Annotated in this window: 59 protein-coding genes (1 of these 59 running past the window's edge); 26 read left to right on the top strand and 33 right to left on the bottom strand. The window is 68.8% G+C overall.

Annotated elements, in window-relative coordinates; translation table 11 throughout:
• Nucleotides 1-462, top strand: the 3' end of a protein-coding gene (locus BN1959_RS14175) for a tRNA(Ile)(2)-agmatinylcytidine synthase (RefSeq protein WP_053949269.1). It extends 819 nt beyond the left edge of the window; only the last 462 of its 1,281 coding nucleotides appear in the window; its start codon lies off the left edge, out of view; the stop codon is at nt 460-462.
• A gap of 276 nt (nt 463-738) precedes the next feature.
• Nucleotides 739-2,061, top strand: a complete 1,323-nt coding sequence (locus BN1959_RS14170) for a hypothetical protein (protein ID WP_154018296.1) — start codon at nt 739-741, stop codon at nt 2,059-2,061.
• 68 nt (nt 2,062-2,129) lie between these two features.
• Here the strand turns inward: BN1959_RS14170 and BN1959_RS14165 are convergent, their stop codons facing one another.
• The 5 genes from BN1959_RS14165 to BN1959_RS14145 form a co-directional block, all read right to left on the bottom strand.
• Nucleotides 2,130-2,642 (bottom strand): NUDIX domain-containing protein, encoded by a 513-nt coding sequence (locus BN1959_RS14165; RefSeq protein ID WP_053949267.1) that lies wholly within the window; start codon nt 2,640-2,642, stop codon nt 2,130-2,132.
• 97 nt (nt 2,643-2,739) lie between these two features.
• The gene (locus tag BN1959_RS14160) at nt 2,740-3,279 is read right to left on the bottom strand and encodes an NUDIX domain-containing protein (RefSeq protein WP_053949266.1); all 540 of its coding nucleotides are present in this window, start codon (nt 3,277-3,279) and stop codon (nt 2,740-2,742) included.
• A gap of 47 nt (nt 3,280-3,326) precedes the next feature.
• Entirely contained in the window at nt 3,327-4,415 is a 1,089-nt protein-coding gene (locus BN1959_RS14155; RefSeq protein WP_053949265.1) for a threonine synthase, read from the bottom strand.
• A 2-nt stretch (nt 4,416-4,417) separates the two neighbouring features.
• The gene (locus tag BN1959_RS14150) at nt 4,418-5,377 is read right to left on the bottom strand and encodes a succinylglutamate desuccinylase/aspartoacylase family protein (protein WP_053949264.1); all 960 of its coding nucleotides are present in this window, start codon (nt 5,375-5,377) and stop codon (nt 4,418-4,420) included.
• Nucleotides 5,378-5,992: 615 nt separating this feature from the next.
• Complete coding sequence (locus tag BN1959_RS14145; protein WP_053949263.1) at nt 5,993-7,180, bottom strand: M24 family metallopeptidase; 1,188 nt, start codon at nt 7,178-7,180, stop codon at nt 5,993-5,995.
• A gap of 321 nt (nt 7,181-7,501) precedes the next feature.
• Here BN1959_RS14145 and BN1959_RS14140 point away from each other — a divergent pair, with 321 nt between their 5' ends.
• Nucleotides 7,502-7,759: a hypothetical protein gene (locus BN1959_RS14140; RefSeq protein WP_053949262.1), complete on the top strand. Its 258-nt coding sequence runs from the start codon at nt 7,502-7,504 to the stop codon at nt 7,757-7,759.
• Between the two features lie 32 nt (nt 7,760-7,791).
• Here the strand turns inward: BN1959_RS14140 and BN1959_RS14135 are convergent, their stop codons facing one another.
• Genes BN1959_RS14135 through BN1959_RS14120 form a run of 4 tightly spaced genes read right to left on the bottom strand, consistent with a single transcriptional unit; the run spans nt 7,792 to nt 11,460 of the window.
• Nucleotides 7,792-8,982 (bottom strand): AI-2E family transporter, encoded by a 1,191-nt coding sequence (locus BN1959_RS14135; protein WP_053949261.1) that lies wholly within the window; start codon nt 8,980-8,982, stop codon nt 7,792-7,794.
• A 52-nt stretch (nt 8,983-9,034) separates the two neighbouring features.
• Complete coding sequence (locus BN1959_RS14130) at nt 9,035-9,625, bottom strand: hypothetical protein (RefSeq protein ID WP_053949260.1); 591 nt, start codon at nt 9,623-9,625, stop codon at nt 9,035-9,037.
• On the bottom strand, nt 9,622-10,395 hold the full coding sequence (locus tag BN1959_RS14125) for a nucleotide-binding protein (protein ID WP_053949259.1): 774 nt from the start codon (nt 10,393-10,395) through the stop codon (nt 9,622-9,624). Before BN1959_RS14125 ends, BN1959_RS14130 begins: the two co-directional genes overlap by 4 nt.
• Before the next feature lie 51 nt (nt 10,396-10,446).
• Nucleotides 10,447-11,460: a dipeptidase gene (locus tag BN1959_RS14120; protein ID WP_053949258.1), complete on the bottom strand. Its 1,014-nt coding sequence runs from the start codon at nt 11,458-11,460 to the stop codon at nt 10,447-10,449.
• Nucleotides 11,461-11,560: 100 nt separating this feature from the next.
• Here BN1959_RS14120 and BN1959_RS14115 point away from each other — a divergent pair, with 100 nt between their 5' ends.
• Complete coding sequence (locus BN1959_RS14115; RefSeq protein ID WP_053949257.1) at nt 11,561-12,151, top strand: uracil-DNA glycosylase; 591 nt, start codon at nt 11,561-11,563, stop codon at nt 12,149-12,151.
• A 243-nt stretch (nt 12,152-12,394) separates the two neighbouring features.
• Here the strand turns inward: BN1959_RS14115 and BN1959_RS14110 are convergent, their stop codons facing one another.
• Nucleotides 12,395-13,114 carry a class I SAM-dependent methyltransferase gene (locus tag BN1959_RS14110; RefSeq protein WP_053949256.1) on the bottom strand — a complete coding sequence of 240 codons (720 nt, stop codon included), beginning with the start codon at nt 13,112-13,114 and terminating at the stop codon, nt 12,395-12,397.
• A 60-nt stretch (nt 13,115-13,174) separates the two neighbouring features.
• A complete protein-coding gene (locus BN1959_RS14105; RefSeq protein ID WP_053949255.1) occupies nt 13,175-13,588 on the bottom strand; it encodes a hypothetical protein in 414 nt (137 codons plus the stop codon).
• An 88-nt stretch (nt 13,589-13,676) separates the two neighbouring features.
• Here BN1959_RS14105 and hisH point away from each other — a divergent pair, with 88 nt between their 5' ends.
• Together hisH and BN1959_RS14095 are read left to right on the top strand one after the other, a co-directional pair.
• Nucleotides 13,677-14,330 (top strand): imidazole glycerol phosphate synthase subunit HisH, encoded by a 654-nt coding sequence (gene hisH, locus BN1959_RS14100; RefSeq protein ID WP_053949254.1) that lies wholly within the window; start codon nt 13,677-13,679, stop codon nt 14,328-14,330.
• Between the two features lie 60 nt (nt 14,331-14,390).
• A complete protein-coding gene (locus tag BN1959_RS14095; RefSeq protein WP_053949253.1) occupies nt 14,391-14,804 on the top strand; it encodes a DUF5518 domain-containing protein in 414 nt (137 codons plus the stop codon).
• Nucleotides 14,805-14,828: 24 nt separating this feature from the next.
• Here BN1959_RS14095 and BN1959_RS14090 read toward each other — a convergent pair whose 3' ends face one another.
• The 4 genes from BN1959_RS14090 to BN1959_RS14075 all read right to left on the bottom strand — a co-directional run bounded on the left by BN1959_RS14090 (nt 14,829) and on the right by BN1959_RS14075 (nt 17,875).
• On the bottom strand, nt 14,829-15,665 hold the full coding sequence (locus tag BN1959_RS14090) for an ABC transporter permease subunit (RefSeq protein ID WP_053949252.1): 837 nt from the start codon (nt 15,663-15,665) through the stop codon (nt 14,829-14,831).
• Entirely contained in the window at nt 15,662-16,585 is a 924-nt protein-coding gene (locus tag BN1959_RS14085) for an ABC transporter ATP-binding protein (RefSeq protein WP_053949251.1), read from the bottom strand. Before BN1959_RS14085 ends, BN1959_RS14090 begins: the two co-directional genes overlap by 4 nt.
• A 138-nt stretch (nt 16,586-16,723) precedes the next feature.
• The gene (locus tag BN1959_RS14080; protein WP_053949250.1) at nt 16,724-17,554 is read right to left on the bottom strand and encodes a winged helix-turn-helix domain-containing protein; all 831 of its coding nucleotides are present in this window, start codon (nt 17,552-17,554) and stop codon (nt 16,724-16,726) included.
• A gap of 126 nt (nt 17,555-17,680) precedes the next feature.
• Nucleotides 17,681-17,875 (bottom strand): cold-shock protein, encoded by a 195-nt coding sequence (locus tag BN1959_RS14075; RefSeq protein WP_053949249.1) that lies wholly within the window; start codon nt 17,873-17,875, stop codon nt 17,681-17,683.
• Nucleotides 17,876-18,167: 292 nt separating this feature from the next.
• Between BN1959_RS14075 and BN1959_RS14070 the strand changes: the two genes are divergently transcribed.
• The 4 genes from BN1959_RS14070 to BN1959_RS14060 all read left to right on the top strand — a co-directional run bounded on the left by BN1959_RS14070 (nt 18,168) and on the right by BN1959_RS14060 (nt 20,566).
• Nucleotides 18,168-18,848 carry a TOBE domain-containing protein gene (locus BN1959_RS14070; RefSeq protein ID WP_202594698.1) on the top strand — a complete coding sequence of 227 codons (681 nt, stop codon included), beginning with the start codon at nt 18,168-18,170 and terminating at the stop codon, nt 18,846-18,848.
• 176 nt (nt 18,849-19,024) lie between these two features.
• Complete coding sequence (locus tag BN1959_RS15170) at nt 19,025-19,168, top strand: hypothetical protein (protein ID WP_202594697.1); 144 nt, start codon at nt 19,025-19,027, stop codon at nt 19,166-19,168.
• Between the two features lie 48 nt (nt 19,169-19,216).
• Nucleotides 19,217-20,062 (top strand): prephenate dehydratase, encoded by an 846-nt coding sequence (pheA, locus tag BN1959_RS14065; protein WP_053949247.1) that lies wholly within the window; start codon nt 19,217-19,219, stop codon nt 20,060-20,062.
• A 78-nt stretch (nt 20,063-20,140) separates the two neighbouring features.
• Nucleotides 20,141-20,566: an Hsp20/alpha crystallin family protein gene (locus BN1959_RS14060; protein ID WP_053949246.1), complete on the top strand. Its 426-nt coding sequence runs from the start codon at nt 20,141-20,143 to the stop codon at nt 20,564-20,566.
• 524 nt (nt 20,567-21,090) lie between these two features.
• On the opposite strand, the gene BN1959_RS14055 is transcribed toward BN1959_RS14060, so the two are convergent.
• From BN1959_RS14055 to BN1959_RS14040, 4 genes are read right to left on the bottom strand one after another with little or no spacing between them, the layout of a single operon-like run.
• On the bottom strand, nt 21,091-21,285 hold the full coding sequence (locus tag BN1959_RS14055) for a hypothetical protein (RefSeq protein WP_053949245.1): 195 nt from the start codon (nt 21,283-21,285) through the stop codon (nt 21,091-21,093).
• Between the two features lie 39 nt (nt 21,286-21,324).
• Entirely contained in the window at nt 21,325-22,461 is a 1,137-nt protein-coding gene (locus BN1959_RS14050; RefSeq protein WP_202594696.1) for an ABC transporter permease, read from the bottom strand.
• Entirely contained in the window at nt 22,458-23,123 is a 666-nt protein-coding gene (locus BN1959_RS14045; RefSeq protein ID WP_053949244.1) for an ABC transporter ATP-binding protein, read from the bottom strand. The genes BN1959_RS14050 and BN1959_RS14045 overlap by 4 nt, the downstream gene beginning before the upstream one ends.
• Nucleotides 23,123-24,586 carry a hypothetical protein gene (locus BN1959_RS14040; RefSeq protein WP_053949243.1) on the bottom strand — a complete coding sequence of 488 codons (1,464 nt, stop codon included), beginning with the start codon at nt 24,584-24,586 and terminating at the stop codon, nt 23,123-23,125. Before BN1959_RS14040 ends, BN1959_RS14045 begins: the two co-directional genes overlap by 1 nt.
• Before the next feature lie 192 nt (nt 24,587-24,778).
• Here BN1959_RS14040 and BN1959_RS14035 point away from each other — a divergent pair, with 192 nt between their 5' ends.
• Both BN1959_RS14035 and BN1959_RS14030 read left to right on the top strand, forming a co-directional pair.
• On the top strand, nt 24,779-25,543 hold the full coding sequence (locus tag BN1959_RS14035; RefSeq protein ID WP_053949242.1) for a TrmB family transcriptional regulator: 765 nt from the start codon (nt 24,779-24,781) through the stop codon (nt 25,541-25,543).
• A gap of 55 nt (nt 25,544-25,598) precedes the next feature.
• Nucleotides 25,599-26,006: a hypothetical protein gene (locus BN1959_RS14030; RefSeq protein WP_053949241.1), complete on the top strand. Its 408-nt coding sequence runs from the start codon at nt 25,599-25,601 to the stop codon at nt 26,004-26,006.
• Here BN1959_RS14030 and BN1959_RS14025 read toward each other — a convergent pair.
• Complete coding sequence (locus BN1959_RS14025) at nt 25,989-26,186, bottom strand: hypothetical protein (RefSeq protein ID WP_053949240.1); 198 nt, start codon at nt 26,184-26,186, stop codon at nt 25,989-25,991. The two genes, BN1959_RS14030 and BN1959_RS14025, sit on opposite strands and share 18 nt — an antisense overlap.
• 167 nt (nt 26,187-26,353) lie before the next feature.
• Between BN1959_RS14025 and leuS the strand changes: the two genes are divergently transcribed.
• The 3 genes from leuS to BN1959_RS14010 all read left to right on the top strand — a co-directional run bounded on the left by leuS (nt 26,354) and on the right by BN1959_RS14010 (nt 30,062).
• Nucleotides 26,354-29,266, top strand: a complete 2,913-nt coding sequence (leuS, locus tag BN1959_RS14020; protein WP_053949239.1) for a leucine--tRNA ligase — start codon at nt 26,354-26,356, stop codon at nt 29,264-29,266.
• Nucleotides 29,267-29,587: 321 nt separating this feature from the next.
• A complete protein-coding gene (locus tag BN1959_RS14015) occupies nt 29,588-29,782 on the top strand; it encodes a DUF7557 family protein (protein WP_053949238.1) in 195 nt (64 codons plus the stop codon).
• Nucleotides 29,772-30,062 (top strand): type II toxin-antitoxin system RelE family toxin, encoded by a 291-nt coding sequence (locus BN1959_RS14010; protein ID WP_053949237.1) that lies wholly within the window; start codon nt 29,772-29,774, stop codon nt 30,060-30,062. Before BN1959_RS14015 ends, BN1959_RS14010 begins: the two co-directional genes overlap by 11 nt.
• Nucleotides 30,063-30,155: 93 nt before the next feature.
• Here BN1959_RS14010 and BN1959_RS14005 read toward each other — a convergent pair whose 3' ends face one another.
• The 5 genes from BN1959_RS14005 to trpC all read right to left on the bottom strand — a co-directional run bounded on the left by BN1959_RS14005 (nt 30,156) and on the right by trpC (nt 35,014).
• On the bottom strand, nt 30,156-31,145 hold the full coding sequence (locus BN1959_RS14005) for an ornithine cyclodeaminase family protein (protein ID WP_053949236.1): 990 nt from the start codon (nt 31,143-31,145) through the stop codon (nt 30,156-30,158).
• Nucleotides 31,146-31,232: 87 nt separating this feature from the next.
• Nucleotides 31,233-32,039, bottom strand: a complete 807-nt coding sequence (locus BN1959_RS14000) for a 2-amino-3,7-dideoxy-D-threo-hept-6-ulosonate synthase (protein WP_053949235.1) — start codon at nt 32,037-32,039, stop codon at nt 31,233-31,235.
• 70 nt (nt 32,040-32,109) lie between these two features.
• Entirely contained in the window at nt 32,110-32,982 is an 873-nt protein-coding gene (gene trpA, locus BN1959_RS13995; RefSeq protein ID WP_053949234.1) for a tryptophan synthase subunit alpha, read from the bottom strand.
• Complete coding sequence (gene trpB / locus BN1959_RS13990) at nt 32,979-34,262, bottom strand: tryptophan synthase subunit beta (RefSeq protein ID WP_053949233.1); 1,284 nt, start codon at nt 34,260-34,262, stop codon at nt 32,979-32,981. The genes trpA and trpB overlap by 4 nt, the downstream gene beginning before the upstream one ends.
• Nucleotides 34,259-35,014, bottom strand: coding sequence for an indole-3-glycerol phosphate synthase (trpC, locus tag BN1959_RS13985; RefSeq protein WP_053949232.1), 756 nt, complete (start codon nt 35,012-35,014; stop codon nt 34,259-34,261). Before trpC ends, trpB begins: the two co-directional genes overlap by 4 nt.
• 105 nt (nt 35,015-35,119) lie before the next feature.
• Between trpC and BN1959_RS13980 the strand changes: the two genes are divergently transcribed.
• Nucleotides 35,120-35,572 (top strand): MGMT family protein, encoded by a 453-nt coding sequence (locus BN1959_RS13980; protein WP_053949231.1) that lies wholly within the window; start codon nt 35,120-35,122, stop codon nt 35,570-35,572.
• A gap of 36 nt (nt 35,573-35,608) precedes the next feature.
• Here BN1959_RS13980 and BN1959_RS13975 read toward each other — a convergent pair whose 3' ends face one another.
• Nucleotides 35,609-35,941: a hypothetical protein gene (locus tag BN1959_RS13975; RefSeq protein WP_053949230.1), complete on the bottom strand. Its 333-nt coding sequence runs from the start codon at nt 35,939-35,941 to the stop codon at nt 35,609-35,611.
• Between the two features lie 100 nt (nt 35,942-36,041).
• Here BN1959_RS13975 and BN1959_RS13970 point away from each other — a divergent pair, with 100 nt between their 5' ends.
• The gene (locus BN1959_RS13970) at nt 36,042-38,012 is read left to right on the top strand and encodes a MutS-related protein (protein ID WP_053949229.1); all 1,971 of its coding nucleotides are present in this window, start codon (nt 36,042-36,044) and stop codon (nt 38,010-38,012) included.
• Nucleotides 38,013-38,123: 111 nt separating this feature from the next.
• On the opposite strand, the gene BN1959_RS13965 is transcribed toward BN1959_RS13970, so the two are convergent.
• On the bottom strand, nt 38,124-38,681 hold the full coding sequence (locus BN1959_RS13965; RefSeq protein ID WP_053949228.1) for a YfcE family phosphodiesterase: 558 nt from the start codon (nt 38,679-38,681) through the stop codon (nt 38,124-38,126).
• Nucleotides 38,682-38,771: 90 nt separating this feature from the next.
• Here BN1959_RS13965 and BN1959_RS13960 point away from each other — a divergent pair, with 90 nt between their 5' ends.
• From BN1959_RS13960 to BN1959_RS13950, 3 genes are all read left to right on the top strand, one after another.
• Nucleotides 38,772-39,719, top strand: coding sequence for a cation diffusion facilitator family transporter (locus BN1959_RS13960; RefSeq protein ID WP_053949227.1), 948 nt, complete (start codon nt 38,772-38,774; stop codon nt 39,717-39,719).
• Nucleotides 39,720-39,764: 45 nt separating this feature from the next.
• Nucleotides 39,765-40,352, top strand: coding sequence for a DUF7474 family protein (locus BN1959_RS13955; protein WP_053949226.1), 588 nt, complete (start codon nt 39,765-39,767; stop codon nt 40,350-40,352).
• Nucleotides 40,353-40,513: 161 nt separating this feature from the next.
• On the top strand, nt 40,514-42,223 hold the full coding sequence (locus BN1959_RS13950) for a histidine kinase N-terminal 7TM domain-containing protein (RefSeq protein ID WP_053949225.1): 1,710 nt from the start codon (nt 40,514-40,516) through the stop codon (nt 42,221-42,223).
• Here BN1959_RS13950 and BN1959_RS13945 read toward each other — a convergent pair whose 3' ends face one another.
• Both BN1959_RS13945 and BN1959_RS13940 read right to left on the bottom strand, forming a co-directional pair.
• Nucleotides 42,224-42,853 carry an HAD family hydrolase gene (locus BN1959_RS13945; RefSeq protein ID WP_053949224.1) on the bottom strand — a complete coding sequence of 210 codons (630 nt, stop codon included), beginning with the start codon at nt 42,851-42,853 and terminating at the stop codon, nt 42,224-42,226. It lies immediately after the preceding gene.
• A gap of 498 nt (nt 42,854-43,351) precedes the next feature.
• Complete coding sequence (locus BN1959_RS13940) at nt 43,352-44,095, bottom strand: DNA polymerase sliding clamp (RefSeq protein WP_053949223.1); 744 nt, start codon at nt 44,093-44,095, stop codon at nt 43,352-43,354.
• Between the two features lie 111 nt (nt 44,096-44,206).
• Between BN1959_RS13940 and BN1959_RS13935 the strand changes: the two genes are divergently transcribed.
• Together BN1959_RS13935 and BN1959_RS13930 are read left to right on the top strand one after the other, a co-directional pair.
• Complete coding sequence (locus BN1959_RS13935; protein ID WP_053949222.1) at nt 44,207-45,277, top strand: aminopeptidase; 1,071 nt, start codon at nt 44,207-44,209, stop codon at nt 45,275-45,277.
• Nucleotides 45,278-45,448: 171 nt separating this feature from the next.
• Nucleotides 45,449-46,393, top strand: a complete 945-nt coding sequence (locus tag BN1959_RS13930; protein ID WP_053949221.1) for a type IV pilin N-terminal domain-containing protein — start codon at nt 45,449-45,451, stop codon at nt 46,391-46,393.
• A 41-nt stretch (nt 46,394-46,434) separates the two neighbouring features.
• Here the strand turns inward: BN1959_RS13930 and lrp are convergent, their stop codons facing one another.
• Nucleotides 46,435-46,899, bottom strand: coding sequence for an HTH-type transcriptional regulator Lrp (lrp, locus tag BN1959_RS13925; RefSeq protein ID WP_053949220.1), 465 nt, complete (start codon nt 46,897-46,899; stop codon nt 46,435-46,437).
• A 125-nt stretch (nt 46,900-47,024) separates the two neighbouring features.
• Here lrp and glnA point away from each other — a divergent pair, with 125 nt between their 5' ends.
• Complete coding sequence (gene glnA / locus BN1959_RS13920) at nt 47,025-48,380, top strand: type I glutamate--ammonia ligase (RefSeq protein WP_053949219.1); 1,356 nt, start codon at nt 47,025-47,027, stop codon at nt 48,378-48,380.
• Nucleotides 48,381-48,429: 49 nt separating this feature from the next.
• Entirely contained in the window at nt 48,430-48,909 is a 480-nt protein-coding gene (locus BN1959_RS13915) for a universal stress protein (protein ID WP_053949218.1), read from the top strand.
• A 115-nt stretch (nt 48,910-49,024) separates the two neighbouring features.
• Here BN1959_RS13915 and BN1959_RS13910 read toward each other — a convergent pair whose 3' ends face one another.
• Nucleotides 49,025-49,912 carry a phosphatase PAP2 family protein gene (locus BN1959_RS13910; protein ID WP_053949217.1) on the bottom strand — a complete coding sequence of 296 codons (888 nt, stop codon included), beginning with the start codon at nt 49,910-49,912 and terminating at the stop codon, nt 49,025-49,027.
• A complete protein-coding gene (locus tag BN1959_RS13905; RefSeq protein WP_053949216.1) occupies nt 49,913-51,181 on the bottom strand; it encodes a YihY/virulence factor BrkB family protein in 1,269 nt (422 codons plus the stop codon).
• Nucleotides 51,182-51,280: 99 nt separating this feature from the next.
• On the opposite strand from BN1959_RS13905, the gene BN1959_RS13900 reads away from it, so the two are divergent.
• Entirely contained in the window at nt 51,281-52,444 is a 1,164-nt protein-coding gene (locus BN1959_RS13900; protein WP_053949215.1) for a lycopene cyclase domain-containing protein, read from the top strand.
• Nucleotides 52,445-52,447: 3 nt separating this feature from the next.
• Here BN1959_RS13900 and BN1959_RS13895 read toward each other — a convergent pair whose 3' ends face one another.
• Nucleotides 52,448-53,689, bottom strand: coding sequence for a tRNA (guanine(10)-N(2))-dimethyltransferase (locus tag BN1959_RS13895; protein ID WP_053949214.1), 1,242 nt, complete (start codon nt 53,687-53,689; stop codon nt 52,448-52,450).
• A 292-nt stretch (nt 53,690-53,981) separates the two neighbouring features.
• Here BN1959_RS13895 and BN1959_RS13890 point away from each other — a divergent pair, with 292 nt between their 5' ends.
• Nucleotides 53,982-54,419, top strand: a complete 438-nt coding sequence (locus BN1959_RS13890; RefSeq protein ID WP_053949213.1) for a gamma-glutamylcyclotransferase family protein — start codon at nt 53,982-53,984, stop codon at nt 54,417-54,419.
• The last annotated feature ends 108 nt before the right edge of the window (nt 54,420-54,527 follow it).

Here is a 54,527-nt window from a genome sequence, read left to right as displayed (position 1 = left end):
GTCGACTGCGTCGTCGCCGGCCAGCCCGAAACGCGGGAGGGTGGCCACGTGTTCGTCCCGATTCGAGGTGAATCAGGGGACCCCATCGCGGCTGCGGCGTTCGAGCCGACCAAGCGCTTCCGCGACCGCGTGCGAGCACTGCGTACGGGCGACGAACTCACCGTCTGCGGCGAGGTGAGCGACGGGACGCTCAAACTGGAGAAGTTCGCCGTCCGCGCGCTTGATCGGACCGAGCTGGCCACCCCGACGTGCCCGGACTGCGGGAACCGGATGAGTTCGGCAGGCCGGGATCAGGGGTACCGCTGCCGGGACTGCGGAACGAGTGCGCCGCGAAAAGTCGCAGTCGACGTGGAGCGTGACCTCGAACTTGGCTGGTACGAGGTGCCGCCGTGTGCCCGCCGGCACGTCGCCAAGCCGCTGGTCCGCGGCGGCTTCGACGCGCCGACCCATCCGGAACGGTAGGAACTGGACCGGTGTCGGTCGTCCAGTGTGGTCCCCGAACGTGCACCGCCGAAGTCCCCACGCGTGATCGGTTTCGACAGGCGTGGTGAAACCACGGTGCGTATCGGGGCTCGACTTAGCAGACACGTTATATAACTACGTGTAAAATTACTCTATGGATATATGTAGCAAAAGATTATTACATTATGAATATTATATTTACTGACGACATGTCGGCGATGGTTCGATACGGCGGAACGGGAGAAACACTGGTCAGTCGACATGTCGGAGCCGAAAATGGCCATAGATCTCACGAACACGGCTGACGGAGCGCGCTGGGTGACGGGACAGCTCGTAGACGACCACAACACTCGCGACAGCAACGAGATCCCGTGGAACGGGAGCACGGGCGACGACCGAGGGTTCGCCCGTTTCGACACCGTGACCATGGAGAACGGGTCCTCGAAATCGGCGCTCAGGACCCACCCCAAGTGGGTCCCGAACGGAACGATCAAGGGATTCTTCCCGTGGGTCACGGCGCCCGACAACGCCGTCTTCACCGCCCAGATCGGGTTCCTCGACGGCGCGAGCGCGAGCGACGGCGCCGAGTTTTGGGTGTTCGAACACCACCGAGAGAACGGCACTCACGTATGGAACCCGGTTCTCCGCCGCCAGAAGGGGTACACCGGAGAACTGTTGGATGTGAAAGCCGACCTGACCCACCTCTCGGGCGAGGAGGTGTTCCTCGAACTGCGCGTCGACGCCGCGGGACGGTCGACGCAGGACTGGGCGGCGTGGGTCGACCCCAAGATCGAGTCCCAGCTGCAGACGGGCACACCCATGGAGACGGGGACGATGCCGGTGACGCTGGAACTGTCGCGGGTAGACTGTCGGGACTCCGACGAGGAAGACAGGTTCCTCGCCCCGGACGGGGACGAGCCGTACGTTCTCGCACTCGCCCTGTTCGTCGACGGTCAGTCCATCGACGTCGTGGAGGCGTACCTCAACAACAACTACGACGCCGCCGGGGCGAGGCTTCGAGGAGGCGGTCGACACGGGACCCACGGGAACCTGGGGCAAGGAAACGTCCACGGCGGGGACAGCTTCCCCGTGCCGGACGAAACAGGGACGTTCCGAGACCGGATGTCCCCAGTGATACCGGCGATCGCATCGGGGGCGCAGACGGACGCCGACCCGAAGTCGGTGGCACGTGCCGCCCTGATCGTGGTCCTGCTTGAACAAGACAACACCAGCACACAAGCCGTAGAAGCGGGGTATCGAAAACTACGAACCGAACTCAAATCCGAGATAGAGAAGAAGGTGAGGGAGGTCGCGGAACAGGTCGCCGAGAACAGTTCGAACGACGAGATCGAGTTCACCGAACAGGACGGCAACGACATCGCCGACAACATCAAGGGGAAGGTCACTGATACTGTGAAGAAACGGACCCTCGACAGGTTCGACCTGTTCGGTATCGTCAACCCCGACGACTTCATCGGGACCGAGTTCGAGGTGTGGACGTTCGACGATATCCAGCAGAACGAGCCACAGTCGTTCCGCATGGAGTTCCGGAGTGACACGGCGCACTACGTCCTGAACGGGAACGCACGCACCGAGTGACCACTCCAGCCCTCCAGTACTCGCTTCGCCGCCCTGATTCGGACTAGGCGGTGAGCCTCCCGGCGTAGTCAGAAGCGCTCCAGCGCCCGCGCCATCGTCTCCCGGTCGTGGGCCAGCGACTCGCGGTCGTCGTACGCTTCGGGGGTGAGAAACGCCGCCGCCGCGGCGTCGTCGCCGGCGACGGGTTCGCCTGTCGTCGCCTCCCGGCTCACCGCGAAGTGGACCGACGCGTGGTTGCGCTCCGGCCCGGTCGAGAGCCGCGTCCGGACCGGCGCCAGATCGTCGGGATCGACTGCGAGCCCGGTCTCCTCCGCCAGTTCCCGTGCAGCCCCCTCGGCCAGCGGTTCGTCGTGTTCGGGGTGGCCGCCGGGCAGCGCCCACGCGCCCTCGGCGGGTGGCTGTCCGCGACGGATGCAGCAGACGTGGTCCCCGTCGACCACTGCGACGGCGACGCCCGGGACGGCCGTCCGCCAGAGCACGCGCTCGCAGTCCGGGCAGTAGGCGCGCTCGCGGCCGTCGATCTCGCGGTGCTCGACCGGGGCGCCACAGAGCGGGCAGTAGTTCGCGTCGACGGCGATCACGAACGGTGGTTCGCGGGCGCGGGGAAAACGGTTCGGTCCTCACGCTTTTGCCCCTACGGTCGTCGATCAGTACGGGCAGAAGCTGGCGGAAAGTCGGTCACCGTCCCGGCTCCTTTCGCGCCAGTGCCCGCTCGACGAACCGGCGGTTGTGCTCGCGCATCGGGTCGGGGAGTGCGCCCCGCGCAACGAAGCGTGCCTCGTCGGCGTCGCTGCCCGCCGACGGCTCCCCTTCGACGTGGTCGCGGTCGACCACGTAGCGAACGAGGAGGACGTGCTGGTCTCGGTACGCCGCGCCGCCGGCCTGTTCCCGGAGATGCGTGCCGAGCAGTCGGAGCGCCTCGGGGTCGGCGTCGACGCCGGCCTCCTCCCGAAGCTCCCGGACCGCCGCGGCGGGCGCCGGCTCGTCCGCTTCGAGGTAGCCGCCGGGCAGCGTCCAGAACCCCTCGCTCGGCCCGCCGGCACGACGGACCAACAGGATCTCGTTCCCGTCGCGGACGGCCACTCCAGCGGTCGGGACGGGGTTGCGCCAGACGAACTGCTCACAGTCGGGACAGAAGCGGCGTTCAAGGCCTTCGAACGATCGGGAACGGAGGGCGGTGCCGCAGGTCGGACAGTAGTTCGGATTGACGGCGACCATCGTCCGGGGATCCACTGGCGCCGGCAAAAGCGGTTCGGCGCGGCCCGCTAGCTCTTCAGCCCGCTCCCGGTCAAGGGGACGACCACGTCTTCCGACTCCCCGATTTCGCCGCGGTCGCGCAGTTCCGCGAGCGCCGCGGGCGCGACCGCACACGTGGGTTCCGTGTAGAAGCCGGCCGTGTGGAGTCGATCGAGTTCGTCGGCGACCGGCGCCTCCGAGAGCGCGATCGCGTCGCCGCCGGTGGCCTCGATGGCATTCAGAACCGCGTCTTTCTGCACCGGATCGCGGATCTGGATCCCGTCGGCCACGTCGTTCGAGCTGGCGGCCTCGCCGTGCAGTTCGGCGGCGATCGGCGCGTACCCCGCGGCCTGCGCGCCGTACATTCGCGGGACATCGTCGATCCAGCCCGCTTCTTTCAGAGCGCGGAAGCCGCGGTAGGCGCCGAGGAACAGTGTGCCGTGGCCCAGCGGCGTGACCACCGCGTCGGGCGCTTCCCAGTCGCGCTGGAGCGCCGTCTCGTAGGCGAACGTCGCCGTCCCGGCGAAGAAGGCGGGGTTCCACGCGTGGGAGGCGTACCAGGCCTCCGCGTCCTCGCTGACGGCCGCCTCCACACACGCGTCGGTCACGTCCTCCCGGGAGCCCTCCACGCGGACCGGCGTTGCGCCGGCGGCCTCGATCGCCCGGAGCTTGCTCGCTTTCACCGACGCCGGGACGTAGATCTCGGCGTCGATCCCGGCCCGGGCGGCGTAGGTGGCGATCGCGGCGCCGGCGTTGCCCGAGGAGTCCTCGACGACGCGATCGACGCCGAGTTCGAGCGCCCGCGAGAGCGTCGCCGTCGCCCCACGGTCCTTGAACGAGCCGGTTGGGAACACGTACTCCAGTTTGAACTCGGCGTCCCAGTCGGGGGCGTGCTGGAGCGGCGTCATCCCTTCGCCGAGGCTCACGCGCTTCTCGACGGGCAGGAAGTCGGCGAACGCCCACAGCCCATCGCGCGTGTCGAACGCCGCAGGGTCGGGCGCGGGACCGTCGGGGCGGGGCTGGCGGGCGAACTCCAGCGGGTGGCCGCACGTACAGCGCCAGCGGTCCTCGTACTCGGCGCCACAGGACGGACAGACGAGAGAGGTGGGATCGGTCATCGTCAGTACGAGTCGATCCCCGTCGCGACCGAGCAGACGTACTCCCCGGTCGCGACCTGGGGGAGTCGGCGGGAGCGCCAGAAGATCCCCTCGCTGTCGGCGGTCACGCGGCTCGTGAGCTGGCCGAACGGGTCGATCACGTCGAACAGCGTATCGCCGGGGTGGATCTCCTCGCCCAGTTCGGCGCGGAAACGGACCAGTCCGCCCGACGAGGAGCGGTACTGATCGAACCCCGCGGCGCGGGTCTGCTTCGCCATCGACGCCTCGCCGTCGAGGAAGCCGTAGTGCCGGAGGACGTTGAACACCCCTTCGACGCCGTACTGGATGCTCTCCTCGTCCCAACCCACGCAGCCGCCGAGCTCCGGGTCGATCGTGGGAATCCCTTCGTCCGGCGCCGCACGGGCGAGCTGGCCGTCCGGGCCCTTCTGGTCGAGCACGTGACCGGTCCCGAACGCCTTCGCGAGTTCGAGGCAGTCGCCGTGGAGGCGGTGGTGGCGCCCACACCGCACCCGGGCCTCGTTGAGCATCCGCGAGGTCGAGCCCTGGTGGAGGTCGAGCACGTAGTCTGCCCGCGTCGCGGCGTCGAAGGTGGCCGCCGCGATGCGTTCCGAGCTCGTCCCCTCCTCGTCGCCGGGGTAGGCCCGGTTCATCTTCGTGTCGTCGATTGGGTTGCGGTGTTCGGCGACCTCGAAGGCGTGGCTGTTGACGATGCCGACGATCAGCACCGCCCCCGAGAGCTCGGCGGGGTCGAGTCGGGGGACCACGCGGGTCAGGACGCCGAGGCCGTTGAGTTCGTCGCCATCGGACACCGCCTGCAGGTACAGCGTGTCGCCGTCGTCGGCACCGTTGACCACACAGACCGGCAGGGAGACGGGGCTCCCGTCGCGGCGTTCGCCAACTCGGAGCCGCCCGGTGGCGGTCTCCCCGGGGGCCGCGCTGGCGTCGCCGAGCGTGAGACTCATTACTCGGTGATCGTCCGTTTCCGCCTTAGTGGGTTCGATACCGGGTGAGGGGCGCCGATACTGCGGATTCGCTGGCGTTGGAACTGGGTTCTGTTGATTTTCTGGTGGCTGTCAGGAGCGATTCATCGGTCACTACGACTGCACCAGTAGCTCCAGGAGAAACGGTGTGAATAGGAACAGCGACAGCAGCTCGATCGTTGACCACTTGTGACCGCAGGGCGCCGAACACGAGGTTCGGCGCAGCACGGAGTCCCCACCCCTCCCCCCGCCGGCGCCACCGTGGCGCCGGCGAGGCGTCCACCGCTACCGCACCGCTGCCGCGGTCGGCGCGAAACGGTCGCGCCTCCGTGCGCGAGCCGAGCGCGAGGTCCTCGTGAGCGGAGCGAACGAGGGCACGAGAGAGCTTGCTCTCTCGGAGGACGAACGAGCGAACGAACGTGAGCGAGTGAGTCGGCTGGGGAGGTTCGAGGGCTGTGCGGGGCGGTGCAGTCACAAGGTGCCAACGATCGAGCTGCTGTTGCTGTTCGCGGTGGAAACACCGAAACCGCAGACCGCGTTCGCGACAGAAACACCGAGCCCCACACCCACGGCCCCAGCGAAGAAGCCGACCGCCGACTACGCCGTAATCACGTTCGAGTCCAGATCCCGTGGGTAGTACGTCAGCCACTCCACGCCGCTTTCGGTGATCGCGATGGTGTCGGAGTGGCGATACCCCTCGTCGTCGGTGTAGATCCCCGGCTCGATCGTGTACACCTGCCCCGGCTGCATTTCGCTGTCGGTGTCGTCGACGTGGTCGTACCCGCCCCAGCCCTGATCGATGTACGGCGGCTCGTGTCCCCCGAGGCCGATGTTGTGGCCGACGTGGTGCTGGGCGAGGTCGGTGATCCCCTGCTCCTCGTAGAACTCCCACACCTGCTCGTCGACGTGCGAGAGCGGGACCCCGGGCCCCAGCGCGTCGATCGCGATGTCCTGCGCTTCGAGCATCAGTTCGAAGTAGTGCTCCTGTTCGTCGCTGACCTCGCCGACGAACATCGTTCGTTCGAGTTCGGAGCCGTAGCCGTCGACGTTCGCGGACGCGCCGGTGATCAGCACGTCGCCGCGTTCGAGTCGTTTGTTAGGCGTGTGACCGTGTGGAAGCGCGGTCTCGTGGGCGGAGATGTAGCCCGCGTGGGCCGGGCCGTCGCCCCGGACGTTCTCGACGAACTGATCGCCCAGCGTGTCGAGCATCGCCCGTGAGGCCTCCGTCGACGCCCGCTGGGAGACGGTCGCGGGGTGGGCGCCGGGCTCGGTGTACTCCGCGAGGTAGCGGTGGGCGAGGTTCCCCCACTTCGCGGACTCCCGAATCAGGTCGATCTCGGCGTCGGTCTTCTCCCAGCGCATCCGTGACACCCACGATTGGGTCTCCACGTCGACGAACGCCGAGAGCGCGGGACCCTCGTACCCCATCACGCCCGGCGCGCCGTCGCTGTCGGCGAGCACTTTCTCGGCCCCGAGCCCATCGAGCATCTCGGCGACCGTCTCGATCGGCCGCCCCTGCGGGTAGTCGAAGTAGTGATGCACGGCGTCGATCCGGTCGACTTCCTCGACGCGCTCGACCTCCAGCCGCGGGACGACGATCTCGATGCGCTCGTCGGTGACCGCCAGACAGACCGGGCGCTCGGTCTGGACGTGCTCGAACCCGGAGACGTAGTGGATGCTCGTCGCGGCGAACCAGACGGCGGCGTCGGCGTCGGTGTTCGCGAGCTTCCCCCGTATCTCGCGGAGTCTGGAGCGGTACTCGGCGTCCGGAAGTTCGGTCGGCATGACTCCCGAGTCGCTCCCGGAGCGCAAAAGCCTCCGGGTGGACCACCCGGGCTGCCGGGTCGTCCGATCTCCGCGGGCGACGGTCGTGAGCGCCAAACTCCCGTCTCGAACCACCCGTTCGGGGCAGTGACGGGTGTTGTTGCTCACTACACCGTATATCGGCTATCGGGATGCTCTACGGATTATAAACTGTTTAAACCGATCTAAAGGATTCGTAAAACGTCGCCCGGCTCCTCGTGCTCGACGTGAAACGGCACGAACCGTCGGGCACGAACTCACCCTTATACGTGGTCCCCGATCCTTGAGTGGAGTAGAGTCACCATGTCCACCTCCGAACCCTCCACGTCGGCGCAGATCGCCGGCGAAAAACTCCCGCGGTCGGCGTTGTCGGCCGCGGCGTCGCTGCTCGTCCCCGTTCGCACCGCGGCGTTCTGGTCGGCAGTCGCCCTCCCGCTGGTCTACCTCCCGCTCGTGGCCACGGGCGCGGTGTGGGACCTGCCGCTGGTGTTCTGTGCGCTGCTGGCGCTGAACGTCGTCACGTTCCTCGTCGGCCACGACCACGAGCCGACCCGCGCCTGAGCCTGCACTCGCGGTCCCCGGCTCCCCGCGGCTCACTCCCTCTCCTCGCCCGCCGCTTCTTCCTCCTCGCTCCCCGCTGATTCGTCGCCGGAAGCGTCCGCGCTGTCGACGCCGTCCTCCGGATCGTGCCCCAGCCCGAGCGCCGCCGAGGGCACCGGCGAGAGTGGGTCGCCGTGGATCAGCTCCGGCACGACGACGTTGAGGAACTGCACCGCGAGCACGACCAGCAGCGGCCCGAGAAAGAGGCCGTACCAGCCGAAGTACGCCGCGCCGAGCACGTACGCGAACAGCACCAGCCCAGTGTGGAGCGAGCGCCCGGAGATGATCGGCCGCAGCACCGCTTGCGGCAGCAGGTCGAGGAAGAGAAACGCCACGACGAGGAAGGATAGCGGCGCCCAGAACAGTCCGGCGCCGTCCTGGGACGCCAGCCAGCCCAGATACCCCGTCACCGGGACGTAGACGAGCTTGCCGACGACCAGTGGGACGAACGTCGCAACGCCGGTCAGTAGCGCCAAAAGCGTCGGGAACGGGATCGCGACCGCCGAGGGAACGACCGCGTTGTAGCCGTTGTAGACGACGACCGCCAACACCGTCACCAGGGAGACGGTGATCACGTTGCCAAAGTACACCGTCTGGAGGTCGGCGTCGACCGCCGAGACGTAGGCGTGGGGGACGCTCCCGTCGCCGCCGATCTCCTCGCGGAACCACACGTCGATCCGATCGCCGTCCCGCAGGAGGAAGAAGCTCATCGAGAGCGCGAGCGTGAGGTGGACGAGCCCGGTGGTGAGCACACCCAGCTGCCGGAGGCCGGCGGTCAACTGCTCCCGGATCACGTCGAAGTTGTCGAGCCTGGTGAGATACCCCATCGGGTCCCGAATCAGTTGCCGGACGGCGTCGGGCATCGACGGTCGGGCGCCCAACGCCGCGAGCAGTTCGTGATCGAGCGCGATCGTCAGCTCCCGGATCGCCACGAGCCCGACGTAGCCGAGCAGCGCCAGCCCCGGAACGACGATCGCCAGCAGTGTCAGCGTCGCCGCGGCGCCGCGGTGGTCGACGGCGTCCTCGATTCGCTCGGCGATCGGTCGCGCGCCGTAGTAGACGAACAGGCCGAACACGAACGTCCCCACGAAGTGGAGCGCGACCCGACCGACGACGAGCAGCAGGAACAGACCGGCCAGCCACCACGCGACGCGCTGGCGCTCCATCTCGCGGGGCCACTGCATGGCTCCTCAGGCGGCGGGCAGGGACTTCGGTTTTACCCCTCGGGGGACGACCCTACTCGTCCAACTCCCCGTCGAGCCCCCACTCCTCGGCGCGGCGCTCGGCCTCCGCACGGGCCTCCTCCTGGATCGCGGCGATACGCTCCTCGTTCTCCAGGAACGATTCGAGGGCGCTCGCGTCGGCGTTGCCGGCGTCGTCGGGCGCGCGCTCCCGGGCCCGTTCGGCCAGCGCCGGCTCGTCGGCGAGCTCCTCGGCGGGCGCGCCGGGCGGCACCGTGAAACCGGGCGTGTCGTGGACCTCCTCGAGCGCACCTTCGGGGAGCTCGTACAGCTCGACCGAACAGGGGCCGGGCCCGGCCAGCGCGGCGAGGGCGTCGACGCCGCGGCTGTCGCTCCGGTGGGTTTCGGAACTCTCGCTGCGCTTGCTTCCGTGACTCCCACCACGCTCGCAGTACGCGGCACGCGGAACGCCCTCCGCGAACGTGAGCACCCCGGGCTCGCCGTCGGCCAGCAGCGAGTCCGGATCGATCCGGGCGTACCCCGTCAGATTCCGTGCCAGGGCGGCCTCGAGCGCGCTCGCGACACCGACCCGCGAGCGGACGAGCCGCCCCTCGGGGATATTCAGTTCGGCGTCAGCCAGGTTCATGGGGGCTCGGGGATCACCGCCGAGCGGAACCGTTCGGCGACCGCTCCCTCGTCGCCGTCCCGCAGATCGAGGCGGTCGGCCGCCCGCCGGTACGCCGCCGCCGCCGCGGAGTCGGGCGCGTACGCGAGCAGGGGTTCGCCCGCCCGCCGGGCCGCCCGCGCGGCGTCGCTCTCGGGCACCGTCGCAAGCGTCGGCCCGCCGAAGTACTGCTCGGCCTGCTCGGCGACACGGTCGATCGCTTCGTCGTCCTGTACGCGGTTGAACAGCACGCCGGCAGTCTCGGTACCGTAGGATCGAGCGTACTCCTGCACCTTCAGGCCGTCCGACAGCGACGGAATCGTCGGCTGGAGCACGACCACCGTACGGTCCGCGAGCACCAGCGGAAGCACCGCCGACTGCGAGCCAAGCGCCGCCGCGGAGTCGAAGAGGAGAACGTCGGTGCCGGTCGCGAGCTCGGCGACCACCTCGCGGAGTCGGGTCGCGTCGGCGTCGCGGAACGCGGCGAGGGAGGTGCCACAGGGGACGAGCGAGAGCCCGAACCGTTCGTACACCGCGTCCTCGACCGCTGCGTCGGCGTCGGCCAGCAGCAGGTCCTGCAGCGTGGTGTCAGCGTCCGCGAGCCCGGTGTGGAAACAGAGGTTCGCCATCCCGGTGTCGGCGTCGACGACCGTCACGTCGTGGTCGTCGGCGAGCGCCATGCCCAGCGCGAGCGTGCTGGTGGTCTTCCCCACCCCGCCCTTCCCACTCGCGACCGCCAGCGCTTCGACCATACGTTGTTTCTCCCCGCTGTTCGGTTTAAACTTTCTCCCCGAGTGGTCGTGTCACTGCCACCACTCCCCGAGCACTCGCCGCCAGTTGCCGGCCGCGATCGCTTCTCGCTCCGGGCGGTCGAACCCTCGGGCTTCGAGTCCGTCGAGCACGTCCCGGAGCCCCGTCACGTCCCCGACGGCCTCCGGCACGGTTGCCCCGTCGAAATCCGACCCGAGCCCGACGTGCTCGACGCCCATCCGGTCGGCGAAGTACTCGATGTGATCCAACAGCGTCGATAGCTCGGCGTCCTTCCCGCGTTCCCCGTCCGGCCGGAGATGGGCGGTTCCGAACGTACAGCCGACGATCCCACCGCTGTCGGCGACGGCGTGCAACTGCTCGTCGGTGAGGTTTCGCGACGCCGGCGAGACGCCGTGTGCGCCGGCGTGGGAGACCACCAGCGGCGAATCGACGGTCTCTGCCACGTCCCAGAAGCCCGCGGCGTTCAGGTGTGCGAGGTCGACCACGATCCCCCGATCCTCGCAGGCATCGACCAGATCGAACCCCGCGTCGGTCAGCCCCGGCCCGATATCGGGCGTCGCGTCGTGCTCGAAGGGGACGCCGTGGGCGAAGGCGTTGGGCCGCGACCAGACGAGCCCGAGCGATCGTAGCCCGGTTTCGTATAGCGATTCGAGATTTACGAGGTCCGGGTCGACGGCACCGGCGCCCTCGATATGGGGAATCCCGCCGACCGCGTCACCGGCGAGACAGGCGTCGAGATCGTCGATATCGCCGATCACACGGAAGCGGTCGGTCGCCTCGGCCCACTCCTGCAGCGTTTCGAACTGCTCGTCGACGATCCGGCGGGCACGTTCCGGATCGACCGCCGGCGGGAGCTCGCGCCAGTCGCCCATCTCCTCCTCGTTCGGGACGAATGCGGCGAAGATCCCGGCCGCGAGTCCGGCCTCCCCCGCGCGGGCGAGGTCCAAATGGCCGTCGGTGGGCTCGCTACCGAGGAAGTCGCCGCCAGCGCGGTCGCTGGTCGCCGCGAGCAGCGTGTCGTTGTGGCCGTCGATGATGGGGATCATGGTCGTGCCTCCGCCCGTACTGACTCCAAGCTTCCGGCGCCCGCCGACGTTGCCGGAACGAAGCGCCACCCTTCAAGCCGGTCGCCGCCCCCCATCCGGTATGAGCGACGGTCTCTGTGTGGAGTCCTGCGAGCGCTGTCCCGCGCTCGTCGAGTCGCGGAGTCGCATCGTCGACGGCGTCGGGCCCGCCGACGCCGACCTGCTGTTTCTCGGTGAAGCGCCCGGCCAGCAGGAGGACGAGGGCGGCGAGCCGTTCATCGGCCGCTCGGGCGACGTGCTCGACGAGGCGCTCCGGGATGCCGGGCTCGCGCGATCGGACGTCCGGATCACCAACTGCGTGCGCTGTCGACCGCCGGAGAACCGCGACCCCCACAAGGAGGAGCTGTCGAACTGCCGGGGCTACCTCGACCGCGAGATCGAGGCCGTCGACCCGGAGCTGGTGGTCACGCTCGGGAAAGTGCCCAGCGAGCACCTCCTCGACCGCGACGTGGCGGTGACGACGGAGGCGGGCGACGTACAGGACGCCCGCGTCGGCGACCGCTCCCAGCGCGTGCTGGTCTCGGTACACCCGGCGGCGACGCTGTACGACGCCTCCCAGCGGGACACGTTCTCGGAGGCGATCGCTCGTGCGGCCGACCTCGCCGGCGTCGCCGACGGCGAGGACGGGCAGTCCCGGCTGGGCGACTACTGACGCTGCGGGTGGCCGTCCCCGCAGTGACTTACTGACGCCGCGGGTGGCCGTTCCCGCAGCGACTACTGACGCTGCGGGTGGCCGTCCCCGCAGCGACTTACTGACGCCGCGGGTGGCCGTTCCCGCAGCGACTACTGACGCCGCGGGTGACCGTCCCCGCAGCGACTTACTGACGCCGCGGGTGGCTGTCCCCGCAGCGACTTACTGACGCCGCGGGCGACGATCGGTTCGTGGGGTCCCTGACTACTCCGGCTTCTCCAGGAGCGCGCGCCACATCACCGACTCCTCGTCGCTTTCGGGGTGCCCGTCGGCGGTGTCGACGAGTTCCCACGGCGTGCCGACGGTCGCGTTCCGCAACCGCTCGACGGAGAACAGCCGGAACAGCAGCGTCTCCCCCACGTCGCCCTCGTACTCGCTGTGGAACACGCGGCGGGCTACCCCCGGTTCCGGGTCGTCGCGCACGGCGAACAGGTCGACCTCGACCGCGAACTCGGGTTTGTAGCCGTCGAGCATCGCCGTCGCGTCCGCCGTCGTGACGTGTGCGAGATCCGCAAGGAACGCCCGCAGCGCGTGCTGGCTCGGGGCGAGCTGGAGCTGCGAGCCGATCGACAGCACGGCGTCGAAGCGGTCCCGATCGAACTGCTTCCGGAGCGCGAACATGTCGCCGACGCGGGCGTCCTCGATGCCGCGGTCGCGCATCGTCTCGACGAGGTGCTCGCTGGGGTCGATCGCGACGGTCTCGACCCGTTCTTGGAAGTACAGCGCGTCCCGGCCCGCGCCGGCACCCATGTCCAGCAGCGGCCCGGCGACGCGCGGCTCGAACCACTCGTCGGGCCGGTGGTCGCCGAAGTAGAACTCCTCGATGGCGTGTTCGCGGGTCTCGTCGCCGTCGCGGTCGATCAGCGGCTCGGCCCGCTCGCCGCGGTAGTGGTCGCGGATCGCTCGCCCGTACGGGTCGGCCATGGCTCTGGATACGATCGGGAGGCCCCTGACTGTTGTGCGAGTCTGTGACACTAGCACAAACTACTCGGCGATCTCGCCAGCCTGCTCCACGGCGTCGGGCCGGAGCAGACAGAGCAGCCCCACCAGTCCGATCAGAGCCGCGCCGATCACCGAACGGCCGCTGTCGAACAGCGCCAGGTCGAGGACGACCAGCCCGGCAGCGACTGCCAGGGCGAGTGCGCCGAACGCTCGCGTCGACACCGAGACGTCGCTCCCGACGACCTGCGCGGCTCCGAGCAGGCCGAGCAGCAGCAGCGAGACGGTGAGTTCGGCGTTCAGGCTGTCGGGCGCGAACGCGAGCAGAAGTGCCCCGGCGACGAGAGCGACCCCGACAGTCAGCAGCCCCGACGGCCGCTCGTCCAGTCGCCGATCGAGCAGTCGATAGCCGACGAGAGCGCCGAGGAGCCCCAGCAGGGCGATCGTTCGCGGCTCCATCTTCCCCCACGTTGATCCATCGGCGACTTGAGGGTTCCGCGTGGCCGCGACGGAAAGTCACTTGAGCGCCCGTACCGCAGGCTCGCGTATGGACTCCCACGCCGACGTGGTCGTCGTCGACTACGGCCTCGGCAACCTTCGCAGCGTCACGAAAGGGCTGGAGCGGGCGGGCGCGTCGGTGACGATCTCGGACGACCCCGAGCGGTTCGACGACGCCGACGGCGTGGTGCTGCCCGGCGTCGGCGCGTTCCGCGAGGGGATGGAGAACGCCGACCCGTACCGCGACGCGCTCGAAGACGTGGCCGCCTCCGAACGCCCGCTGTTCGGCATCTGCCTCGGCATGCAGATGCTGCTCTCCGAGAGCGAGGAGGCCGACCACGAGGGGCAGGGCGCCGTCGAGGGGCTCGGCTTCGTCCCGGGCACGAACGTCCGCTTCCGCGGCGACCAGAAAGTCCCGCACATGGGTTGGAACGAGCTCGACGTGACCCGCGAGCACCCCCTCGTGGCCGGCGTCGAGGGGGGCCGCGGCGGCTCCGTCGACGGCGAGCACGCCTACTTCGTCCACTCCTACTACGCCGACCCGGAGGACGACGACGCGATCGTCGCGGAGACCGACTACGGCGTCACGTTCCCCGCGATCGTCACCAACGACGACGGCACGGTGTTCGGCACGCAGTTCCACCCCGAGAAGAGCGGGGAAACCGGGCTCACGATCCTGAAGAACTTCGTCGACCTCTGCTGAGGCGTTTTCGAGCGTGAAACGCTGCGGGAGAGTTATGGGCGCCCGACACGAACGCCCGCTGTGTCCCCAACCGTTCCCTCCGTCCCCCGAGATTGGCGCGTTCCGCTGTTTCTCGGCGTCGCGTCGATCCCGTTCTCGCTCGTGAGCTACCTCCAGTCCGACTCGACGATGTCGCTCTGGCCGGTCGTGATCGCGGGGCTGATCGCCGGCTACCTGACCGACAACGCCGACCGCGTCGGCGCCCGGACCGGGTTCGTCGGCGGGCTCGCGGTGTTCTGGATCGTCGCGGAGATGGTGTTACTGGTGCCCGAACTGACCGGCCCGTGGTGGTTCCTCGTCGCAGCCAGCGTCGGGAGCGTCGTCTTCGCGGTGCTCGGGGTGGCACTCTCGATACTGCTGGGCGCGCTCGGGGCGTACGTCGGCGGCTGGCTGGCCCGCCGCACCGGTCGGTCGCGTCCGACCGCCGGCGCCTGATTCGGGTTCGTCGTTCCCCGTCGGTCAGTTCAGATCCGCCCGGACGAACAACGCGCCGCCGACCAGCAGCGGGACGACCGTCCACGCGAGCAGGATCGCGGCGAACGCGGGCCACTCGACGTACGCCGGAACCGGGGGCACGACGTTCGCCGTGATCCCCGGGTACTCGCCGCTCGTCGAAGCGATGGCCGCCATCACGAGCGCACTGTAGGCGCCGGAGGGGCTGAGCCCTTGGAGGAACACGAACCACGCCGGTACCGACGCACCGGGCGCCGACCCGACGATCGCGAGGTGGAGCCCCTGTGGCAGCAGATCCCACAGCAGCGTCAGCCCGAGATAGGCGGCGATACCCACGGTCATCGCTCGCGAGCGGGTGGCCGTCGCCGCCGAGATCCCCACCGCGATGCCGACGGACGCGACACCCAGTCCGGCCGTCAGCGCCGTCACCGCGAGGAACGCGGTCACGGGCAGGCCGCCGTACAGCGCCCAGCCGACGACGCCGGCGAGCAGGAACCCCGCACCCACGCCGAGCGCGACGACGGCCCCGCGACCGAGGAACTTCCCGAGCACGACCGTCCGCCGATCGGGCTCTAACCCCAACAGGATCCGGAGGCTCCCCGACTCCCGCTCGCCGGCGACGGCGAGGTAGGCGGCGACCAGCGCCACGATCGGGACCAGGATCGCGGCGAACTCGCTGGCGGCGCCCAGCCCCTGTAGCGGGTCGGCACCCAACGCCGGCACCAGCAACGGGACCCCCATCGTCGCGGCGACGAACAGCGCGACGAAGGCGACGAGCGCCACGAACAGCCGCGAGCGACGCGCGTCGTCGAACTCCTTCCGGGCGATCACGATCGCGTTCATCGCGGGGCCTCCGTCTCGGGGTGGACGTACGCCCGGAACAGGTCCTCGAGCGACGCTTCGCGGGCCTCGAAGTCGAGCAGGTCGCTCTCGCTGTCCCGGACCGCGTCGAGCACCCGGAGTTTGGCCGCCGGTTCGGTGCAGGTCGCGGTGATGGTGGTCCCGTCGACGGTCACTGCGGAGACCCCTTCGATCGCACCCACGTCGAGATCGGCTGGCAGCGTGTCGACGGTGACGCTGAGCGTCGCGCCGGTACCCAGCGTCTCTCGGAGCCCGTCGATTGTGTCGGTTGCCACCAATCGCCCGCGACTGAGAATCCCCACTCGATCACAGACCGCTTCGACCTGACTCAGCACGTGACTCGAGAAGAACACCGTTCCGCCCGACTCGGCGTGGTCCCGCGTGATCTCTCGGATGTCTCGGATCCCGTCTGGGTCAAGCCCCGAGGACGGCTCGTCGAGGATCAGTAGCTCGGGGTCGCCCACGAGCGCGATCCCGAGCGCGAGGCGCTGGCGCATCCCCTTCGAGTAGGCGCCTGCCCGCCGCTTTCCGGCCGTCTCGTCCAACCCCACCCGACGGAGTAGTTCGTCCGGGTCGTCGGCGGCGTCCTTCAGGTCGATCGCGTACGAGAGGTGTTCGCGGCCGGAGAGACGATCGTAGAGGCTGTAGCCGTCGGGAAGCACCCCCACGCGCTCGTGGACCGCGTCGGCCTCGGACTGGGCGTCGTAGCCCAGGACCGTCGCCGTGCCAGCGGTGGGTCGGACGTAGTCCAGCAGTACGTCGATGGTCGTCGACTTCCCGGCGCCGTTGGGGCCGAGGAAGCCGAACACTTCGCCCTCCGGGACCGTCAGATCCAGATCGTCGACGGCGTACACGTCGTCGCCGTAGCGCTTGGTCAGCCCGCGCGTCTCGATCGCCGCCATCAGCCGCCACCCCCTGCGTTCGGCCGCTCCGTCGGGTCTCGTCGCTCCATACCCGCCACTGGCGGGCCGAGCGGATATAGTTTATCAACAAATTGATGTTTTGACAGCGGCGTTACTCAAACTTTCTCGAGCGACGGCTCAGTCGGGGACCGAGACCGTGCCGTCGGCGTCGATCCGCGCCGTGATCGACGCGTCGCCGTGGTGGAGCGTGAGCGCGAACGCGAGCGGTTCCGTCTCGAGCACGCGGCGATCGACGTCGCCGATGAACGCCGGCAAGCGCCAGAGCCGGAGGTCGGTCACGTCGACACCGCGGTCCCAGTAGAACGAGATGACTGCGGGATGGCCGAACAGCGGGAGTTCGACGGGTGCGAACAGTCTGAGCCCGCACTGCGAGCAGTCCGCGACGCAGGCGTAGTCGCCGTCGGGGCCGGTCTCGATAGCCACGGTCGTCGCCCCGTTGCAGGTGGGGCAGGAGCCGGCGATCGCGGTCTCGTACTCCCGCAGCGCCCGTCGGTTACACGCCGCGAGCGTTTCGAACGGTCCTCGGCCCTCGGTCTCGGCGGGCGAGAGATCGTAGGTCACGACGGTCGCGTCGCAGTCGGTGCAGGCGACCCGGAGATGCGGGTCGTCGTACGCCGCCCGGAGCGTCGTCGACGCACACTCCGGACACACCCCCTCGACGGTCACGGGCTCGAACGACGGCGCCTCGGTGTAGATCCCCGACCGGATCGCCCGAACCACCCGTTCGCCGGCGCTGGTGGGGACGTACTCGCCGTCGGCTTCCCGGACGAACTCCGTCGTCAGCCGATCGAGGTGGTAGGAGAACTGCGAACTGCTGTCGATCCCGGTTCGATCGTAGAGTTCGGTGAACGGGAGCCCGGTCCTCTGGTTCTCGACCGCGACGACGAGCGTCCGCAGGATCTCGACCCGGTGCTCGTTGCCCAGCGCGGCGAACGCGTTCCCGGTCATGGACGATCGTGCAGTCGCCGGCGAGTAAAGCCTCCGGCTGTTCGGTGACAAACTGCTGTACGGTGCCGACGCTACCGCTAGTCGACGTGAAAACGGACTGTCGCCGTAGGGGCGACGAAGAAACCGTTAGTTGCGGACGAGGTTCGTCGCGCGGGGGCCCTTGTCGGCCTGTTCGATGTCGAACTCAACTTCCTGCCCTTCCTCGAGGTCGTCGCCGCCGACATCTTCCATGTGGAAGAAAACGTCGTCGTCCGCGTCCTCAGTGGAAATGAAACCGTAGCCGCCCGTGTCGTTGAAGAAATCAACCTTACCGTTTGCCATTGCAAACAAACGTATGCCCCGTCACGGGATAACCCTTCCGAGAGTCGTGGTACCACGACCTGTGACCGACGGACGTTTTCGCTGTCGGTCGCCCAACGACGCCGAGGCGACATCTGCAGCCGGATCACGGACACCCATCGTCCCGGATCCTCCGTGATGGCCCAGCGTGTGTCGAGGGCGAGTCCTCTTGTCGTTCGATAAATCGCCCGACGGTATGGTTGTTCCGCGGTTGGACGAACCAAACCCCTCTCGCTGTGAGAACCGTTTTGCCCCGGCGGACCCCTGTGTGGGTATGGACGCAGGGTTCGACGCGACGCTCCGGGCCGACGACGTTGCCTTCGCCGAGCGGGACGCCGAGCTGCTCCGGACCGTCGACGAGGCGGGGTCGCTCAACGCCGCGGCGTCGTCGCTCGGGCGGTCGTACTCCCGGGCACACGACCGGCTCACGGAGCTGGAGGACGCGTTCGGCTCGTTGGTCGAGCGCCAGCGTGGCGGCAGCGGCGGCGGCGGCAGTGCCCTCACCGACCGCGCACACGAGCTGTTGGCGGCGTTCGACCGCCTGCGCGCGGGCTACAGCGCGATCGCGGAGACCACGGAGACCGTCCTCGACGGCGAGGTGAGCGAGCGCGACGGCGAGCTCGGCACCGTCGAGACCGCCGCCGGAACGGTCCGGGCGCTCGTCCCGCCCGAGGCGGAGTCGGTCGAGGTGGTGCTGCGGGCCGACGCGGTGACGCTGCACGACCCCGCGGACACACCGACCGGCGACGCGACCAGCGCGCGCAACCGATTTTCGGGCGAGGTCGTCGCGGTCGACCGCGGGGAGTCGATCTCCCGCGTCTCGGTCGACGTGGGGGCCGACGTGCCGCTCGTGGCGCTGGTGACCGAGGAGAGCCGCGATCGACTCGGGCTCGAACCCGGCCGGGACGTGGTGGCGTCGTTCAAAGCGACGGCGACCCGTGCGACACCGCGGTGACGGCCAACCGCGGTGGTGGGAGCGACACCGCGGTGACGGGTAATCGCGGTGGTGGGAGCGACACCGCGGTGACGGCCAACCGCGGTGGTGAGAGCGACACCGCGGTAACCACGAGCGCAGAGCACTCTCTCAGCCGCCACAAAGTTCTCTTCGGACCGGGCAGAACCGCTTCGCGCATGCTCGACGCTGACTTCGAGGTGTGCACCGAGTGTGGTAACCTCCACATGGAGGGCGGCGCTGCCCCGTCACACGTCGAGGAGTGTGCGGTCTGTGGCGGGCGAACCGACGACGTGGAACTGGACGACATCGTCGGCCTGTAGCGCGCTCGCGCCGACGCGCTTTTCTCCGCCCCTCGTGAACCTCGGGGTATGCAAGTCGTCACGCTGGGTCCGGCGGGGACGTACTCCCACCGCGCGGCGGGGTCGATCGCCGACGACGACGGCGTCAGCTTCCGGGAGTCGGTGACGGAGATCGTCGCCGCCGTCGCCGACGGCGAGTTCGACCGCGGCGTCGTCCCCGTCGAGAACAGCATCGAGGGCTCCGTCGACGAGAGCCTCGACGCGCTGGCCGACCGCGAGGTGAGCGTCGTACAGGAGGTCGTCTCCCCGATCCGGCACGCCCTCCTCGCGCAGGGGCCGGCGTTCTCGACCGTCGCGTCCCACCCGCAGGCGCTGGCACAGTGCCGCGAGTACCTCGCGGAGCAGTACCCCGACGTGAGTCAGGAGGCGGTGGCGTCGACCGCCCGCGGCGTCGAGCGCGCCCGCGAGGACGCGAGCGTGGCGGCGATCGGCCACCCTGCGAACGCAGGCTCGCCGGCACAGGGAGCCGACGAGGACAGTGACGGTACCCTCCAGCGGATCGCCGAGAACATCCAGGACCACGACTCCAACGCCACCCGCTTTCTCGTCGTCGCCCCCGAGAACGAGCGCTCGGAGGCGGGCGGGAAGACAAGCATCGTGGCCTACCCCGGCGCGAACTACCCCGGCCTGCTGCTCGAACTGCTGGAGGCGTTCGCCGACCGGGACATCAACCTCACCCGGATCGAGTCCCGTCCAAGCGGCCGTCGACTGGGGGACTACTGCTTCCACGTCGACTTCGAGGCGGGGCTGTACGAGGCCCGGGCACAGGACGCGCTGGCGGAGATCGAGGCCGTCTGTACGGACGGCTGGGTCAAACGGCTCGGCTCCTACGACACGACCCACGTCGTCGGGTAGCTTCGAAAACCACCTGACGGCGGCGGAATCGTCGGACCGGCGGCAACCCTTAACCCTCCGCGGCGACTCCCTTGGGGTATGAGTGGCCGCCGTGACCCGTTCGACGAGATCGAGGAACTGTTCGAGCAGCTGAACTCCGGGTTCGCCGACCTGACCGGGGAGTTCGAGGGCGCCGTCGGCGGCGGGATCCACGTCGACGTGGCCGACGACGACGACCTCGTCGTCGTCGTCGCGGACGTGCCGGGGTACGAGCCCGAGGACATCGACGTGTCGGTCAGCGACCGCCAGCTCACCATCTCGGCGGAGCGCGGGAGCGAGTCCGAGACCGACGACGACGCCCAGTACTACCGCCGCGAGCGCACCCGACAGTCGGTGAGTCGGACTGTGACGCTCCCGACGGCCGTCGACGAGCACGAGGCGTCGGCGAGCTACGAGAACGGTGTGCTGACGGTCGAACTGCCCAAGGCCGACGGGGGCGAGGGGATCGACATCGAAGTGAGCTAGATCGGTTCTTCTGGGTTTTTGCTGTTTTCTTCGTTGGACCTCTATCGGTCCACGACGCGGTACTTTGCGTTCGTTTCCGTGACAGCAACAGCAGCTCGTTCGTTGGCAACTGAGACAGCAACAGCGACGGCAACCGCGACAGCAGCTCGACGCTAGACCACTTGTGACCGCAGGGCGCCGAACACGAGGTTCGGTGCAGCGCCGAGTCCCCACCCCTCCCCCCGCCGGCGCCGACCGTCGGCGCCGGCGAGGCGTCCACCGCCACCGCACTGCGGTCGCTGTCGGCGCGCGACGTGAGCCCCTCCGTGGGCGAACGAGCGCGCGAGGGACGACTGACCGAGTGAAACGAGGGAAGGAGTCGGCTGGGGAGGAACGAGGGCTGTGCGGGGCGGTGCGGTCGCAAGTGGCCTAGCTCACTCCGCGGTCCTGTTCGCGGTCAGGACACCGACCTCCGCGGTCCAGTTCCCCGAGAAAGTACCAAAACCGGAACCAACGAACATCCACGACCCAAAACCCCAATTCACCTACTCCCCGCCGTCCAGCCACCGCTGCAGCGCCGCATCAGTCGCGATCGAGACGGCGAAAAACAGCACCGGCACGATCGCGTTGATCGCCCAACTCACTGCCGAACCTGTGGCGTAGTCGTACGCCACTAGCGCGACGAACACCACGACAGCGGTCACGATCCGTCGACGGAGCGTCTTCCCGGCGATCTCCATACCCGAACTGGGTCGCTCGCCCCGAAGAAGCTCCCGGTCTCAGCCCCGCAGCGTCTCCACGGGGCGCTCGTTGGCCGCCTTCCACGCCGGGTACAGCCCGCTGAGCAGACTCGCGACGACCGCGAACACGAAGCCGAAGATGAGGTACTGCATGCTCGCCCACTCGAACACGAGCGTCGGATCGCCGAACAGCACCTGATTCAGCAGCAGCCCGACCCCCAACGCCACGACCGCGCCGACTGCGCCGCCGATGACGCCGAGCAGCCCCGCCTCGGTCAGGATCATCCGCAGCACCTCGCCGCGGCGGATCCCCACCGCCCGGAGCACGCCGATCTCGCCCCGGCGCTCGATCGTGCTCATCAGCATCACGTTGAGGATGCTCACGGCCGCGACGACCAGCGAGATCGAGCCGATCCCGATCAGCGCGAGGTTGAGCGTGTTCGTCAGGGAGTTGATGCTCTCTTGGACGGCCGCCAGCGTCGTGACGCTCACGATCTCCTCGCGGCCGTTCATCCCGCGCTCCACCTCATCGGCGACCGCCTCCGCGGCCGCGCCGTCCTCGGCGACGATCGTCACCGTCGAGTAGTACTCCCGGTCGCTCAGCGCCGAGACGGGGAGCACGACCGACGCCCCGCCACCGAACCCCTGCTGGGGTTCGAGGATCCCGCGGATCCGGTAGAGCTGGCCGTCGTACTCGACCGGGTCGCCGAGTTCGAGGCCGAACTCGTCTGCGACGCTGCTGCTCACCAGCGCGCCCGAGCGCAGACGGTCGGGCACCTCTCCCTCTTGGGCGTCGTACAGCGCGCTGGCCTGCGTGAGCCCCGTGACGCTCACGCGCTGGGGCTCGCCGTCGGCGTCGATCGTCGTCGTCCCGGTCTTCTGGCCGATCACGTCGGCGTCGGCGACCAGCCGTTCGATGTTCCGGACCTGCGACTCCGTGAGTGCTGGTTCGGGGTTGTCCTCGCCCGCAGTCACCGTGACTTGGTTCGCGAGCCCGCCCAGCTCTTGGTTGGTGCTGTACTGGATCGAGGCGCCGGCCATCCCCAGCGACGCGATCGCGACGACGCCGATCACGATCCCCAGCGCGGCAAGCGCCGTCCGCGCGCGGTTCCGGCCGAGGTTGCGCCACGCCATCAGCGCGCTGGGGAACCGCCAGAGCCACGCCTCGACGCTCACTCTTGGATCACCCCGTCGACGAGGTTCACGACGCGGTCGGCGTACCCCACAAGCTGGTCGTCGTGGGTGACCGCGACGATCGCGATGTCCTCCGCCTTCTTCAGCCGGGTCAGCTCGTCGAGGATCGTCCGTCCGGTGTCCTGATCGAGGTTCCCCGTCGGCTCGTCGGCCAGCACGATGTCGGGCTCGTTCACCAGCGCCCGCGCGATCGCGACGCGCTGTTGCTGCCCGCCCGAGAGCTGTCGCGGGGTGTGGTCCAGCCGATCGCCCAGCCCAACGCGTTCGAGTAAGTCGATCGCGCGATCGTGTCTGTCGACGCCGGTGTCCCACATCGACGGGAGTTCGACGTTCTCGACCGCGGTCAGCATCGGCAGCAGGTGGAAGTCCTGAAACACGAAGCCGATCCCGTTGCGTCGCTCCTCGGTGAGCTCATCCTCCGTGAAGTTCGTCACGTCCTGCCCCTCCAGCTTCACGGTCCCCTCGGTGGGCGTGTCGAGCAGTCCGATCATGTTGAGCATCGTCGACTTCCCCGAGCCCGAGGGGCCGATGATCGTCACCATCTCGCCGCGGTCGGCGTGGAAGTCGACGCCTTTCAGCGCCTCGATGGTCTCCTCGCCGCTCCGGTAGCGCTTCACCACGTCGGCGAGTTCGATGACGTGCATCAGCCTCTGTATCGGCGGTAGGCGATCGTGAGTGCGACCCCGAGCGCGACCGCGAGGACCACGACCAGCGCGCCGAGCAGGAGCGAGGCCCCGCCCCCGGCGCCGCCCTGCCCGCCGGCTGGCGCCGCGGCGTCGCTCACGTCCAGTTCGACCACTCGCGAGAGCCGTTCGCCGTCGACAGTGTACTCGATCCGGACCGGCACCTCAGTCACCGACGCCGAGACGTTGGCGGTGAGCTGGAACGTCGCGAACTCGCTGGAGTCCACCGGACCGACGAAGTACTCCTTGTTGGGGTTCACCGGCGTCACGCCCTCGCTCGCGACGATCCGCATCACGACCGAGCTCGCGTCGAGGCTACCGACGTTGGCCGCGTCGCCGCTGATCGTCACGACGCCGCCGCTCCGGCTCGTGTCGACGCCCGTGACGGTCATGTCGGTGGTCGGCGCCGGGGCGTACGACAGCGTCGTCTCGCTGGTCGCCGTCTCCCCGGCGGCGGTGTACTCGGCGACCACCGTCACCTCGCCGGACGGGATCGCGTCCCCGTCGAGCGTGGCGATCCGGCTCTCCCCTGCGGGCACGTCCGCGAGCCGCGTTCTGGTGACGGTCTCGCCGTCGACCACCGCCCGGAGCTGCACGTCACGGAGCTCGACGTTCCCGAACTCCGACAGCGTCGCCCGCACGACCGACGAGCCGTTCGCGGTCGTCGCCGTCGCGGTCAACTCCGGATCGAGGTTCGCGGGCTCCACGTCGGCGGTGACGTTTCGCGTCACCGTCCGCGTGACGCCCTCGTCGGTCTTGTACGTCAGCGTCGCCGTCAGCGGCCGGCTGCCCGCCTCGTGGAACGTCGTGGCGAACGTGTGGGTCGTCTGAGTTCCGGGCTGGATCGACGCCGAGACGCGCTCGGGGTTCTCCACGTCGGCCGCCCCGGTCAGCTCCAGCCGGACGTTCGAGAGCGGGCCGTCGTCGCCGTTGGAGACGGTCACGTCGACCTGGCTCTCCTCGCCGGCGACCGAGTCCAGCCCCGCGACGGAGATCGCGGCCTCGTCGGGCTCCTGCACGTCGACGTACAGCGGGTAGCTCACGCGCTGGTAGTCGCCGTCGGCGTCACGCACGACCGCGTTGACGACCAACCGTTTCTCGCCCGGCTCGTCGATCGACACCGTCAGCGGGATCGACCGCGTGCTGCCGCTGGCGATCGACCCCACGTCCTCGATCCGGGCGAGATCGCTGGCGCTGCCGGCCTTGCGGACGTAGATGTCGGTCACCTCGACCGGGCCGCTACTCGATTCGAGGTTCGCGATCGTCGTCGACAGCGTGAACGACTCGCCGGGCGCGGGCTGATCGACCGAGAGATCCACCGACTCGATGGCTACGTCGGTGTTCGCCGCCGCGGCGGGGATCGCGGCGCCGGCGACGACCGAGAGCACGACCATCGCCGCGACGCCGAGCGATCGCCGGCTCACAGCGAACCCTGTCCCGTCGCCGTCTCGACCGTCGCTCCGTTTCGAGTCACGAACATACGTACTACTCCCGCTGATACGACATTATAGCTTTCGGAAGGAATATTACAACAGGCCTGTAAGCGTCGTCAGAACAGATGAACCACGTTGGAGTCTCCCGGCGATGGCGACCGGGATCGCCGCGGCGAGGCACCGATGCGTAGCGGCGACGACGAGGCGTTCGACGCGATGGGGCGGCTGGGGTTCGGCACCAACGAGGCCGAGGTGCTCGTCGCGCTCCACGAGCTCGGCACCGCGACCGCCCGCGAGGTGAGTCAGGTCGCCGACGTGTCGCGGCCGCAGGTGTACAGCGCGGTCGAGTCGCTCGAGAACCGCGGGCTAGTGAACGTCCAGCACGCCAACCCCCGGGAGTTCCAGCCCGTGACCGTCGACGAGACGGAGTCGCTGTTCACGCGGCGGTTCGAGCGGGACATCGAGCGGGTCACGGACCGGCTCCGGGAGGCGGCTAGCCGGCGCGAGGGGCCGAGCGAGGAGCGCGAGGATATCTGGACGGTCCGGGGGCGGGAAGCCGTCACCGAGCGGATCACCCAACTGGTTCGGGACGCCGAGGTGCGGGTGGTGTTCGGCGCCAAATCGACCGACCTGCTGACCGAGGGGGTCCGCGAGGCGCTCGCGGAGCGCGCGGCGGGGGGCGTCGACGTGACGGTCGTCAGCACCGACGCGGCCGTCCGCGAGCGGTTCGCCGACGTCGCGGCCGTGACGGTGTTCGCCCCGGAGATCCACGACGAGGAGTCCAACCACACCGGCCGGATGCTGCTGGTCGACGACGACACCGTGCTCCACAGCGTACTGGGCGAGGAGGAGCTTCCGGGGGCGAGCCGGGAGACGGCGTACTGGAGCGCCGGCTCCGGCTTCGCCTCGACGCTCGTCGCGATGATGGAACGGACGCTGCAGAGCTAGGCGACGGAGGGCCCTCACCGATACCGTTTTGCGGGCGATCGCCCAAGCCGCGGGCGTGTCAGTCCCAGCCACACAACGAATCGTCGCCGGCCTGCTGGGCGCGACGGCCGTCTGGCGGACGCTCTCCGGCGTCGCCGCGCTGGTGCGCTGGCTCTGGTTGGGCGAGCTGGTCGGCAACGGCTCGATGGCGCTGCTGCTGATCTCGGTCGTGATCGGCCCGATCGTCGGCGGGGGCGCCGGCGACGCCGCACTCCGACACGGCTACTGGTCCCGGAATCGCCGCGCGCACCGACGCCGGCTCGCTGCGGTCGCTGGGCTGCTCGTACTCCCGTTTCTCGTGACGACGGCGGCGGGCTGGCTCCTCGGAGACGGCCCGCCGTCGCTGCCGCTGTACGGCTGCTTGACGCTGTCGGTGACGACGGCGGTGGTGCTGGGACTCGTCGGCTCAGGCCGTCACGAGTGAGAGCACGGCGACGACGGCGCCGACCGCGAGTACGGGAACCGCCGCACCGAGCGTGAGATACCCCGCAAGCGCGCCCAGCGTGACGGGCACCATCGCGAGCAGACAGAGAAGACCGAGCCCGAACGCCAGCAGGGGAGCGCCGTCACGAAGCGTCGAGTGAGTGCTGCCGGCGTTGGCCATTCGTGCCCGTGAAGGGGTCGGTTCCGAGCAAAAGGGCTTCGGTCGGGAACCTCCCGTGTGACAAGTCGACACGCCGATCGACGCGGGTGTCGGCGCGCGGCCGCTCGCTGCCGGCTGCGCCAGTCAGAACTGATGGGTATTTTTACGCGGGGACGGGAGTGACGTGTATGGACTACGACCCGCAGGCGATCGAGGAGCGCTGGCGGCAGCGCTGGCGGGAGAACGGTCGGTACGAGGCCGATCCCGTCCCCGAGGAGGAGCGGGAGAACAGGGAGGGACAAGGTCCCTCTGGCAGCCGGACGCAGTCCGGCGACGCCACCTTCGTCACGGTTCCGTACCCCTACCCCAGCGGCGGGATGCACATCGGCCACGCCCGCACGTACACGGTGCCGGACGCCTACGCGCGCTACCGGCGCCAGCAGGGCGACAACGTGCTGTTCCCGATGGCGTGGCACGTCACCGGGACGCCGATCATCGGCGCCGTCGAGCGCCTGAAGAAAGGCGAGGAGGAGCAGCTCTCGGTGCTGCAGGACACGTACAACGTCCCCGAAGAGGACCTGGGCGACCTGGAGACGCCGATGGGCTATGCGGAGTACTTCATCGAGGAGCACTACAAGAAGGGGATGAAGTCCCTGGGCCTGTCGGTCGACTGGCGCCGGGAGTTCACCACCAACGACGAGCGCTACTCGAAGTTCATCGAGTGGCAGTACCAGACGCTGAAGGAGAAGGGGCTGGTGGAGAAGGGCCTGCACCCGGTGAACTACTGCACCGAGGAAGAACAGCCAGTCACCACCCACGACCTGCTGGAGGGCGAGGAGGCCGAGTTCCAAGAGTACACGCTGATCCGGTTCCGCGGCGACTCGCCGGACAACGGCGACGCCGTCTTCCCGATGGCGACGCTCCGACCCGAAACCGTCCGCGGCGTCACGAACGCCTACGTCGACCCCGAGGCGACGTACGTCCGTGCGACCGTCGACGGCGAGACGTGGGTGATCTCCGAGGATGCCGCCGAGAAGTTCCGCCTGCAGGACCGCGAGGTCGAGATCGAGGCCGAGTTCGACGGCCGCGAGATCGTCGGGACGAGCGTCGAGAACCCCGTCACGGGCGACGACGTGCTGATCCTGCCCGCCGGCTTCGTCGACGCCGACAACGCGACCGGCGTCGTGATGTCGGTGCCGGCCCACTCGCCGGACGACTACGTCGCGCTGCAGGAGCTCACGGAGCGCGCCGACGAGCTGACCGAGTACGGGATCGACCCCGAAGCGGTCCGCGAGATCGAGCCGATCCCGATCCTCACGATCGAGGGGTACGGCGAGATCCCGGCGGCCTCGGCCGTCGAGGAGCACGGCATCGAGTCCAGCGACGACCCCGCGCTGGAGGAGGCCACGAACGACCTGTACAACGCCGAGTTCCACTCCGGGGTCCTGAACGACGAGTACGGCGAGTTCGCGGGCGAAGTCGTCGAGGACGTCCGCGACCGCTTCCGCGAGCACCACGCCGGCGACGCGTTCGACACGATGCAGGAGTTCAGCGAGGAGGTCGTCTGTCGCTGCGGCGGCGACGTGGAGGTCGCCTACCAGGACACGTGGTTCCTGCGCTACAACGACGAGGAGTGGATGGCGAAGACCCGGCGGGCGATCCAGAACCTCGACGCGATCCCGGAGAATACCCGCGGCGAGTACGAACACACCGTCGGCTGGCTGGAGGAGTGGCCCTGCATCCGGAACTACGGGCTGGGCACGCGGCTGCCGTGGGACGACGAGTTCGTGATCGAGCCGCTGTCGGACTCGACGCTGTACATGGCCTACTACACGGTCGCCCCGCACATCCAGGACGTCCCCGTCGAGGAGCTCGATCCCGCGTTTTTCGACGCGATGTTCTACGGCGAGGACGCCGTCGACGACGCCGACGAGCGCGCGCTGGAGCTGGGCGAGGAGTGGGACTACTGGTACCCCGTCGACTACCGGTTCTCGGGCAACGACCTGATCACGAACCACCTGACGTTCTACCTCTACCACCACGCCGAGTTCTTCCCCGAACCGAAGTGGCCCGAGGGGATCGTCGTGATGGGGATGGGCCTGCTGGAGGGCCAGAAGATGTCCTCCTCGAAGGGTCACGTCGTCCTCCCGGGCGAGGCGATCTCGGAGTACGGCGCCGACACCGTTCGGTTCTTCCTGCTGAACGCCTCCGAGCCGTGGCAGGACTACGACTGGCGCGAGGACGCCGTCGAGAGCACGCACAACCAACTGCGACGGTTCTACAACCGCGGGCAGGAGCTGATCGAGGGGCCCGAGGGCGACCGCGACGCGATCACCGACGTGGATCGCTGGCTGCTGTCGAAGCTCCAGACCACGATCGAGACCGCGACCGACGCGATGGAGCGCTCGGAGACCCGAACCGCCACGCAGGCGGCGTTCTACGGCTTCGACGAGCACCTGAAGTGGTACCGTCGCCGCGCCGATCTGGACCGGCCGGGCGCGCGCTGGACGCTGCGACACGCCCTCGAGACGCGACTGCGCCTGCTGGCGCCGTTCACGCCGTTCCTCGCGAACGAGCTCCACGAGGAGCTGACGGGCACGGCCGCCGAGGACGCGCCGTGGCCCGAGGTCGACGACGACCTGCGCGCACCGGACCTCGAACTGCAGGAGGCGCGCGTGCAGGCGCTGGTCGACGACATCAACGAGGTCGCCGACGTGACCGATACCGACCCCGAAACCATCCGAATCTACGTCGCGGCCGACTGGAAGCGGCAGGTGTTCGACGCCGTCCGCGAGGTCGGCGCTGACGTGGGTGCGGTGATGAGCGAGGTCATGAGCGACCCCGACCTGCGCGAGCGGGGCAACGAGGTCAACCAGATCGCACAGGACGCCGTCGAGTTCGCTCGCGACTACGACGAGGAGGAACTGGCTGACCTGCTCGAGATGGACGAGCAGGCCGCCTACGAGGGCGCGGCGCCGTTCCTCGCTCGCGAGTTCGACGCCGCGGTCGAGGTGTACGCCGAGGACGACGCGGACGTGGTCGACCCGGCGGACCGAGCTGACAGCGCGATCCCGTTCCGTCCCGCGATCCACCTAGCGTAGTCGGCCGGTTCGTACTCATTTTCGGCTGTTTGAATACGTATTCGGTACGTGAGGGTATTCCCCACGACGAATACCGGCGGTGATCGCTTCGTCGAATCGGTACTGACTCCCGTCAGCTATTTCTGTAAGAACTTACAACGCTGTAACTGTGAGGCGTGTGCTGAAGTACAGGGTGGCCGAAGTAGGACTCGGAAACCGTCACGGGGGACGATCCTATGACAGGCTGCGCAGCGTTGCTGCGTTCTTGGAAAAGTGCACGGAGGACGCCGAACTAGAGGGCCTGGGTACCCCCTCGAACTCTGATACAAACAAGTGAACACAATGAGCGCAGACAAACGAATTCCGGTAACTGAAGAACGGTGGGAACGACTTCATCAACTCAAGAAACCCGGTCAGACCTACGACGAGCTGTTGGACGAACTGATTCAGGAACACGAGCGGCATCAACTCGCCGAACGGGCCCGCACGGTCCGAGAACAGGATTCGGAGGAGTTGACGTCGCTCGATGAGCTATAACGTTCTTCTTTCGGACGACGCCCGCGACTACATCCAGTCGCTCGACGACAAGAGCGCCCGGATCATCAAGGACAACCTGCGGAAACTGGCCGAGGATCCCTACCCGGGCGGCGGCAAAGGTGATAAGGAGAAACTCACCGTCGACGGTGAGGAGATGTACCGGCTCCACATTGGCAGGACCCATACGGCCTTCTACGTCGTTGTCGACGATGGCACACAGGAGGTCCGAGTCGTGGAGATCACCGACATCGACGACGCTCACAAGCGCTACGGCTACTAGTTTGGGCGTTCGCAGTTGCCGTCGCTGTGCAGACCTCACGTTTCTGCGCCCATTCGAAAAAACGAAACCCCGCAAACAACCGACGACCGAAAATCAGGCCAGCCCGAGCAGGTCGAAGCTCGTCCCGTTGTCGCGCTCGTTCGCGTGCTCGTACACCACGTGCGCCGCGGCCACGTCCTGAATCGCCAGCCCCGTCGAGTCGAACACCGTCACGCCGTCCTCGGCGGTCCGACCCGCCTTGTCGCCGACGACGATCTGGCCGATCTCGCCGTAGAGGTCCTCGTCGTCCAGCACGCCCTCGCTCCAGGGGACGTTGATCTCGCCGGAGTGGGTGCACTGCGCGTAGTCGTCGATCACCAGCTTCGCCGCTTTCAGCACGTCGTCCTCGATCTCGTGTTTTCCCTCGGCGTCGGCGCCCATCGCGTTGATGTGGGTGTGTTCGCCCACGTCCTCGGGGCCGATGATCGGGTTCCGAACGGGCGTCACCGTCGAGAGCACGTCGCAGTGGGCGGCGTCGCTCGGCGTGCCCGAGCGCACCGTGAAGCGGTCCTCGAACGTGTCGATGAACTCCGCGACGCGGGCCTCGTCGAGGTCGGAGACGACGACCTCCTCGATGTCCCGGATCTCCGCGATGGCCTCCAGTTGCGTGTACGCCTGTACGCCCGCGCCGACGATCCCCATCGAGCTGGCGTCCTCGACGGCGAGGTGGTCGGTCGCGACCGCGGCGGCGGCGCCGGTGCGCTGCATCGTGAGCTCGGTGCCGTCCATGATCGACAGCGGGAACGCGTTCTCGGGCTCGGAGTAGATCATCGTCCCCATCACCGTGGGGAGGTCGAACTGCTCCTCGTTGTCGGTGTGGACGTTGACCCACTTGATCCCCGCCGCGTCCCACTCGCCCGTGTCGAGGTAGGCGGGCATCGACCGGAAGTCGCCGTTGTACTGCGGCAGGTCGATGTAGGACTTCGCGGGCATCTTCGCGTTCCCGTTCTCGTAGGCCGCAAAGGCCTCCTCGATCGCGGGGATCAGCTCCGCCATCGAGGTGTTCTGGTGGACGTCCTCACTGTTGAGAAGCAGCGTCTCCATAGCCCGGAGTACCGACGGTAGGGCCTTAATTGTGTCACAATCGCCCGCAGCCACGGTCGTGTCCGACTCCCGGGCGGCCCCCGCAGGTCAGTCTTCGAAGCCGCCGGCCGCCAGCGCGTCGTCGACGCCGGCGTCGTCGTGGATCACCGCCGCCACCGCCGCGGCGATGTTCTCGGGCTGCTCGTGCTGGAAGATCGACCGGCCCATCGATACTCCCGAAGCGCCGGCGTCCATCGCCCCGCGGACCATCTCGACGGTCTGTCGGTTCGTCCCCTTGCTCCCGCCGGCGATCAGCACCGGCAACTCAGTCGACTCGACGACGCGCTTGAAGCTCGCCGCGTCGCCGGAGTAGCCCGTCTTCACGAGGTCCGCACCGAGTTCCTCGCCCAGCCGGACCGCGTGGCCCAGCGACTCTGGGTCGGTGCTGTCGACGCCCTCGCCCCGGGCGTACGTCATCGCGAGCACGGGCATCCCGAACTCGCGGGCCTGTTTGGTCACGTCCGCCAGCTGTTCGATCTGTCCGGGCTCGTACTGGCTCCCGACGTTGAGGTGCAGCGAGACGGCGTCGGCACCGGCCTGTACGGCCTCCTTGACGGTCCCGGTGACGCGCTTGTCGTCCTCGTCGGGCCCGATAGTGGTCGAGGCGTTGAGGTGGATCACGTAGCCCGCGTCGTTCTTGTTCGGGTGGACGCGCGGGGCGATCCCCTTCTGGGTCAACACGGCGTCGGCGCCGGCGCGGGTGACGGCGTCGATCGTGGATTCGATGTCGGCCAGCCCCTGGACGGCGCCCATCGTGATCCCGTGGTCCATCGGTACCATCAGGACGTTGCCGTCGGTCGAGAGGCGGTCGAGTCGGGCTGCTCTGCCGGCGTCGGTGGGTGTGAGTCGTGTCATGCTGAGAGTCGCGTGGTTGGTGTGGTACTCTGTGGCAAGCGGGGGCTTGAGGGTTGCGCTCCTCGCCGCCCTATTTTCCTTCCGCTTCCGGCGATTCTCGGGCGCCCCGGAGCGCGCCCTGCTTGAGCTCCTGTGCTTTCTCCCGCAGGTCGGCGGCCACGTCGGCGGTCGGGCGGTCGTTCTCCACCCCGTCCGCCACGATGTCGACGAGCGCGGAGCCGACGATGATCCCGTCGGCGCCCGCCGAGACGACCCGGGCGGCGTGGTCGCCCGAAGAGATGCCGAAGCCGACGGCCTTGGGCACCTCCCAGTCCGAAATTCGAGCGAGGCTCTCGGCGGTCTGATCGGAGACGTCCGCCTGCGCGCCCGTGACGCCCAGCCGGGCCTGCACGTAGACGTAGCCCGAGACGCGCTCGCGGATGGTGTCGAGGCGCTCGTCGGTGGTCGTCGGCGCGACGATAAAGACGAGGTCGAGGCCGAACTCGTCACAGGCCGCCCGGAGCTCGTCGGCCTCCTCGGCGGGCAGGTCCGGAACGACGAACCCGTCGATGCCGACCTCCGCGGCGCGTTCGACGAACGGGCGCGGGCCGGGGGCGGTGTGGTCGCCCCCGCCGGCCGCGGTACCGGAGTCGGCGCCGTAGCGGAACAGGAGGTTGTAGTAGGTCATACAGACCAGCGGCACGTCCACGTCGAGGTCCTCGACGAACTCGAAGTACGCCTCGGGGGTGATCCCGCCCGAGAGCGACCGGACGACCGCCTGCTGGATCGTCGGCCCCTCCGCGATCGGCTCCGAGAACGGGAGGCCCAGTTCGATACAGTCGGCGCCGCCTTCGACGAGCGCCTCCACGTACTGCTTCGAGGCCGCGATGTCGGGGTCGCCGACCGCGAGGTAGGGGATGAAGGCGGGGTCGTCGTCGCTGAACGCGTCGGCGAGCCCGCTCATAGTCCCCCCGCGAACTCGCTCATGTCCGGCGCGTTCGGGATGTCGCGCTTGTCGGTCTCCTCGATCACGGTTTCGAGGTCCTTGTCGCCGCGGCCGGAGAGGTTCACGACGATCCGGTCGCCGAGGCCGGCGGCCTCGTCGCTGGCCTCCGAGTCGGTATCGGGACCGAGGCGTTCCTCCAGATACGCCAGCGCGTGAGAGCTCTCCAGCGCGGGGATGATCCCCTCCTCCTGTGAGAGCCGGTGGAACGCCTCCAGCGCGGCGTCGTCGTCGACGTTGACCGCGGTCACGCGATCCTCATCGACGAGGTGGGCCAGTTCCGGGCCGACGCCCGCGTAGTCGAGGCCGGCGGAGACGGAGTGGGACTCGACGATCTGGCCCCACTCGTCCTGCAGCACCTTCGTGCGAGCGCCGTGGAGCACGCCCTGCCCGCCCGTCGAGAGCGAGGCGGAGTTCGGGGCGACGCCCTCCTCCTCGTCGACCGCGAGCGAGGAACCGCCCGCCTCGACGGCGAGCAGATCGACGTCGTCGTCGACGAACTCGGCGAACGCGCCCATCGTGTTCGAGCCGCCGCCGGCGCAGGCGACGACGGAGTCCGGCAGCGCGCCGAACTGCTCTCGCGACTGCTTTCTCGCTTCCTCGCTGATCACCGACTGGAAATCCCGGACGATCTCCGGGAACGGCGCGGGCCCGACCACGCTGCCGACGACGTAGTGGGTGTCGCCGACGTTGGTCGCCCAGTCCCGCATCGTCTCGCTGATGGCTTCCTTCAGCGTCCCCCGGCCCGCGGTGACGGGGTTGAGCTCGGCGCCGTTGATACGCATCCGGAACACGTTGGGGCGCTGGCGGGCGATGTCGGTTTCGCCCATGTAGATCTCGCAGGGCATGTCGAGGTGAGCCGCCGCCATCGCCGTCGCGGTGCCGTGCTGGCCCGCGCCGGTCTCGGCGACGATCCGCTCTTTCCCCATGTACTTCGCGAGCAGCACCTGCCCGAGGGCGTTGTTGAGCTTGTGGGCGCCGCCGTGGAGCAGGTCCTCACGCTTGAGGTAGATATCCCGGCCGTAGCGCGCCGAGAGGTGCTCGGCGTGCTGGAGCGGCGTGGGCCGCCCACCGAAGTCGCGCAGGCGCTCTCGGAACTCGTCCACGAAGCCGTCCTCGTTTTCCAGCACGTAGCGCTCGTAGGCCTCCCGCAGCTCCTCGATCGCGGGCATCAGCGCCTCGGGCACGTACTGGCCGCCGTACTCCCCGAACTTCCCGTCCGCAGATGAATCAGAACTCATGCGTTGACGAACTCGCTCGTGTTCTCTCGTGGGTCGCCGTCCATGATAGCGGTGCCGATCAGCAGGCCGTCCGCGCCCGCCTCACGCATCCGCCGCGCCTCGGCGGGCGTCGAGATCCCCGACTCCGCGAGCAGCGTCGCGTCCTCGGGCACCGCGGGCGCGACCTCCTCGAACGTTCGGAGATCGACTTCCAACGCCGCCAGATCGCGGTTGTTGACGCCGACGATCTCCGCGCCGGCCGCGACCGCACGCTCGACCTCTGCCTCGCTGTGGACCTCAACGAGCACCTGCATCCCGCGTTCGCGTGCCGCCTCGATCATCGGCGCGAGGTCGTCGCCTAGGAACCGCGCGATCAGCAACACCACGTCCGCTGGGACCGCATCCAACTGCGACTCCTCCAGCAGGAAATCCTTGCGCAGCACGGGTACGTCGACGGCCTCGCGGACGCGCTCGTAGTGCTCGACCGAGCCGCCGAAGTGGTCGGGCTCGGTGAGCACCGAGAGTGCGGCGGCGCCGCCGGCGACCATCGCCTCGGCCAGTTCGACGGGGTCGGCGTCGCTCTCGCCCTCGGTCGTCGGGCTGGTCGGCTTCACCTCGGCGACGACGGGGGTCCGCCCCTCGGCCTCGACGGCCGCGAACGCCGCCGGGAGCGACCGCGCGTCCTCGACGGCCACGCGCTCGGCCCCGCCGGGGCGCTCGCGGGCGGCGTCGAGGATCGACCGCACCGCGGGCGCCACCTCGTTGCTGTTCATACTTGTACACTAATGTACGGAACTGTTCAAAAGGCTTGCGACCCCGGTCGCCCGTCCCCGGCGCTGCCGCCGGGTTCAAGGCCGCGAGCCCCCTCCGTTCGAGCGATGGAAGACGCCGGCATCTACGCACGGGAGTCCGATGTCCTCGGCCGTCCGGTCCAGATCGCGGTGGCCAGCAGTCAGGTGATCGACGCGTCGTTCCCGGAGCGCATCCCGGACGACGCCGAGCCAGAGCACCCGATCCTGGACCGCGTGTTCGACTACCTCGACGGCGACGAGGACGCGTTCGAGGACGTGGAGACGGCGATCACCGTGCCGACAGACCAGCGCGCGGTGCTCGATGCGGTCTGTCAGATCCCCTACGGCGAGGTCGGCAACACGCGACAGGTCGCCCACATGGCGAACCTCAACCCGGACGACGAGGACGACGCCCAGACGGTCAGGACCGCGCTCCGGGCGAACCCCGTGCCGATCTTCGTCCCCGACCACCGCGTCGAGGACGCCCCGGGCGCGACGCCGGACGACGTGGCGGCGACGCTCCGCCGGATCGAGGAGTAGCGAGAGTTTACCCAGGAGAGCGAGACCAGTCCCGACTCAGTCCAGCCGGACCACGAAGTACGCGACGGCGATCACGAACAGCGCCTGCCCCGCCGTCGCGACGGCGTCGACGCCGAGGTTCACACCCCCGCCGTACGCCGCGGCGGCGCCGAGAAACAGCGCGGTGTTGCTGACGGCGTTGATCCGCGGCCCGGAGTGGATCGCCAGCGACCGGTAGCCCGCGACGATCGCGACGCCGAGGAACGCCAGCGCCAGCAGCTCCTCCACCGTTCCGGTCCCGTACCGGACGCGGTAGCCGCCGAAGACGACGAGCGCGACGCCGAGGAACCCGGTGAACACGGTTCCGGCCTGGACGAGTCGATCCCCCATATCGACAGAAGGGACGGCGGGAGACCACTTAACACCGCCGGGATTTGCGACCCTCGCCGAACCACACGCTTTTGCCCGATGGCGCGGAACCCCGGGCCGAATGGAGTTCACGGCCATCCCGGGGGTGGGGGAGAAGACGGCCGCCTCGCTGGCCAAACTCGACGACGCCGAGGGCGCGCTCCGGCGCGGCGACGTGGCCGCGATCGCCCGCTCGCCGGACATCTCCGAGGGCCGCGCCGCGGCGATCGCCCGCGGCGCCATCCGTCGGGAACACGGCGACGACGGCGGTTTCCTCGCCACCGACCGGGCGCGGGAGATCTACGACGACGCGCTCGGCCTGCTACAGGAACGGGCGGTTACCACGTACGGCGAGAAGCGGCTGGCGACCTTTTTCCCCAGCACCGAACGGTCCCGAATCGAGGAGGTCCGCACGTTCGCGACGCGGGCGATGGAGCGCGACCCCGACCCCGAACTGCTCGACGCACTCGCCGGCGTCGAACCGCTCGAACCCGCCGAGGGGATCCGGGTCCGGGAGCGTTGTGTCGCGACGGCCGATGCCGAGCGCTACGCCGAAGCGAAGGAGGCGCTGCCCGAACTGCCCGTCGAGGTGATCGACGACCGCCGCGAACTCGGCGAGCTCGGCCGCTCGTACTCGACGGTGTACGTGCTCGACGCGGAGTTCGCCGGCATCGACGTGGAGGGCGACGTGCGCGTCGTCCCGGACGCGCTGGAGCGCCCCGAGGAGTTCGTCCCCGAACGGACGCTCACGTTCTTCGCCGACAACCGCGAGCGGCTGCTCGCCGCCGCTGCGGTCCACGAGATCGCGGGCACGGAGCCGGACTGCGACCTCGACTCGCTGCGCGCGGCGCTCGAACGCGTCGACGAGGACGGCGGCATCGTCGGCGACGAGGAGCTCGATCGCCTCTCGGTGGCGGTCGACGACCTCGACGCCGCCGTGAGCACCGCGGAGTCGGTCGGCAACGACCACCTGCGGGACGCTATCGGCGAGCGCGACGTGACCATCGAGGGGACCGACTTCCTCTCGCTGGTCGAGCAGGGCGCCCGGGTCGACTCGCTGCTCTCCCGCGAACTGGCCGACGACTACGACCGGGCGGTCGAACTCGCCCGCGAGCACGTCGTCGAGAGCCTCGACCTCGATTCGGGCGAGGCGGAGTTCGTCGAGCGGATCTTCGGCGGCGAGCCCTCGTTCCCGCTGGAACACAACGAGGAGGCGGTCTCCCGGCTCCGGACCGAGCTGACCGCCGACCGGGATCGTCGGGCGAACCAGCTCGAGACCGAACTGGCGGCCGAACTTCGGGCGCTCCGCGAGCCCGTGGCGTCGATGGTCGACGCGGCGCTGGAGCTCGACGTGGAGCTGGCGGTGTCGCGGTTCGCCCGCGACTTCGACTGCACGATGCCCACCATCGCCGGCGAGGGGTTCGAGATCGAGGGCGGCCGCTCACCGTTACTGGACGTGCCGTTCGACGAGGTCGACCCCGTCGACTACGGCGTCGAGGGGGTGACGCTGCTCTCCGGGGTGAACTCCGGCGGCAAGACCTCCACGCTCGATCTCGTCGGGCTGCTCGTCGTGCTCGCGCACATGGGGCTGCCCGTGCCCGCCGAGGACGCCCGCGTCGGGCAGGTCTCGGAGCTGCACTACTACGCCAAGTCACAGGGCACCCTCGACGCCGGCGCGTTCGAGAGCACGCTCCGGGAGTTCGGCGACCTCGTGGAGGGCGCGGACGGTCGGCTCGTGCTCGTCGACGAGCTGGAGTCGATCACCGAGCCCGGCGCCTCCGCGAAGATCATCGCCGGCATCCTCGAAGAGCTCCACGACCAGGGGGCAAGCGCCGTGTTCGTCTCCCACCTCGCCGACGGCATCCGGGAGGCGGCGAGCTTCGAGGTGGCGGTCGACGGGATCGAAGCGGTCGGGCTGGTCGACGGCGAGCTCCGCGTCGACCGCTCGCCGAAGAAAGACCACCTCGCGCGGTCGACCCCCGAACTCATCGTCGAGAAGCTCGCGGGCGACAGCGATGACGGGTTCTACCGGGACCTGCTGGAGAAGTTCTGAGCCGCGAACGGATCGGTAAAACGGCTCTTTGTGCTTACCTAACCACTTTGAAGTATCCGATCCAAGCGTCGGGTGTCCCTGCTTCGGCCCTCCAACACGCCTCGCAGGGCGCTACTCGTTCTCGACCGTGAAGCGGTCGAACGTCTCGCCGCCGACCGTCGTGAGTCGCCCGTTCAGTCCGTCCTCCGTCGGTTCGAGTACGGCGAACGACTGTCTCGCCCCCCGCGGGTCGGCGTGGCTCCCGGGGTTGAGCAGCGTCACCGACCCCGCCTGATCGACGAGGGGGCGGTGGGTGTGCCCCGAGACGACGAGGTCGGCGCCGCGTTCGCGCCCGAACATGGCCAGCCCGGTCGCCCCACCGCGCTGGCGGTGGGTGGCGGCGATGCGGACGCCCGCGTAGGAGAGCGTCGTTGCCTCGGGCAGCCGGTCGGTCACCGCGTCACTGTCCCGGTTGCCGTACACCGCGCGCAGGTCGGCCGCGGCGTCGTCAGACTGCGTCTGACTGCCAGCCGAGCGTCGCTCGGCGACGTCGTGGAACGCGTCGAGGACGGCCTCGGTCGTGAAGTCGCCGGCGTGGAGCACCAGATCGGCGTCGTCGACCGCGTCGGCCGCAGCACCGACGAGCCCGGTCCCTTCGGTGCGGTGGGTGTCGGAGAGCACGACGAGCATGGACCGTTCTCCGCGCCCGGCCGGGAAAAGCGGTGTGGGCTTGCAGCTGCCGGCGACACCGATAAGGCGCTGTCTCGTGACGGCTCGACCATGGCTAGCAGCACTGGCGTCGTGCTGGCGGCGTTGATCGCCAACGGCGCCATCGCGATCATGAAGTTCGTCGGCTTCCTGCTGACCGGGAGCCCGTCGATGCTCTCCGAGACGTATCACTCCATCTCTGACACCGGCAATCAGGTGTTCCTCCTCATCGGCATCCGCTACTCGAAGAAGGACTCCAGCCGCGAGCACCCCTTTGGCTACGGGAAGGCCCAGTTCTTCTACGCCTTCCTCGTCTCCGTGCTCCTGTTCGGGATCGCGGGCTGGGAGAGCCTGAACCACGGGATCCACGCGATCCAGACCGCCGGCCACGTCGAGGCCGGGAAGTTCACCGTCCCCGTCGTCGGCGCCCGGGTCGAGACGTTCTGGCTCAACGTCGTCGTGCTCTCGGGGGCGATCGTGTTCGAGACGTGGGCACTGGCGAAGGCAAACGCCGAACTCCAGCGGCAGATGACCGAGTTCGGGTGGGGTTCGATCCGCGAGGCGTTCGACAAGACCAGCGACGTGACCACGCTGACGGCGTTCACCGAGGACACGATCGCGCTGGCGGGGGCGGCGATCGCGCTGGTCGGCGTCGTGCTCTCGCGGTACACGGGCAACGGCATCTACGACGCCATCTCCGCCGCGATCATCGGCCTCCTGCTGATGGGGTTCGCTATCGCGCTGGCGTGGGAGAACAAGCGCCTGCTGCTGGGTGAGAGCCTCCCGGCGGACGTCGAGCGCGAACTCCAGAGCGTCGTCACCGACCACCCGGCAGTCGTCCACGTCGACTCGTTCCGGACCGTCTTCTTCGGCCCCCAGAACGCGATGGTCGCCGTCGAGGTCAGCGTCGACCCGGACCTCGCGGCCGAGGCGATCGACGACGCGATCCACGAGATCGAGGCCGACCTCGAGGCCGTCGACAGCCGCGTCTCGACCATCTACATCGAGCCCAAACAGTGAGCGCCGACCGGGGACTCTAAGGCGGGCGATGCGGTACGGAGGCCTGTGCCGCGGTTCGACTACCCCTGTCCCGACTGCCACGCCGCCAGCAGCCTCCACGACGCCGGCTGTCGCTTCGAGGGCGTGGAGTGGCAGACCGTCGAGCGCGCCTACGCCGACGTGCTCGCGCCCCTGTCCGCCGGCGCCCGCGAGGAGGACGACCTCCGCGATCTGGCGCCGGAGTGGGACGCGCTCCACCAGGCCGCGCTCTCACACCTCCGCCGCAGCGGCCGGGTCCAGCCCGACACCAACGGTCGCCTCGAACTCCTGACCGCCGAGGCGTACCGCGAGCAGGTCTCCGAGCCGACTACCGATCCGATGCGGACCATCTACCGCCGGGGCTCCTACCCCGGCTGCCACGACAACGCGATCTTCGCGATGATCGCGTGGTACGAGATGGTCGGGCTGACGTGGCCCGAGACCCGCGAGAAGGTGCTCGAGTGGCTCGAGGAGTCCGGCACGTGGGCCCGTGGGGGGTTCGAGGAGTCCAGCCCGGCGGAGCTGGTCGACAGCAAGCGCCACGTGTACGAGGCAGGCTACGGCTGGAAAGAGAAGGCCCAAGCGGCGAAACACGTCATCGAGCGCCACGCCTGAGCGAGTGGGGATCGAGCCGCCCCCTCGATACCGCCGCCTCCGACCGATGCGTTGCTTCTCATCCACAGTGACGGCGTTTTCTCGGGTGTTCGACGGGGTGAACGGCAGCATAGCACCCACCACGACAGCTTTACCCCACCGCTCTCCGTCGTGGCCCACAGATGGCGTTCGATCTCTTCCCTCCGTGGCCCGTCCTCGGCTCGATCGCCGGCGGAGCGGGGGCACTCGCGCTCGCGTGGCGGATCCGGCAACACCGAGGGCGACCCGGTGTCGGCTGGTTCCTCGGCGTGTTCGCCGCGCAGGCGACGTGGTGTCTCTCCTACGGGTTCGGCTTGCTCGTGCGGGATCCGTCGCTCCGGGCCGCGCTGGAGGCGACGATGTGGCTCGGGATCGTCTGGACTGGGGTCACCTTCCTCGGCTTCGCGCTGGAGTACACCGGCCGGAGCGACGTGCTCCGGAGCCGCCTGTTCGGGGCGATCGTCGGCTTCGGGATCTTCTCGACCGTGCTGGTGGTCACTAACCCAATCCTCGGGTGGTTCTGGACCGGGTTCGAGATCGATCCCGCCTTTGGCGTCGCGACGGTCTCGTACGCGTTCAGCCCGTGGGCGTACCTCGTCGTCGCCGTCGAGACCGTACTGGTCGCCAGCGCGGTCTTCCTTCTCGTGGACACCCTGCTCAGCTACGGCCCGCTCTACCGCCGGGAGAGCGCCGCCGTCGCGCTGAGCTCGCTGCCGCCGGGGTTCGCGCTCGTCGCGTGGACGCTGGAGATCGGCGCCGTGCCCCAGCTCCAGCTCGCGCCCCTGATGTTCGTCCCGCATCTCGTGCTGGACGCCTACGCGTTCGACCGAGCCGAGATGTTCGAGCGGAACCCGACGACGAGCCGCGCCGCCGAGCGGACCGCGATCGACGACCTCGCCGATCCGATCATCGTGCTCTCGCTCGATCAGTATGTCGTCCGGCTCAACCCCGCGGCCGAGGGGGTGCTGGGCGTCGATGCCGAAAGCGTGCGCGATCGTCCGCTCGCCGCGTTCCTCGACCTTCCGGTCGGCGTCGACGAGGCGGCCGACGGCGGCGAGAGCGAGGACGCCCCCGCCCGTGAGACGGTCGAGATCGACACCAGTGACGGGACGGGGCGCCGGACGTACGCGGTGTCGACGTCGCCGCTGACCGACCCCAGCGGGACCCGCGTTGGCTACACGGTCGTGCTCTCGGACGTGACCGTCCGGGAGCGTCAGCGCCAGCGCGTCGAGGTGCTGAACCGCGTGCTCAGACACAACCTCCGGAACGATCTCACCGTCGTACTCGGCTACGCCGAGACCCTCGCCGGCCGCCTCGATGGCGAGGAGCGCGAGATGGTCCAGCACATCGAGGAGAACGCTCGACAGCTGTCCGACCTCGGCGAGAACGCACGGCAGGTGGAGGCGTTTCTCGACGCCGAGGAGACCGCGTTCGACGCCGCCGATCTCACCCGCTCGGTGCTCAGGGACGTCTTCAGCGAGGCGCCCGACGCGACCGTTCGGACCGACATCGCCGACACGCTGCCGTTCCACGGCGTCGATCGCGCCTTCGCGGCGGTCGTCGAGAACCTCGTCGAGAACGCGATCCAGCACGGCGACGAGCCGGTGACGGTGTCGCTGACCGCCGGCGACGCTGTCGCCCGGCTCGTCGTGACCGACGCCGGCCCGGGGATCCCCGAACACGAGGTGGCGGTGCTGCGCTCGGGCGGGGAGACGGCGCTCGAACACGGCAGCGGGCTCGGTCTCTGGTCGGTCCACTGGGGCGTGACGCTGCTGGGGGCGACGGTCGACATCGACACGCCGGCCGACGGCGGCACGCGCGTCGAGGTGCAGTTCCCGATGGACGAGGCGTAGTCAGAGCCGCGCGAGCGTCCCAAGCCCGTCGACGCGCACGATCCCCGACTCGGCCTCCGCGTCGACGTGTACCGCGAGGAACCCGGCCTCCCGCGCGGGTAGCGCGTCGTGCTCCAGCGAGTCGCCGACGTAGACGTACTCCTCGGCGTCCAGTCGTTCCCGTGCCGCCTCGAAGATCGCGGGATCGGGCTTGTGCGCCTCGATCTCGTAGCTCGGCAGGTAGACGTCGAAGCGGTCGAACAGCCCGACAGAGGCCAGTTTCCGGCGCTGGACGTCGGTCACGCCGTTGGTGAGCAGGCCCAGCGCGGTGTCGGCGCCGTCGAACGCCTCGATCGCGTCGCGGGCTCCGTCGGCGGGGGTGGCGGCAGCGACTTCGGCGTCGACGTAGGCGTCCCGGAGTGCGTCGGGGTCGGCGTCGAGATCGCTGGATTCGACGGCGGCGGCCATCCCGGCGCGATAGGGATCGGGGTGGAACGACTCGAACGCCTCGAAGAACGCCTCGGCGTAGGTCGCTTGGAGGTCCGGGGTGGCGTCGACGTTCACGGCGTCGCAGGCCGTCTCGAACAGGTCGTCGTAGGAGCAGTCGAGCGTGAGGAGGGTCCCGTCGCAGTCGAAGTAGACGGCGCGCATGGTTCTCGGTGGTGTCGGTGGGTGAAAAATCCGGGTGGGGGCGATTCTGGACAGTGGATGGTACGACGTTCTCACAGTCCGTCGATGACCGCGACAGCAACAGCAGCTCGGTGCTAGACCACTTGTGACCGCAGTGTGCCGGACACGAGGCCCGGCACAGCACAGAATCCCCACCCCTCCCCCCGCCGGCGCCAATGTGGCGCCGGCGAGGCGTCCACCGCCACCGCTGCCGGCGGTGGCGTGCGACGTGAGCGCCTCCGTGCGCGAACGAGCGCGCGAGGGACGAACGAGGCCGAAGGCCGAGTGAGTCGGTTGGGGAGGTTCGAGGGCTGTGCGGGGCGGTGCGGTCGCAAGTGGTCTACGATCGAGCTGCTGTCGCTGTTACGGTCGTCACACATCGAAACAGCATCTACGGAGATCACAGCACGTACGGAGATCACACCTCGTACGGTGAGCCCACACCCCGGACCGTACCAACAAAAGACGCAGAAAGACCGATCAGTCGCTCTGGATACGCGGCGCGAGCATGAACGTCACGGTGCCCAGCCCCTCCGCGAACTCGTAGTGCAGCTTCACCGGGAACTCCTCGCCCAGCTCCACCCGAACCTCGGCGTCGGAGGCGATCGCCTTGTTCATGTCCTTCAGGTAGTCGAGGCTGAACAGCGAGTCCGCGGGCCCCGCAGTCAGCGCGATCAGGTCCTCGGACTCCAGTTGGAGGTCCACGTCGTCCGTGTCGCCCTCGGCCTCGATGTGGAACGTCTCGTCGGTCTCGTCGACGCGCAGGCGGATGTGGTCGCTCACCATGTCGGCGGCGGTGATCCCGCGGTTGAGCTGCGCGCCCTCGAGCGTGATCTCCGCCGGCAGGTCCAGATCCGGGATGTCCGGCTCCTTGCGGATCGAGTCGGGGTCGATCAGCGCCAGCGTGTAGGAGAGCCCCTCGACCTCGATGTGGAGCTTCCGGGTCTCCTCGTCGAGTTCGAGGTGGATCAGGTCGTCGGCGTTGGCCATCCCGGCGACCTCCTCCAGCCGCGTGAGGTTGACGCCGATGACGCCGCCGTCGGCCTCGTAGGACTCGAACGCCGCCGCCTCCAGGGTGAGGTCGACCATGCCCACGTTGGCCGGGTCGACCGCGCGGATCGACAGCTCCTCCTCGTTCAGCCGGATCTTGCACTCGTCGACCAGCACGCTCACGGCGTCGAGGGAGTCCCGGAGCGTCGACGCGCTCACGATGGCCTTGAACATGGTCGTTCGTTCCGCCCGACACTCAAAAAGCCTCCCGATTCTTGGCCCCCCGACCGGCCCGCCAGTTCGACTCCGCAAGGGGTATGGCTCGCTCGCCCCGACGTCCCGGCTATGGATCCACGAGTCCGCGAACACGCCGAGACCATCGTCGAGCACTCTACCGGCATCGAGGCCGGCGACGACGTGATCGTCTACGTCCCGGGCGACGCCGAGGACCTCGCCGTCGCGCTCCACGAACTGCTCGGCGAGAAGGGCGCCAACCCCCTGCTGCTCACCTACTCCGAGCGCGCCGACCGCGCGTTCCTCCGCAGCAGCGACGCGTTCGACACGCCCGACCACGAACTCGCGATGTACGAGCACGCCGACGCGACGATCATCGCCCGCAGCGGTCCGAACCCCAGCGAGAAGGCCGACGTCGACCCCGAGACCACGGCCGCGTACAACCGTGCCCACGACCCCGTGAAGAAGGCCCGCCTCGACACGACGTGGTGTCTCACGCAGTACCCCAGCCCGGGCTACGCCCAGCTGGCGGGCATGAGCACCGAAGCCTACGAGGAGTTCGTCTACGACGCCGTCTCCCTCGACTGGGAGGCCCAGCGGGAGTTCCAGTCGAACCTCGTCGAGATCCTCGACGACGCCAGCGAGGTCCACATCCGCGCGGGTGAGGAGACGGACATCACGATGTCCATCGAGGGCAACACCGCGGCCAACGACTACGGCGAGGCGAACCTCCCCGGCGGCGAGGTGTTCACCGCACCCGAGAAGTACAGCGTCGAGGGCGAGGTCTACTTCGACATGCCGCTGTACCGGCAGGGCCGCGAGGTCGAGGGCGTCCGGCTCACTTTCGAGGACGGGAAGGTCACCGAGTTCTCCGCGGAACGCAACGAGAAAGTCCTGCAGGGCGTCTTCGACACTGACGAGGCAGCGCGCTACCTCGGCGAACTCGGGATCGGGATGAACGACGCCATCGACCAGTTCACCTACAACATGCTGTTCGACGAGAAGATGGGCGAGACGGTCCACATGGCCGTCGGGAGCGCCTACCCGCAGTGTGTCGGCGAGGGCAACGAGGTCAACGACAGCGCCGAGCACGTCGACATGATCCTCGACATGAGCGAGGACTCCGTGATCGAGGTCGACGGCGAAGTCGTACAGGAAGACGGGGAGTTCAGGTTCGAGTAGCGAGGCGGGAAAACGTCGCGCCGGCGGCGCGACGGCAAACCGTCTCGAAAAACGAGCGGGGAGGAACGACCCCTGCGGACGGGACTGAGAAACGCGAAGCGGGGTTCCTTCGAACGACGGCGTTACCTACCCACAGTAACCGTAATACGTCTCGCTCCACGTAGCCAACATATGGCCCGCGGTGCCGCCGACGAACGGGCGATCTCGCCAGTCGTCGGTGTCGCGCTGCTGTTGGCGATCGTCATCGCGCTCGCCGCCGTCTCGACGGTGATCTTCCTCGATCTCGCTCAGGAACGCGAACCGCAGCCGAACGTGATTCTGGAGATGGAGCCGACCGAGGACAGGATCACCCATCACCTCATCCACGAGCAGGGGGACAGACTCGACGGGGACAAACTCCGTCTGCGGGGTGCGGTCGACACCAGAGCACTCGAGGGGACGTATCTCGAAGTCGGCGAGAAGGGGACGCTCCTTCCCGTCCGAGACGAGATCGAGGTCGTGTACGTCGGCGAGCACGGAACCGAGTACATCCTCGACACGTTCGATCCCGAACGGACCGCTCCGTCCCCCGACGAGGGCTGTGACTGGGTCGAAGAGCGGACCGACGGGGGAACCGACGGTATCACCATCGACGGTATCGTCGCCGACTGCGATGTCGAGACGACGGGCGGTGTCGAAGTGCAGAACGGCGGGACAGTCCTCGGCGAGACGGTGAGCGACGGCAACCAGTTCGACGGCGACGACGCGACCGTGTACGGCGATGTCGACGTGGAGAAGGTTCTGAACCTGCAGGACGGCACGATTTCCGGGGCGGCGACCTCCCGGACGGCGGACGTGAAACTCGGCAACGCGAGCGTGGGCGGCGACGTCCTCGCCCAGAAGGTCGCCGAAGTCGTCGACGGAAGCCGCGTCGACGGCGACGTGCGGAGCGAGAACAAGGCCGTGAAAGTCCTCGACAGCACGGTCACCGGGTCGGTCACGTCCACCGAGCAGGTGAAACTCGACAACGCGACTGTGTCGGGGGACGTGTACGTCGACGAAGCTGACTTCGACTGCACCGACTCGACTATCGACGGCCAGTCCTGTTCGGAGTACACCCCCAAGGACCCCGAGTAAGGGGCAGGCTGCGGTTCGCGTTTTCGTGAACCGACGCCGTCCTACTCCTCCTCGTCGACGGCCAACTCGAACTGCTGGTCCTCGACGACCGCGTTCAGCACGACCGACGTGTTCGACTCCCGCACGTCGTCGTCGGTCAGGACGCGCTTGATCCGGTCGTTCATCTCGTCGGTGTCCTCGAACTTCCCGACGGCCACGACGTCGTGATCGCCGGTCACCTCGTACACCGACACCATCCCGCGTAGCTCCGCGAGCCGGTCGGTGATCTCCGGTAGCGCCGTCCCCTCGACTTTGAGCTGGAGGATCGCCGTCACGTCGTACCCCAGCTCCTGATAGTTCACGTCGGGACTGTACCCCTCGATCACGCCTTGATCCTCCAGATCCTGTAGGTGGTTCGACACCGTCGTGACCGAGACGTCCAGCTCCTCACCGAGACTGCGGAGGCTCGCGCGACCGTTGCCCAGCAGGGAGTTGATCAGGCGCGCATCGAGGTTTTCGTACGTCATGGTACTCCATTCCGCTCGCCCCCGGGAAGAACTTTACGAACATCCAATTATCGAGCTCAGGCCTCGGCACTATTCTGGTAGGAAGGGAATATTCTTGTAGTATGAGGCGTAGTTGCCGATAGAGCATGACGGACAACCCGGCCCCGGACGGCGGCCTCACCGAGGAGGAACGCGACGTTCTCGAACGTATCGACCGCGAAGGTATCGACTTCCTGCGACTCCAGTTCACGGACATTCTCGGGACGGTGAAGAACGTCTCCGTCCCGGCCGATCAGGCGGAGAAGGCGTTCACCGAGGGAATCTACTTCGACGGCTCCTCGATCGAGGGGTTCGTCCGCATCCAGGAGTCGGACATGCGCCTCAAGCCCGACGCGGGCACGTTCGCGGTGCTGCCGTGGCGCGACACCTCCGCGCGACTCATCTGCGACGTGATCGACACGACGACGGGCGAGCCGTTCGAGGGCGACCCGCGTGCGGTGCTGCAGGACGCACTCGACCGCGCCGAGTCGATGGGGTACGAGGTCAACGCCGCGCCCGAGCCGGAGTTCTTCCTGTTCGAGGAGGACGAGGAGGGGAAGGCGACGACGAACACCAACGACGCCGGCGGCTACTTCGACGTGGCGCCGAAGGACCTCGCCTCGGACGTCCGCCGAGACATCATCTACGGCCTCGAGGAGATGGGATTCGACATCGAGGCCTCCCACCACGAGGTCGCTGAGGGCCAGCACGAGATCAACTTCGAGTACGACGACGCGCTCTCGACGGCCGACAACGTCGCGACGTTCCGGACGGTCGTCCGGGCGATCGCGGCCCAGCACGACCTCCACGCGACGTTCATGCCCAAGCCGATCGCCGAGGTCAACGGCTCGGGGATGCACGTCCACTTCTCGCTGTTCGAGGACGGCGAGAACGCGTTCCACGACGAGGACGACGAGTTCAACCTGAGCGAGGCAGCCAAGCAGTTCACCGCCGGGATCCTGAACCACGCGCCCGCGCTGGCGGCAGTCACCAACCCGACCGTGAACAGCTACAAGCGACTGGTTCCCGGCTACGAGGCGCCGGTGTACGTCGCGTGGTCCGACCGCAACCGCTCGGCGCTGATCCGCAAGCCGGCCGCGCGCGTGCCGGCCGCCTCGCGCATCGAGGCACGCTTCCCCGACCCCTCGTGTAACCCGTATCTCGCCTTCGCGGTGCTGATCCACGCGGGCCTAGACGGCGTCGAGAGGGGGCTCGACTGCCCGGATCCGATCCGCGAGAACATCTACGAGTTCGACGAGCAGAAACGCGAGGAGTACGGCATCGAGACGCTGCCGACCAACCTCGGCGAGGCCGTCGACGCGCTGGAAGACGACGACACCGTCTACGAGGCGCTCGGCCCCCACGTCGGGCCGAAGTTCGTCGAGGCGAAGAACGCGGAGTTCGCGGAGTACCTCGTCGACGTCTCCGACTGGGAGCTGGACCGCTACCTCGAGAAGTTCTGAGCGATCCGCTCGCGATTTCTTTTTATTTACCGCCGGCGTTTACTCTCCAATGACGTTTCTCGTTCCCTTCGACGGGTCGACACTCGCGGCGGCGGCGCTCGACCGTGCAGTCCAGTTCGCGGACACGTTCGACCAGCCGGTGATCGCGGCCGCCGTCGTCCCGCAGGGGAACACCGAGTACGCCCGGGACCGCGGGTGGATGGAGGCTGGCGAGCCGTTCGACCACGAGGCTATCGTTGCACGGCTCCGCGAGCAGGTTCGTGAGCACGCGCCCGAAGCGACGTTCCGCGTCGAGCGCGCTTCACGGAGAGCCCCCGCCGGATCGATCGCCCGGAAGCTCAGACAGGTCGCTCGGAAGGTCGACGCCTCGATGGTGTTCATCGGGAGCGACAACGCCGGCAGACTGGTGACGACGCTCTCGAGCGTCGGCGGCAACGTCGCCGCCGATCTGACGTACGACGTGGTGATCGTCCGCCACGCCAAACAGGTGGCCGTCGGGGGTGCTCCAGATCTGCGAGTGACCGAGTAGCCGGCGGTGGTCTGTTCCTGCCCGAGTTCTACCACGCCCACGGCTACGAGATCGTCGACGACTGCCCGCTCGAATTCCGGGAGTACGACGAGGTCGTGATGGAGAAGTCCCTCGACTAGCGTCGGACGACCGCCCACGGCAGCGCGACGATGGCGCCGACGACCAGCGCCGAGCCGCCGACTGCCGCCGGCAGCGGGAACCCCCCGGCGTAGATCCCGCCCCACGCGGCACCGAGAACGAGCGTAGCCGGGAGCGCGATCCGAACCGGGAGCGACGGGTACTCGCCGCCGATCCGGCGCCACGCTACGGCGGCGCCGACGCCCCCGCCGACGGCGATCCCGGCTTTCAGCGCCTCGTCGGGGTGGTTCGGTGCAAAAATCGCCGCGGCGCCGAGCGCGACGATGCCGATCGCCGCCGCGGCGAGGAACGCCCGGTCGGCCCGGCCGTCGGCGACCTGCCACACGACGAGCAGCACCACGCTGCCGGCGACGACCCCCGCCAGCACGTCGGGGAGGTGGTGGACGCCGATGACGAGTCGGGAGAGCGCGACGACGGCGACGATCCCGCCGGCGGCGAGCAGTCGCTTCCGGCGGGTCCAGAGCCGGTCCAGCGCGAGCGCGAGCCCGCCGTAGACGACGCTGCTCGACGTGGCGTGGCCGCTGGGGAAGCCGAACCCGTCGCCGGTCGCGATGCTGGCGTAGACAGGGTCCAAGAGCGCGGGGAGCCACGCCGGCGCCGTCGCCGTGCCCGCGCCCGCCGGGCGGTGGACCCCGAAGGCGGTTTTGAACGCGACCGTGGCGGCGAGCGCACAGATCGCGAGCGCGATCAGCGTCGCACCGGCCCGTCGCGGCTCGCTCGCGAGTCGCCCGTCGGCGAGCAGATAGAGGAGGGCAAGCCCGCCGAAGACGAACCACGCGTCGGCGAGCTGGGTCAGTAGCGCGAACAGCAGCACGACCCCGTCGGGGAGGCTGGCTAGCGCCTCCGTGACCCCCCAGCCGTGCATCTATCGCAGGCGTTCCGCGATCCCGCCGGCAGTTCTCGCGGCGCCGATGACGCCGCCGAACAGGACGAAGAGGACGTAGAGCCCCAGCGTGGAGGTGAAGGCGACGAGCATCGCCGCGACGGCGGCCCAGTCCGAGAGCCAGTAGAACGCGCCGAGGCTCAGCACGACGCCGTACAGCAGGATCAGGTACGGCCCCCAGCCCCGGGCTTTCCCCTGTCGCATCCGGGCGCGGACGTACGACTTGAGATCCTCCTCCAACTGCGGTCTGTCGACGGTCCGCTGCTCGACGTCGTCCTCGAAGCCGTCGAGCTCGGACCGGAGCTCGTCGACCTCCTCCGCGAGTTCGGTGACGTCGGGCGCGCCGCGGGGTTCGCGCTCTGCCATGTACTCCGAGGCTGGCTCCCGTTCCCCTTGGAACTGCCGGTCGTCGGTCGGCGGGCCAGGCCCGGGTTGGCCGATCGGCTCCCCCGGTGAGTCGACGCCGTGCGTGCGGTTGTCCGCGAGCACGACGTTGACGACGGCGCCGAAGATGACGATCGCGCCCGCGAAGTAGAGCCACGTCACAAGCAGAATCACCCCGCCGACGATGCCGTAGGCGGAGGTGCTCGCAACACTGGCGTACAGTTGGAACACGGCCTGCATCGCGGTCCAGCCCACGGCGGCGACGACGGCGCCGGGCAGCACCTCCCGGACGGTGACGGACGTGTCCGGGAAGCGGTAGTAGATGGGGAGGAACGCGCCGGTCAGGAACACCGGCAACACCAGCACGCCCAGCGCCTCGACGACCGGGCCGAGGTCGAACGCCGCGAAGGCGCCCGCGAGGACGAACATCACGGTCATCGAGAGCCCGATCCCGACCACGACGATACCCGAGTCGATCAACTGGTCGAGCAGCGTGTCCTCGCTCTGCGTGCCGTAGACGTTGCCGAACGCGGTGTCCAGTGCGCGGAACACCTTCAGCGTCCCCCAGATCAGGAAGACGAGCCCGATCAGCGTCGCGCCACCCTGCCAGTCGTCGGCGGTGAGCGCCGTCGTCAGGACGTCCTGCCCGTTCTCGGTGAGGAACTGCCCGGTCGACTCCAGCACGACCGCAGCCAGCTGGTCGCCGCCGAGGACGCTAGCGACGATGAGGATAAGCACGGCCGCGGGGATCAGCGAGACGAACGCGTAGTAGGCCACCGCCGCCGCGAGGAACGTGAGCTCCTGTTCCTTCGCGACGACGGCGACGCGCCTGCCGGTCCCGAAGGCGCTGCGGAGACGTGAAAGCACGACTCTCCGTAGGCGAGCGCGTTACAAGAACCCCGTGGAGCGGCCGGGTCGGGAGCCACCCGTCGCGTCACTTATTGATGTTCCTACCCAACACACCGCATGGTCATCGCCCGTCACGGGAGCGGCCCCACAGCCCTCGCCAGCGCGTACGCCTCACAGGTCCATCCGGTGTTCATGCTCCCGCCGGTGGCGACCGCGCTGTTCGGCGCGGCGCTTTCGGGCGCGTTCGACCCTGCAGTCGCGCTGGTCGGCGCCGGGGCCGCCTTTTTCGCCGTCTACACCGCCCACGTGAAGGACGGCTACGTCGACTTCCACCGCCGCGGCGAGGACGACGACCACCCCCTGACCGTGCTGGGCTGTCGGCTCGGACTCGCGGCCGCGACCGTCGGCTTCCTCGGCTGTCTCCTCGGACTGGCGCTGCTTGCCCACCCCGTCGCCGTCGCGTTCGCGGCGCCGATGTGGGCGATCGGCTACCTCCACGCGCCGCAGTTCGACACCAACCCCGTGACGACGACGCTCGGCTACCCCGTCGGGATCGGCCTCTGTCTGCTCACGGGCTACGCGGCCCAGACGGGCGCGATCGCGCCCCGAACGCTCGCGCTGGCGGCGGTGTTGGTGGTCGTGCTCGCGGGTGTGAAGATAATCGACGACGCGCAAGACTACGAGTACGACCGCTCGATCGGGAAGCGGACGGTCGCGGTCGTCCTCGGCTCCGACCGCTCGCGCTCGCTTGCGGTCGCGCTACTCGCCGCGGGGCTGTTCGCGGTCGTCCCCCTCTCGATTATCGGGGTGCTCCCGCCGAGTGCGCCCGCGGCGAGTCTGCTCTTCGGCGCCGTCGCCGCCGTGGCGGTCCGGCGCGACCCCGAGATCGCGACGATGCTGCTCGTCCGCGGCGCGTACCTGTTCCTCGCGGCCCTGCTGGTCGCGGTGTTTTTCGAACCGCTTGCGGGCGTTCCGTTGCCGGACATCACCGCGCTGGGACCCTACACGTATCTCGCGACGGAGGTCGTCTTCGGCGCGGTCGCGCTGGCGTTACTGCTCCGGGCCGGAGAGGGTGCACTCCGCCGTGCCGCCCGGACGATCCCGGCGCTGTACCCGATTGCCTACGTCTGGGACTGGTACACGCTGGAGGTGGGTGTGTTCGCGATCCCGATGCGGACCGGGATCGAACTGCTGGGCATCCCGCTGGAGGAGCATATCTTCATGATCGTGGTCCCAGCGGTGGTGCTGGGCATCCACGAGACTGTCAATCCGCGGGAATGAGCGCTACTCGGTATCCAGCGTCGGTTCCGCAGCCTCGCGAATCTCTTCGACGTCGGCGTCGGTCTTGAAGCAGGTCCCGCCGTAGTGGGCCGGACTGGCGTCGTAGCCCGCGTCGCGGAGGTCGTCGAGGAACGTCTCCAGCTTGTTCGCCGGCGCGCCCCACTGCTTGCAGAGGCGGTGCTGATCGTAGTGCGTCGGCGTGTCGAGCTCCGCGCCGAGCGTGTCGAGCAGCCGACTGACGCGCTTCCACTCGCCCATGTTCGGCGTCACCTCGTCGGCGACGCCGTCGACGAACTCGCCGTCGGCGATCGGGCCGAGCCAGATCGGGCCCGCGGACGAGCAGCGCGCGGAGCCGCAGTTCGGGCAATCTTCGGGCGGGTGGGCGATCCGGCCGAACTCGTGTTCGCGGTAGAGGCAGTCCTCGCAGTGGTAGACGAAGCCGAGCCACTGCAGCGCCTCGTCCGCGGCGGTGGCCTTGTGGGTGAGATCGAGGTACGTCCGGGCGTAGTGGCGGGTGGCGTGGGAGACGATCGGTTCGACCGCGACGTCCCGGCGGGCCGCGACGCGGGCCAGCGCGCCGATCAGGACGCGCAGCCCCATCTCCCGGTGGAAGTCGGTGTTCCGCGGGACGGTGTCGTACTTCCGGACGCCGGAGTCGAAGTGGGCGCCACACAGCGGCGCGGTATCGGTCGCGGTCACGCAGAGTAGCTTCCGCGTGCCGGCGACCGCGGCGTCGACGAACGGCATCGGCGTGCCGAACGGGTCGAGGTCGACCACGTCGAACCGCTCGGAGTGCATGAGGACGTTGGCGTCGGACTCGACGGCCTCGCCGGGGAGGTCGTTGAGCGCGAGGTTCTCGCGGGCGAGTTCGACGGCGTCGGGGTCCACGTCGGCGGCGGTCACGTCGTATCCCGCCTCGGCCGCGCGGGCGGCGCGGACGCCGGTGGCGGTCATGGCGTCGAGGTAGGAGAGCGTCCGTTCGTCGGAGTGGGACTGCTCGACGTTCGCCGCGCCGGCCTCGGTCCCGTCGCGGCTGACGTTCGCCGCGCCGGCCTCTGTCCCGTCGCGGCTGACGTTCGCCGCGCCGGCCTCCGTTCGCTCGGCGTAGGCTCGCAGGACCGCGACGGTGAGGTCGCGGTTCAGCTCCATCTCGGGGTTGAAGAACACGTCGTCGCCGGCGCCCTCGCTGCTGCCGTCCCGCGGGTCGGGCGCCTCGACGTCGACGTCGCCCTCGCTGACGCGCATGGTCGTTGGTGGTCGTGGTGTGGGGAAAGCGATTGTGTTCGGGATTCGGTTTCGGGGTTTGTTTCGTGTGTTCTCTCGGTGTAGTGGTCAGCAACTCCGTGAAAGCCCCTGCCCCTTTCAGTCCCACCCGCACAGTCCACACTCCTCCCCAGCCGACTCGTTCGCTCCCGTCGGTCGCTCACTCGTCCCTCGCGCTGAGGCGCGACACAAGGTCGCGCCCGTTTCGCGCCGACCGCTTCCCGAAATCACGATCCGGCCCTTCCTTCTTAAGCGAGCGCGCCGAACGATCGGTATGGACGTGTTCGTCTACGGCACCCTGACCGAGCCCGAGCGAGTCGCGTCGGCCGTCGACGCCTACGCCTTCATCGGCTCGGCGGTGCTGTCGGGGCTCCACCCCGTGCAGGGCGAGTACCCCACGCTCGCCCCCGGCGGCGAGACCGGCGGGCGACTGCTCCGGACCGACGACATCGACGCCCTCGACGCCTACGAGGGCGTCGATGACGGGCTCTACGTCCGGGTATCCGTCCCGGTCGAGCGGGCCGACTCGTCGGCGGTCGATTCGACCGGGGAGTCTGGACTGACTGAGACAGCGGCGGTGTACGTCGGCGACCCCGAGCGACTCGGCGTCGACGACGAAGTGACGTGGCCTGAGACTGACGAGCACGGAGCGTTCGCCGACCGCGTTCGCGAGTACGTTCGTCGACACGACGTACACGTTCGACCGCAGTGACGCTCGTCGTCGATCGACACACGGCGCCCGGTTTCACTTTCACCGCGGTCGGGGTAGGCTTATGCCGGGGGCTATCCAAGGAGTGAGTGCACGCAGGTGACGCGTGCG

Origin of the sequence: Halolamina sediminis (genome assembly GCF_001282785.1) — an archaeon.
GTDB classification, from domain to species: domain Archaea; phylum Halobacteriota; class Halobacteria; order Halobacteriales; family Haloferacaceae; genus Halolamina; species Halolamina sediminis.
This window is presented reverse-complemented; position numbering and strand designations above follow the sequence as displayed.

Coding starts and splice junctions, on each gene's coding strand:
- BN1959_RS14170 (WP_154018296.1), top strand. CDS start 739: ATGGCCATAGATCTCACGAACACGGCTGACGGAGCGCGCTGGGTGACG.
- BN1959_RS14160 (WP_053949266.1), bottom strand. CDS start 3,279: ATGGTCGCCGTCAATCCGAACTACTGTCCGACCTGCGGCACCGCCCTC.
- BN1959_RS14155 (WP_053949265.1), bottom strand. CDS start 4,415: ATGACCGATCCCACCTCTCTCGTCTGTCCGTCCTGTGGCGCCGAGTAC.
- BN1959_RS14150 (WP_053949264.1), bottom strand. CDS start 5,377: ATGAGTCTCACGCTCGGCGACGCCAGCGCGGCCCCCGGGGAGACCGCC.
- BN1959_RS14145 (WP_053949263.1), bottom strand. CDS start 7,180: ATGCCGACCGAACTTCCGGACGCCGAGTACCGCTCCAGACTCCGCGAG.
- BN1959_RS14140 (WP_053949262.1), top strand. CDS start 7,502: ATGTCCACCTCCGAACCCTCCACGTCGGCGCAGATCGCCGGCGAAAAA.
- BN1959_RS14135 (WP_053949261.1), bottom strand. CDS start 8,982: ATGCAGTGGCCCCGCGAGATGGAGCGCCAGCGCGTCGCGTGGTGGCTG.
- BN1959_RS14130 (WP_053949260.1), bottom strand. CDS start 9,625: ATGAACCTGGCTGACGCCGAACTGAATATCCCCGAGGGGCGGCTCGTC.
- BN1959_RS14125 (WP_053949259.1), bottom strand. CDS start 10,395: ATGGTCGAAGCGCTGGCGGTCGCGAGTGGGAAGGGCGGGGTGGGGAAG.
- BN1959_RS14120 (WP_053949258.1), bottom strand. CDS start 11,460: ATGATCCCCATCATCGACGGCCACAACGACACGCTGCTCGCGGCGACC.
- BN1959_RS14115 (WP_053949257.1), top strand. CDS start 11,561: ATGAGCGACGGTCTCTGTGTGGAGTCCTGCGAGCGCTGTCCCGCGCTC.
- BN1959_RS14110 (WP_053949256.1), bottom strand. CDS start 13,114: ATGGCCGACCCGTACGGGCGAGCGATCCGCGACCACTACCGCGGCGAG.
- BN1959_RS14105 (WP_053949255.1), bottom strand. CDS start 13,588: ATGGAGCCGCGAACGATCGCCCTGCTGGGGCTCCTCGGCGCTCTCGTC.
- hisH (WP_053949254.1), top strand. CDS start 13,677: ATGGACTCCCACGCCGACGTGGTCGTCGTCGACTACGGCCTCGGCAAC.
- BN1959_RS14090 (WP_053949252.1), bottom strand. CDS start 15,665: ATGAACGCGATCGTGATCGCCCGGAAGGAGTTCGACGACGCGCGTCGC.
- BN1959_RS14085 (WP_053949251.1), bottom strand. CDS start 16,585: ATGGCGGCGATCGAGACGCGCGGGCTGACCAAGCGCTACGGCGACGAC.
- BN1959_RS14080 (WP_053949250.1), bottom strand. CDS start 17,554: ATGACCGGGAACGCGTTCGCCGCGCTGGGCAACGAGCACCGGGTCGAG.
- BN1959_RS14075 (WP_053949249.1), bottom strand. CDS start 17,875: ATGGCAAACGGTAAGGTTGATTTCTTCAACGACACGGGCGGCTACGGT.
- BN1959_RS14070 (WP_202594698.1), top strand. CDS start 18,168: ATGGACGCAGGGTTCGACGCGACGCTCCGGGCCGACGACGTTGCCTTC.
- BN1959_RS15170 (WP_202594697.1), top strand. CDS start 19,025: ATGCTCGACGCTGACTTCGAGGTGTGCACCGAGTGTGGTAACCTCCAC.
- pheA (WP_053949247.1), top strand. CDS start 19,217: ATGCAAGTCGTCACGCTGGGTCCGGCGGGGACGTACTCCCACCGCGCG.
- BN1959_RS14060 (WP_053949246.1), top strand. CDS start 20,141: ATGAGTGGCCGCCGTGACCCGTTCGACGAGATCGAGGAACTGTTCGAG.
- BN1959_RS14055 (WP_053949245.1), bottom strand. CDS start 21,285: ATGGAGATCGCCGGGAAGACGCTCCGTCGACGGATCGTGACCGCTGTC.
- BN1959_RS14045 (WP_053949244.1), bottom strand. CDS start 23,123: ATGCACGTCATCGAACTCGCCGACGTGGTGAAGCGCTACCGGAGCGGC.
- BN1959_RS14035 (WP_053949242.1), top strand. CDS start 24,779: ATGCGTAGCGGCGACGACGAGGCGTTCGACGCGATGGGGCGGCTGGGG.
- BN1959_RS14025 (WP_053949240.1), bottom strand. CDS start 26,186: ATGGCCAACGCCGGCAGCACTCACTCGACGCTTCGTGACGGCGCTCCC.
- leuS (WP_053949239.1), top strand. CDS start 26,354: ATGGACTACGACCCGCAGGCGATCGAGGAGCGCTGGCGGCAGCGCTGG.
- BN1959_RS14015 (WP_053949238.1), top strand. CDS start 29,588: ATGAGCGCAGACAAACGAATTCCGGTAACTGAAGAACGGTGGGAACGA.
- BN1959_RS14010 (WP_053949237.1), top strand. CDS start 29,772: ATGAGCTATAACGTTCTTCTTTCGGACGACGCCCGCGACTACATCCAG.
- BN1959_RS14005 (WP_053949236.1), bottom strand. CDS start 31,145: ATGGAGACGCTGCTTCTCAACAGTGAGGACGTCCACCAGAACACCTCG.
- BN1959_RS14000 (WP_053949235.1), bottom strand. CDS start 32,039: ATGACACGACTCACACCCACCGACGCCGGCAGAGCAGCCCGACTCGAC.
- trpA (WP_053949234.1), bottom strand. CDS start 32,982: ATGAGCGGGCTCGCCGACGCGTTCAGCGACGACGACCCCGCCTTCATC.
- trpB (WP_053949233.1), bottom strand. CDS start 34,262: ATGAGTTCTGATTCATCTGCGGACGGGAAGTTCGGGGAGTACGGCGGC.
- trpC (WP_053949232.1), bottom strand. CDS start 35,014: ATGAACAGCAACGAGGTGGCGCCCGCGGTGCGGTCGATCCTCGACGCC.
- BN1959_RS13980 (WP_053949231.1), top strand. CDS start 35,120: ATGGAAGACGCCGGCATCTACGCACGGGAGTCCGATGTCCTCGGCCGT.
- BN1959_RS13975 (WP_053949230.1), bottom strand. CDS start 35,941: ATGGGGGATCGACTCGTCCAGGCCGGAACCGTGTTCACCGGGTTCCTC.
- BN1959_RS13970 (WP_053949229.1), top strand. CDS start 36,042: ATGGAGTTCACGGCCATCCCGGGGGTGGGGGAGAAGACGGCCGCCTCG.
- BN1959_RS13965 (WP_053949228.1), bottom strand. CDS start 38,681: ATGCTCGTCGTGCTCTCCGACACCCACCGCACCGAAGGGACCGGGCTC.
- BN1959_RS13960 (WP_053949227.1), top strand. CDS start 38,772: ATGGCTAGCAGCACTGGCGTCGTGCTGGCGGCGTTGATCGCCAACGGC.
- BN1959_RS13950 (WP_053949225.1), top strand. CDS start 40,514: ATGGCGTTCGATCTCTTCCCTCCGTGGCCCGTCCTCGGCTCGATCGCC.
- BN1959_RS13945 (WP_053949224.1), bottom strand. CDS start 42,853: ATGCGCGCCGTCTACTTCGACTGCGACGGGACCCTCCTCACGCTCGAC.
- BN1959_RS13940 (WP_053949223.1), bottom strand. CDS start 44,095: ATGTTCAAGGCCATCGTGAGCGCGTCGACGCTCCGGGACTCCCTCGAC.
- BN1959_RS13935 (WP_053949222.1), top strand. CDS start 44,207: ATGGATCCACGAGTCCGCGAACACGCCGAGACCATCGTCGAGCACTCT.
- BN1959_RS13930 (WP_053949221.1), top strand. CDS start 45,449: ATGGCCCGCGGTGCCGCCGACGAACGGGCGATCTCGCCAGTCGTCGGT.
- lrp (WP_053949220.1), bottom strand. CDS start 46,899: ATGACGTACGAAAACCTCGATGCGCGCCTGATCAACTCCCTGCTGGGC.
- glnA (WP_053949219.1), top strand. CDS start 47,025: ATGACGGACAACCCGGCCCCGGACGGCGGCCTCACCGAGGAGGAACGC.
- BN1959_RS13915 (WP_053949218.1), top strand. CDS start 48,430: ATGACGTTTCTCGTTCCCTTCGACGGGTCGACACTCGCGGCGGCGGCG.
- BN1959_RS13910 (WP_053949217.1), bottom strand. CDS start 49,912: ATGCACGGCTGGGGGGTCACGGAGGCGCTAGCCAGCCTCCCCGACGGG.
- BN1959_RS13900 (WP_053949215.1), top strand. CDS start 51,281: ATGGTCATCGCCCGTCACGGGAGCGGCCCCACAGCCCTCGCCAGCGCG.
- BN1959_RS13895 (WP_053949214.1), bottom strand. CDS start 53,689: ATGCGCGTCAGCGAGGGCGACGTCGACGTCGAGGCGCCCGACCCGCGG.
- BN1959_RS13890 (WP_053949213.1), top strand. CDS start 53,982: ATGGACGTGTTCGTCTACGGCACCCTGACCGAGCCCGAGCGAGTCGCG.